The organism is Arthrobacter sp. B1805, from assembly GCF_002929745.1.
Lineage (GTDB): Bacteria > Actinomycetota > Actinomycetes > Actinomycetales > Micrococcaceae > Arthrobacter_D.
Window position 1 is genome coordinate 1 of record NZ_PJIQ01000012.1, and the last position, 57343, is coordinate 57343.

Genomic DNA, 57343 nt, shown 5'->3' on the forward strand with positions numbered 1-57343 from the left:
TAGCCGAAGATCGGCTTGCGGCTGAAGACCGGGAAGATCTCGGAGACGATGCCGAAGAACGGCAGCGCGATGATGTAGACCTCCGGGTGCCCGAAGAACCAGAAGAGGTGCTGCCACATGATCGCCCCACCGTTCTCCGGGTCGAAGATGTGCGCTCCGAACCGGCGGTCCGCGCCGAGGGCGAACAGGGCTGCGGCCAGGACGGGAAAGGCCATGATGACGAGGATCGAGGTGATCAGGGTGTTCCAGGTGAAGATGGGCATGCGCCACATGGTCATGCCCGGAACGCGCATGCAGATGATCGTGGTGATGAAGTTGACGGATCCGAGGATGGTGCCGAAGCCTGCCAGCGCCAGCCCGAAAACCCACAGATCCCCGCCGATACTGGGGGAGAAGCTGACGTTCGCGAGGGGCGGGTAGGACGTCCAGCCGAAGGAGGCACTGCCCTGGGGCGTGAAGATGCCCAGCCCGACGATGATCCCGCCGAAGAGGTAGAACCAGTAGGCGAGGGCGTTCAGGCGCGGGAAGGCGACGTCGGGTGCGCCGATCTGCAGCGGCATGATCACGTTCGCGAAGCCGGCGAACAGCGGTGTCGCGAAGAGGAGCAGCATGATGGTGCCGTGCATCGTGAACAGCTGGTTGTACTGCTCCTTCGTCTGCAAGATCTGCATGCCGGGTGCGAAGAGTTCCGCCCGGATGATCAGTGCCTCGATGCCGCTCAGGGCGAACCATACGAACGACGTGATGATGTAGAGGTAGCCGATCGTCTTGTGGTCCGTCGTCGTGATCCACTCAACGATGATCCGCCCAGGGGCCCGGCTCTTCGACGTTGCCGCCGGCGTCGCTGCCAGCGTCGAATCTGCGTACTCAGCGGTCATCGTCCGCTCCTGCCGGTTCGGTTGTCGGGGGAGGGCTCCATGCCGCGGTGGTGCTGCATCGGGAAGGAGGGATCCCGGGTCATGCTGCGGACCTCAGGCTGCCGTGCGGCCGGTGGAACCGGAACACGCGGTCGGTGCCGTTCCGGCCGCCGGCGCGATGGTCCGGACGGACGGTGATGCGGAGTCCATGGCTCATCGTTCGGCCCCCGGTGGGAAGGTGTTCCGTGCGCGCTGTTCAGCCCCTCAAGGCTAGGAGTCTAGGAACACCGATTGCGCGCCATATTCCCGCTTGACAGGACGACGTCGCACGGTCCCGCGTGTGGTAGGCGTCACACTCGGTGCGAACGCTACGCGCGGGGCGCCTGCTCGAAGGCCTCCCGCGCGGGCCCGACCAGCACTGCTGCAGGATGTGGCCCGGCGGCGAGGAGTGCCGCAGTCCAGGCGGCCGGCCACGACTGCCGTCGTGCCGCGACGATGACATTCCCTGCGAATCCACCGCTCACCATGGCGGCTTCGGTCAGCACAGCGGTCTCGACGGCGAGCGAGGACAACTGCCGGCTCTGCGCCCGGGCGAAGGACAGCGGCGGATCGTCCCCGACGTTGACCAGCACGATCCCGTCCTCGGCGCAGATCCTCAGCAGGTGTGCTGCGAAATCCGGCGACGTCAGGTGGGAGGGGGCGTCGGCTCCGGCGAAGATGTCGAGTACGACGGCGTCGAAGGCCGCGTCGGGCTGCTCGAGGACCACGTCGGCCGCGTCCCCGATGACGACCTCGCACTCTGTACCGTGCGGGAGCGGCATGGCGTCGAGGACGAGCTCGATCAGGTCGGCTTCGGTGTCGACGGCGACCTGGACGGACCCGGGGCGCGTCGCCTGGATATAGCGGACCAGAGTGAGGGCTCCTGCGCCGAGATGGAGAACCCGCAGGGGAGCGCCTGGGGCCTTCAGCACATCGATGACGTGCGCGATGCGCTGGAGGTACTCGTAGAAGATCCGCTCCGGGTGCTGTACATCGACGTGGGACTGCTGGGCCCCGCCGATGCTGAGGATCAGCGCTCCCTCGATGTAGGCGTCCTCATCGATCTCCGCATAGGCCCCGATTCCGGACAACCAGCGCGTCGGGACGTCGAAGCCGCCGTCGCGCTCGGGTTCAGGGCCGGTCCGCTGCTCGGCGGCTCCGGGCTGCGCTGCACTCACAAGCGCTCCCTCAGTGTGCCGAGGCGCCGGGCGCCTTCCTCGACGACGTCGAACCGCTTGCAGAACGCGAAGCGCAGCAGGGATCGCGTACGCTCGGCACCCTCCTCGTGGCAGAACATGGACACCGGGATGGCGGCGACGCCGATGAGCGACGGCAGGCGTCGGGCGAGTTCGGTCGCGTCGCCGATGCCCAGCGGTGCGGCGTCGACCATGGTGAAGAAGGTGCCCTCCGGCTCGAAGACTTCGAAGCCCGCTGCCCGGAGCCCATCACCGAGAAGATCCCGCTTCTTCCGCAGCGTGGCCTCGATCGAGGTGAAGAACTCCTCGGGCAGACCTAGGCCGAGAGCGACGGCTCCCTGGAACGGTGTCCCGGAGGTGTAGGTGAGGAACGTCTTGACGGTGCGGACCTGCGCCACGAGTTCCGCCGGTCCGCTGAGCCAGCCGACCTTCCATCCGGTCACGGAGAACGTCTTCCCCGCCGATGAGATCGTCAGGGTCCGATCCGCTGCCCCGGGCAGGGACGCTATCGGCAGGTGCCTGGTCCCGAACGTCAGGTGTTCGTAGACCTCGTCGGTCACGATGATGGCGCCGTGACGCTCCGCCAGCTGCACGATGCGTTCGAGGACGGGGCGGGCGAAGACGCTGCCCGTCGGGTTGTGCGGATTGTTCACGACGACGATCTTCGTCCGATCGCTGAACGCGGCCTCCAGCCCCGCGGCGTCCGGCTGGAAATCCGGCGCGAGCAGGGGTGCGGTGGTGTGCGTCGCGCCGGCGAGGCCGATGACGGCGCCGTAGGAGTCGTAGAAGGGCTCGAACGTCAGCACCTCGTCGCCCGGTCCCGCGAAGGCCAGGATGGCTGCGGCGATCGACTCCGTGGCGCCGGTGCTGACGATGACGTCGGTCCTCGGATCGACCCGCAGCCCGTAGAAGCGTTCCTGGTGGGCTGCGATCGCTTCACGGAGGACCGCGAGTCCCTGGCCGGGTGCGTATTGGTTCGCTCCATCGGCGATCGCTGCGCGCGCCGCGTCGAGGATCTCCTGCGGACCGTCCTCGTCGGGGAAACCCTGGCCGAGGTTGATGGCCGAGTGCTTCTGGGCGAGCGCCGTGATCTCCTCGAAGATCGTGATGCCGAGCGTGCCGTCGTCCCCGAGGAGGTTCGCGCCCCGCGCGGTCCTCGCCCATGGCGCTGGTGCACCGGCGATGGCAACCGGGCGCGTGTGTGTCGTCATGACACCAGTATTGCCGTTCCGTGCTGCCCGCTGCTGGTTTGCCCCGACACCCGGTGACCGCCGCGTCATATCCCGTGCGCACCTCGGTACTGGGTACCGTGGACTGTATGACACGCGCCGTCTGCCCAGGATCGTTCGACCCCATCCACAACGGACACGTGGATGTGATCGGCCGGGCGGCCCGGCTCTTCGACGAGGTGGTCGTGGCGGTGTCGACGAACTATGCGAAGAAGTACCGGTTCGGCATCGACGAACGCATGGCGTTCTGCGCGCAGAGCCTCGCGCACCTGCCCGAGGTGACGGTCCTCCCGTTGGGAGCGGGGCTGCTGGCCGACTTCTGCAGGGAACAGGGCGCGACGGCGCTCATCAAGGGGTTGAGGTCGGGTCTGGACTTCGACTACGAGATGCCCATGGCCACCATGAACCGTCACCTGGGCGACGTGGAGACGGTCTTCCTGCCGACCGCGCCGCAGCTCGCCCACGTCTCGTCCACCCTGATCAAGGAAGTCTCGTCGCTCGGAGGCGACGTGGGTCCCTTCGTGCCGGACGCCGTCCTACGTCGACTCGTCCCGTAACCCGGCGTCCGGCGGGAGCCCGTCCGGAGGGCAGCCCTGCCGCGCACCCACCGGTGGACCGGGCACGCCTGGTGCTATGGCCCTCGAGCGGCACGTTTTGGGACTGCCCGCCTCATCAGGCTAGGATGGTACGTCGGTCATATGTTCTACAGGAGTCACCATTAAAAGCGATCTCAGTTCGCCTTTGACTTTCAGTGTCAAGGATCTCGGACGCAGTCCGGGAAGCATGCGGACAATCGAAGAACATGTACCGGCGCCCAAGGACTTCGGAGTCGCGCTGATCGGCGTGCAGGAGGGTTCCGAGATGGAGCTCGACCTGCGGTTCGAATCGGTGCACGAGGGAATCCTGGTGTCGGGAACGGCGAACGTCGAGGTAACCGGCGAGTGCGGCCGTTGCCTGGAGCCACTGCGGTTCGACCGCGAGGTGGACCTCCAGGAGCTCTTCTTCTACAGCGACTCCGAGTCGCTGTCGGTGGAAGAGGAAGAAGAACAGCACAGGGTGGAGAACGATTCGGTCGATCTGGAGCCCGTGCTGCGGGACGCGGTGGTCACATCGCTGCCTTTCCAGCCGGTGTGCCGGGAGGATTGCAAGGGCCTGTGCTCCGAATGTGGAGCCCAGCTCAATGATGATCCGGACCACCACCACGAAGTTTTGGACCCTCGCTGGTCAGCCCTCGCAGGGTTGGCGGGCACCGCCGCAGAGAACGACGCGGCACCAAAGTCAGAGTCAGACGAGAGAGAAGAGAGTTAGCCGTGGCTGTCCCGAAGCGGAAGATGTCCCGCGCGAATACCCGTGCACGCCGGTCCCAGTGGAAGGCAACCGCCCCCAAGCTGGTCAAGACCCTCGAGAACGGTCGCGTCACCTACAGCCTCGCCCACCAGGCCAAGGTTGTCACCGATTCAGCCGGTACCCCGCTGTTCCTTGAGTACAAGGGCCGCAAGGTAGCCGACGTCTGACAACGGACCGTGACCCGCTCGGGCTTCCTGCCTGAGTGGGCTTCCGTCCGATGCTGGATCAGCTGATGCGGTTGTGAAGAATACAGCAGAACTCACGAAGCGTCTCGGTGTCGATATCGACACCGAGACGCTTCGTCTTGCCCTGACGCACCGGTCCTACGCCTACGAGAAGGGCGGCATACCCACGAACGAACGCCTCGAGTTCCTGGGCGATTCGGTGTTGGGTCTTGCGGTCACCGATGCCCTGTACAGGGACAACCCCGGCCTGTCCGAGGGTGAGCTCGCCAAGCGGCGATCCGCGGTCGTCAGCACGAAGGCACTCGCAGGCGTGGCGCGCAGCCTCGACCTCGGCAGCCACGTGCTGCTGGGCCAGGGGGAGAAGCTCACCAACGGACGGGACAAGGCGTCCATCCTTGCAGACACCATGGAAGCGGTCATCGGTGCCGCCTATCTGAGCCACGGCATCGAGACTGCACGCGCCATGGTCATGCGGCTGATTGCGCCCTTGCTGCGCGACTCCGCGATCCTCGGTGAGGGCACCGATTGGAAGACCCGGATCCAGGAGACGGCCGCCGGTCGGCGCCTGGGCCCGATCGACTACCAGGTAGAGGGAACAGGCCCCGACCACGCGCGCACCTTCACGGCGCGCCTGGTGATCGGCGGCGTCGAGTACGGATCGGGATGCGGCCATTCCAAGAAAGAGGCCGAGCAGGCGGCGGCCGCAGAGTCCTGGAAGCTCCTCTCGGACCGTCCGGCGAATCCGGTTGGCGGTGATCCCGCCGGAGCCCAGCAGGCAGACGGCGAGCCGGCCGGAGCCCAGCAGGCAGACAGGGCCTGAGTGCCCGAGCTGCCCGAGGTCGAGGTGGTCCGACGCGGACTGGTCCGTTGGGCCGCGGGCCGCAGCATCGAGGCGGTGGACGTGCTCGATCCCCGGTCCCTGCGGAGGCACGTCCTCGGCGCCGAGGATTTCGTGGGCAACCTGACGGGCGCCCGTATCCGCGATGTCGTGCGCCGGGGGAAATTCCTCTGGATGACGCTCGGGGACCCGACCCGGGCGCACCCCCAGCCGCGGGACGCGCTGATGTCCCATCTCGGCATGAGCGGACAACTGCTCATCGAAGAACCGGACGCCCCGACCGAGAAGCACCTCAAGGTCCGCCTCAGGCTCTCCGCCGCCTTCGACGAGGAGGGTGGACGGCTGCCGACCGAGCTACGGTTCGTCGATCAGCGGATCTTCGGCGGCATGTTCGTCACCGACCTCGAACCGACCGCCGATGGACAACCTGGTGGACTTGGATCGGAGAACCTGGCCCTGATACCGCGCCAGGCTGCGCACATCGCGAGGGATCCGCTCGATCCCGCGTTCTCCGTCGAGAGCTTCCACCGGCGGTTGCGGGAGCGCCGGACGGGACTGAAGCGCGCCCTCCTCGACCAGGGCCTCATCTCGGGGATCGGCAACATCTACGCGGACGAGGCGCTCTGGCTCGCGAAGATGCACTATGCCCGTCCCACCGACACGATGCGCCGGCCTGACACAGTCAGGATCATCGATGCCGTGACGGCCGTCATGGTGCGTGCCCTCGACGCGGGTGGCACCAGTTTCGACTCGCTGTACGTGAACGTCAACGGAGCGTCGGGATACTTCGCGCGTGAGCTCGAAGCCTATGGGCGCGCGGGGCACTACTGCCGCCGGTGCCTGGACGAGGGCAGGCAGACGGCCATGCGTAGGGAGTCCTTCATGAACCGTTCCTCGTTCCTGTGCCCGTTCTGCCAGCCCAGGCCGCGCAACGCCAGGATGTAGGCGACGGCGCACCACTGCCGCCCCGAGTGATCAGCGCCTCGTAACCCAAATGTGACAATAGCTCGGACGACGCGTACCGTTGAGGGCGCGCTCGTTCCACAACGGAAGGGCGCCCACCCTCACTCTGCCTAACCCTGTCGATGAGGATGGACCGTTCGCACACCACGTTCGACAGGGGCGGGGGAACCGATAGCGGGCTCGTTCCACGAGTCCTAGGGGTAAAGACGCGCGTAGACCAGCTTTGGGGCGGTGGTCTGCAGGCAAGGCGTCCGGATGTCCCATCCGAACCCGACAGCTAACTTCGCAGGCATTGGGAAAGGCAACAGCATGTCCAAGAAGAGCCATATCGCGCGCCACCGGGCAGTCCCCACGCGCGTCAACCCCCTCGTCACGGCGTCGCGTGCCGTCACGGCAACCGCGTCCGTCGCAGGCAAGCCCGCCGGCGTCGTCGCCGTCGCTTCGGGCATCATGTTCGGCGCAGCGCTCCCGGCAAATGCAGCAGCAGGCGAGATCAGCCTCGAGTCCGTGAGTACCCAGCAGGCAGCGGTCAGCACTGCGACGGCCAGCTACACGGTGCAGGCGGGCGACACGCTGGGAAGCATCGCAGCGGCCCACGGTCTGAGCCTCGAAGCCCTGTTCACGGCCAACGGGCTCGGGTACAGCTCCATCATCTACCCCGGCCAGTCCATCTCACTCGGTGGTTCCGCTGCACCCCAGCAGTACTCGGTGCAGTCAGCAGCCGTCGTTGCTCCCGCAGCTGCAGGAAACTCCACGGGCCTCAGCACGCAGTCCGCAGCGTCGAGGGGACCCGTCAGCGGTATCGTCGCGACTGCGCTGCAGGGCCAGGGTTCGGGATACGTCTACGGCGGTACCTCCTACGGTGCCTGGGACTGCTCGGGCTTCGTGCAGTGGGTCTACGCCCAGCACGGCATCAACTTGCCCCGCACCACGTGGTCGCAGTTCGCCTCCCTGAGGCCCACCAGCAACCCGCAGCCGGGTGACCTGGTGAGCCAGAACGGCGGCGGCCACGTCGGTATCTACCTCGGTAACGGCCAGATGATCAGTGCGCTGAACCCTTCGCAGGGCACGCAGATCCACTCCGTCAACGTCATGGCGGTCGACGGGTACTACACCCGCTAATCGCTCTCGGCGACGACACAGCGAAAGGACGGGATGCATCGCATCCCGTCCTTTTGCGTGTGTGTGCGCTTTTTCCGTGGAAGGGCGATTGATTCAGCGCCGGTAGTGCGCAGCGAGCCGGTGGAAGCCCTCGTCGATACTGACGGTCGGCTGCCAGTCGAGCAGAGCGCGTGTCCGCCGCTGGTCGAACCAGTGGGCCGTGGAGAGCTGCTCGGCGAGGAACCGGGTCATCGGAGGCTCGTCCGCGCGCCCCATGCGGAGCCAGGTCCGCTCGATCACGGCTCCGGCGCCCCGGGCAAGCCCTCCCGGAACCGACCATCGGGGCGGCTCGACGCCACCGGCGACGCATATGCCCTGCAGCAGTTCTGCGATAGGGCGCGGTTCGCCGTTGGTCACGACGAGCGACTGCCCCTGCGTCGCGTCGATCCGGCGCAGGCAGGCGACGATGGCGGTCGCGGCGTTGTCGACGTAGGTGGTGTCGATCAGGGCAGTGCCACCGCCGAGCAACGGCAGGCGCCCGTGCCTCGCACGGTCGATCACGCGTTCCACGAGCTGTGTGTCGCCCGGTCCCCACACGATGTGAGGACGCAGGGCCGCGACCCTGAACCGGCTCGAGGAGCGGCTGAGGGCCAGCAGCTCCGCATTGGCCTTGGTCCTCGCGTAGTCGCCGCGTGCACGGATGGGATCGGCCGGTCCCGCCGGAGCGCCGACCAGGGACGTCCCCGTGTGCGCCACCGACGGTGAGGAGATGTACACGACGTCGGCCACGCCCGCCTGCTGCGCCGCGTCGAGCAGGAGCCTCGTCCCCTCGACATTGGTGCGGTCGAAGTCGGACGCTGCCCCGGTGAAGGAGACCTTCGCCGCCAGGTGCACCACAGCGCTGCAGCCCCGGACCGCCGTACCGACGGCGGACTGGTCTTCGATCGAGCCGAGGATGTCATGGGCGCCGGCGACGCCGGACGGCCGGCGCTGGAAGCATCGGACGTCGTCGCCGTCGGCCACGAGTTGCTCGGCGACGGCCCGCCCGAGCATGCCGCTGGCCCCGGTGACGAGGACGGTCACAGCGATCCGGCCCGCGTACCGGAGAGGAATCTGCTGCTCCATTCAGCGACCCGGGCGCGATCGATCTTGGCGTTGTGACGGATGTCCACTGGAAGCGCGGGAACAGCGATGACCGCGGCAAGTTCGACACCACGCTCGCGGGCGGACGACCGGGCCTCGGCCGCGAGCTGGGCGTCAGCGAGCTGTGGACGCCGCACCCCTGCCGTCGCCTCGACGACGGCGACGACGGCCTGCGTGCCGCCGGGCCCGACGCCGACGGCCGCAGCGAGGGCGACCCCGTCGAGCAGCTCCAGTGCCTGCTCGAGCCCGACGGGCGTCACGATGCCGGAGGCCGCCGTGATGACGTGGCCGAGCCTGCCCTCGACCCACAGTCGGCCATCGGCGTCGAAGTGCCCGACGTCTCCGGTGCGGTGCCACGGGCGCGGGCGCGCCGAGTCCTGCTGGGTCTTCCACAGCCGGAAGTAGCGGTCCTTCACGTGCGGTGCGTCGACGAGTATCTCGCCCGTCACTCCGGGTGCTGCCGTCACCTCGCCCGTTGCCGCGCCCGTGCTGTCGAGCGGGCTTACAGCGACACGGGCACGGTGGACGGGATGCCCGACACACACGCCGTTGCCTGCTCCGTCGACCCCTGCCGCTGCACCGCGCGCGGCGGCTCTGATGCCGTCGAGGTCTATGTCGGCGACGAGAAGCGATTCCGTCATCCCGTAGGGCGTGTGCAGTGCCGCCGCCGGGACGAGGCCCTGCACTGCCTCGAGGAGGGGAACGGGGATGGGCGCGCCTGCCGAGAGCAGCAGGGAGATCCTGCCCAGGGCCTCCCTGCCCTTCGCACTCAGGTCGCCCGAGCTGGCCCGGACATTCCGGAGGGCGGCAGGAGAGGCGAACACGACGCTAGCGCCGATGGCGTCCGCCGCATCGGCAAGAGCCTGGGCCGTCAGGGTCCGCGGCGCAGTGACGTCCATGTCGGGGGTCACCGACGTCGCACCGAGGGCAGGACCGAGCAGGGCGAAGGGCGCAAAACCTGCAACAAGTGCGGTGCCCGGGCCCAGACCGAGGGTGGACTCGACGGCGTCGCGCATCGCCGCGAGCCGGCGGTGCGTGTAGACGACGCCCTTCGCCGGTCCGGTGGAGCCGGAGGTGAAGAGGATTGCCGCATCGGCGTCAGCGGCCGGTACCGGCGAATCCGCCAGGACGTCCGGCAGGGCAGTTGCGGCGCGGAGATCATTCAGCGACGCGTCCACACGCAGCACCCTCCGTCTGGCCGCCGACAGCGGAGTGGCGCTGATGCGGCGCCCCGGCCAACCGAAGGCTCGGGCGGCAACGAGGGCGCGCTCGATGCCGATGACGACGTCCGGTGCCGAGCCCCGAACCGCTCGGCTCAACCCGCGGGTGCCGAGGCCGGCATCGGCGACGACGATGACGGCACCGATTCGAAGGCACGCGTAGATGAGGACGGTGAGGTCCACTCCGGGCGGAACGAGCAGACTCACCCTCGTGCCGGGACCGTGACCGAGGGCTCTGAGACCTGCGGCGACGGCGGCGACGTCGTCGGCGAGTTCCCGCCAGGTCAGTGTCCGCGGCGGGCCGGAGGACGACATCTCGGCGACCGCGGTCACGGGTCCCTCGGGCCCGGCTGCCAGTTCGTCGATGCGGCGGCCGAGCGGAACGTACGGGACCTCTTCGGAAAGGGATCCGTGGTCGGTGGCGTCCGCTGCATCTCCGACGCTCCTGGTGGCGAGCCACTCCATGGCAGTCGAAGCGGTATCTGCATCCTCCTGCACGAGGTGGCCCGCGTGTTCGAAACGGTGGATGTCGGCGTGCGGCATCCGGCGGGCGAGGTCCTCGAGGTAGGGGTCCGAGAAAATCGGATCGTGGGGGCCCCACATCATGAGGGTGGGCACGCGGAGGCTGCGGATGCCGGTGGCCGTCGCGGTCAGGGCGGCGTAGCTGGGGTGCGAAGCGTCGACGGGGATGTCCGAGACGAAGTTGGCGATGCCCTGCCGGTCCGAGGCGCTGCGGTAGGGGTCCCTGAAGGCACGCCTCACGTCCCGGTCCAGAGAGGGACGGGCGAGGGCGAGAGTCACATCCAGGAAGGTACTGGTGGTCCTGGTGCCCACACCGTGCACGCCCGGCGCCAGTGCGAGCCTCAGCGGTGCCGGGATCGGGCGGTCGGGGTCCTGGTGGATGGCTGTGTTCGTCAGGATGACGCCCGCCAGGTGCTCCCGGTTCCGGTTCGCGTATCCGAGGCTGACGACGCCTCCCCAGTCGTGCCCCACCGTGACCACGGAGCCGCGGAGACCGATGGCACGGACGAAGTCCTCGAGGTCGGTGACGCGGTCCGCCAGGCGCCGGAACGCTCCGGTGCGGGCGGAGTAGCCCATGTCCAGCTGGTCCACCGCGATGACGCGCCACCCGGCCGCGGTCCCGGCCGCAAGGTAACTGCGCCACAGGTAGGACCATGTCGGATTTCCGTGAACGCACAGCAGCGTCCCATTGGCGGCGTCGTCGTCGCCGCCGACGCCGAGCCGGTTGTCGAGGTAGTGCCAGCGGTGACTGGTACCAGGACTATCCGACCCGCTGGTCGAGGGCACGTCGATGTACGTCGACCACGAGGGATCGACGCCGGGGAGTGCTACCACGCAATCTCCATCATCGACGTGTTCAGGCCTGATCCGACGCCGAGGCACAGCACCCGGTCTCCCGGCGCCAGGGACTGCGACTCCTGGGCGAGGGTCATGGGCAGTGATGCGGGCCCCACGTTGCCCCAGTGCGGGAAGGTGATGGGCACCCTCTCACGCTCGAGGTCGACGGCCTTGATGATGGCGTTGGTGTAGCTGTTCGAGACCTGGTGCGTCACGTAGCGGTCCATCGCGTTCCACGACCAGCCGTCGGCCTGAGCCTCGTGCCAGGCGGTGACCACGAGTTCCAGGCCACCGTCGAGCAAGCCCTTCGTGTCGGTGTACATGCCGTCGATGCCGCCCACGCACAGCTCGTGGTGCTGGGTGCCGGCCCTGGAGACACCGCCCAGGATGCGGTGCGAGCCGGGGTGGAGGTCCGCCGGGCCGATGACTGCTGCTGCAGCACCGGAACCCAACGTGAGCGTGGCGAACTCGCTGAGGAAGTCCTCGCGCGTCGAGTCCTCGCGATTCAGGCGCTTGAACGTGGCCTCCTGCGTACGCTGCGCATCCTCACCCGCAACGATGAGGGCGTACTTGATCTGCCCGGAATCGATCATGTTGGCGGCGAGCGTCATGCCGTTCACGAAGCCGAGGCAGGCGTTCGCCAGGTCGAAGTTCATCGCCGACGTGGGAAGACCCAGGGAGTGGTGGATCTTGACGGCCACGGAGGGCTCGAGGTTGCGCCGGGTCACGGACGTGTTGATGAGGAGTCCCACGTCGTCGGGCTCGATACCGGCCTCCGCCATGGCCTTCGCGCCGGCCTCGATAGCGGCGTCGTCGAAGTCGGATCCGGGCGACCACCATCGTCGCTCGGTCACGCCGGCCACGCGCTCGAGAAGGCGCTTGGAGAGGCGGAGCCTCTTCAGGCTGGGGGCCAGCCGTTCGTCGAACTCTGCGGAACTGACGACTACCGGCGCCTCCACACTCGTGACGGCGAGCAAAGCCGTGTTGTCATGTCGAAACGTCGCGTTACCGGTCAAATTCCCTGCCTCGTCAACTGGTCAGCGCCGGTGGGTGGCCGTGAAGGACCCACGGATGGATCGGCCTGGACGCCTCTGGATGCTGCTTGATACTTCGTGCTACCGCTGAAACTTCAGTAAGCCTACTTCTTAACGCGCAGCCCGGTCACTCGGGAATCCTGGCGTTCGCCGTCTTGCATGCCTCATGCCCTGCATGGTCGGTGCGTTCCAGTAGATTGGGGAGGTCCCGTCCACCTGGAGATCCTGACACTGTGCATCTGAAGAGTCTAACCGTGCGAGGGTTCAAGTCTTTCGCCTCGGCGACCACCTTCGACTTCGAACCCGGCGTCACCGCCGTCGTCGGTCCGAACGGTTCCGGCAAGTCCAACGTCGTCGACGCGCTCGCCTGGGTGATGGGGGAGCAGGGGGCCAAGACCCTGCGGGGCGGCAAGATGGAGGACGTCATCTTCGCCGGCACCTCGGGCCGGGCACCACTCGGGCGGGCGCAGGTGTCGCTCACCATCGACAATTCGGACGGCGCGCTCCCGATCGAATACACCGAGGTCACCATCTCCCGCACGCTCTTCCGAGCGGGCGGCTCCGAGTACGCCATCAACGGCAAGAACTGCAGGCTGCTCGACATCCAGGAACTCCTCTCGGACTCGGGACTGGGCCGGGAGATGCACGTCATCGTCGGGCAGGGACAGCTCGACAAGGTGCTGCATGCCACACCCGAGGACCGTCGCGGATTCATCGAGGAGGCCGCCGGGATCCTCAAGCACCGCCGTCGTCGCGAGAAGACCGTCCGCAAGCTGGACGCCATGCAGGCCAACCTTGCCCGGCTCTCGGACCTCACCGCCGAGTTGCGACGCCAGCTGACGCCGCTCGGGAAGCAGGCCGAGGTGGCGCGGCGCGCCCAGCAGGTGCAATTCACCGTCCGTGATGCCCGCTCCCGCCTGCTCGCGGACGAGCTGGTGACGCTGCGGTCGAGCTTCGAACGCGACATCGCCGCCGAAGCCGCTCTGCAGGCGCGCCGTGACGAGGTCGAGAGGGCTCTCGGTGCGGGTCGGCAGCGCCAGGCCGAGCTCGAGCAGGCAGCGGCGGCCTCGGTTCCGGCACTCCAGCGCGCGAGGGACACGTGGTACGCCCTGTCCAGTGCGCGCGAGAAGCTCGCCGCGCTCGCTGCGCGGGCTGAGGACCGCGGCCACCTGCTCGGGCAGGGCGGTACCGAGCCGGACCAGGGGCGCGATCCCGACCACCTCGACCGCCAGGCGGCTCGTGTCCGGATCGAGGTCGAAAGCCTACGGGACGAGGTCGCGTCTCTCGGGCGCGCACTCGAGGTGACACTCGACGGGCGCCGGGCGGCGGAGGAGGCATCGAGGGAAGAGGAGGCGAGGCTGGCGCGTCTGCTCCGGCTGGCCGCCGATCGACGGGAGGGTGAGGCGCGCGTCGCCGGGACGGTGGGAGCGGCACGGTCACGGGTCGAGGCGGCCGTTGCCGAGCTGGGCCGGCTGCGCGCGTCGATAGCGGCCGCGGAGGAGCGGCGCCGGACGGCCGAGCACGAATTCACCGCACTGGAGACCCAGGTTGCCGGTCATGAGGAGGGCGAGGAGGGCCTCGACGCCGAGTTCGAGGAGGCCTCCGCCGTCCTCCTGTCACTCGACGCGGAACTGGCCGGACTCGTCGAGGAGGAGCGGACAGCCGAGCGTGAGCGTGGTGCCCTTGCAGCCCGCCTCGGGGCCCAGCGCGAGGGCCTGCAGCAGCGTGACGGCTCAGGGGTACTCCTCGCAGCAGGGCTCGACGGTGTCTCGCAGCCGCTGGCCCAGCTCCTGCAGGTCGCTCCGGGATTCGAGAAGGCAGTGGCCGCAGCACTGTCCACTGCTGCCGACGCCGTCACCGTCGAGAGCGTAGCCGCCGCGGTTCAGGCCCTGGAACTGCTGAAGGCCGAGGATGCGGGGCAGGTGTCCCTCGTCGTCGCTCCGGTACGTGACGGCAGCTCGGGGGAGAGGGCGGTGTCACCGGTGTCGCCGGTGTCGCCGGTGTCGCCGTCGCCCGTCGCCGATGCCGCTGGAGCCAGGCCGGTCCTCTCGGTGGTGACCGTGCCGACGGCCCTTCAGCCCGCCGTCGAGGACCTGCTGGGCGGCATCGTCGTGGTCGCCGATCTTGCGGAGGCCCGCAGGGTCGTCGGCGATGGCGGTGCTGACGGCGGTGCTGATGGCGGTGCTGATGGCGGTGCTGACGGCGGTGCTGACGGCGGCGCTGACGGTACTGGTGGCGCTGATGACGCGGGGGCCCTCGGGGGTGACGACGGCGGTGCCCGCCGTGGTGCATCGCTCGTGGCAGTGACGCGCGACGGCGACGTCCTGTCCCGGTATGCAGCCCGTGGCGGGACCCCTGGTGCTGCGGGCTACCTCGAGCTGCGCGCAGCTGCCGAGGAGACGGAAACGAAACTGGCCGGCGTCTCGGCGGCGATCGAGCGCTTGCGCTTCCGCCTGTCCGGAGTGAGAACCGCGCGGCAGGCGGCGCAGCACCGTGTCGACACCGCCCTGGAGCGACTCCACGAGTCCGATGCGCGCATGGCCGCCGTCGCGGAGAAGCTCGGACAACTGAACGCGACCTTGCGGTCCGCTTCGGGTGAGGCCGAACGACTCACCGCCCTCGTCCGGGTGGCCGAAGCGAACCTCGCACAGGAGGAGATCCGGCTGCAGGAGGCCACCCAGCGGTTGCAGGACCTGCAGGAGCAGCCCGTCGAGGGCGAGCCGTCGACCGAACAACGGGATGCGCTTCAGCGGGCCGCCGTCGATGCCCGGCAGGCCGAACTGGAGGCGCGCCTGGCCCTGCGTAGCCGGGAAGAACAACTGGCGGCGCTCGAGAACCGGGCGGCGTCCCTCGAGCGCGCTGCCCAGGCGGAGCGCCGGGCGCGCGAGCAAGCCGCAGAGAAGGCGAGGGTCCGCAGGGCGCAGGCGCTCATGGCGGCCGCCATCGCGAAGGCGGCACGCCGTGCCGAGCAGAGGGCTGCCGAGTCCATCGCGGTAGCGGCCGACGAGCGTGACGCCTCCGAGCGCCTGCGTGAGCACCAGGACAGGGAACTGCAGGAAATCCGCAGGACGACGGCGGATCTCGGCACCGAACTGACGCGGCTGACCGACTCCGCCCACCGCGACGAACTCGCCCGCACCCAGCAGCGATTGAGGATCGAGGCGCTGGAGAACCGCTCGATCGAGGAGCTCGGGCTCACGCCGGACCACCTGGTCGACGAATTCGGTCCACACCTCCCCGTACCGGAGGACGTCGTCACCGGGGACAAGTGGGCAGTCCTGCGGGCACCGGTCGACGACGACGGCAATCCGGTACCCCAGGGCGTCCCGTTCGTGCGCGAGCAGCAGGAGAAGCGACTGAAGCGGGCGGAGCGGGATCTCGCGTCACTCGGCAAAGTGAATCCCCTCGCGCTCGAGGAATTCGCTGCGCTGGAGGAGCGGCACCAGTTCCTGAGCACCCAGCTCGCGGACCTGAAAGCCACGCGAAAGGACCTGCTCGACATCATCCGCGAGGTCGACGAGCGCGTGGAGCAGGTCTTCACCGCCGCCTACCGGGACACGGCCGAGCAGTTCGAGCGCGTCTTCGGGACGCTCTTCCCGGGCGGTGAGGGCCGCCTGGTCCTCACCGACCCGTCGGACATGCTCACGACGGGGATCGAGGTGGAGGCGAGGCCTGCGGGAAAGAAGATCAAGCGCCTGTCACTGCTGTCGGGCGGTGAGCGATCCCTGACGGCGGTGGCGCTCCTCGTGGCGATCTTCAAAGCCAGGCCCTCGCCGTTCTACGTGATGGACGAGGTGGAAGCTGCGCTGGACGATACCAACCTCGGACGGCTCATCACCATCTTCAGGGAACTGCGGGAATCGAGCCAGCTCATCATCATCACGCACCAGAAACGCACGATGGAGGTCGCCGATGCGCTCTACGGCGTCACGATGCGCGGGGACGGCGTCTCGACCGTCATCAGCCAGCGCCTTGCCGCCGAGGTCGAACAGGTCCTCGACGAGGGCGGCCCGCGCCGCTAGTCCTCCGGAGAGGGAGTGCGCGGCGAGGACGCGTTCTGGTCCGCGGCCGGTGCGCGTCGCTCGTCCTCGTCCGCGTCGGTGCGCGTTCCTGACCCGGGATGGTGTGCCGGAAGGGTTTCCCTCGACATCAGCCACACGACGGCAGCACCCACCGTGAGCACCCCTGTCACCACGAAGGCGACGTCGTACGCCCCGACGAAGAGCTGGTCGATGATGACACCGGCCGCGATCGGACCGAAGATGGCGCCGAGGTCCGAGCTCATCTGGAAGAACGCCAGGACCTTGCCGCCACTGCGTCCGTTACCGATGACGTCCGCGACCGCAGCCTGCTGGGCCGGATTCAGCAGGCCCGTCCCGATTCCGCCGACGACGCAGATCACCAGGAAGACGACGAGGTCGGCCGAGAAGCCGAGGGCGGCCATAGCTGCGCCGTTCACCAGGAGCCCGCTGATGACCAGGGGCTTCCGTCCCACCGAGTCCGCAAGGCGCCCGGACACCGTCAGGGCGAGGGCCGTCCCGGCGGCGAAGAAGGCGAGTGAGACTCCCGCTATCTCCGGTCCGGCGGCTAGGACGGCGGTTGCGAAGAGGGGAACCAGCGCCATGCGGATTCCGAACGAGGACCATCCGTTCGCGAAGCTCGAGACGAGGGCGGCTCGGTATGCGGAGTCCCTGAAGGCTTCGCGTACAGTCAACGGTGCCTCGCTCCGACCCGCCTGGCGGTCCGCGAGGGTAGTGCCCTTGAGCTGGAAGAAGACGACGGCGGAGGCCGCGAGCAGCGCCGCGGCGTAGACGAGGAACGGCACGCGGAGCCCGAAGCGACCCAGCAGGCCTCCGAGGATCGGGCCGCCGATGCTGCCGAGCAGGAAGGCGGTCGCGTACGCGCCGGACACCCGGCCCCGGATGGATGGCGGCGCGAGGCGGACGATCAGCCCCATGGCGGAGACGGTGAACATCGTGGAGCCGATGCCACCGAGCCCGCGGAAGACGAGCAATTGCCAATAGTCCGCCGCGAAGGCACAGGCAGCGGTGGAAAGAGCGACGATGAGCAGGCCGATGATGTAGATGGGCCGCTCTCCGAGCTTCTCCACGAGCCGGCCGCCCGCAGGCGCGAACACCAGGCGCGTGAAGGCGAAGGCACTCACGATGACCGACGACGCCGTCACTCCGACGTCGAAGCTCTGGGCGAACTGCGGGAGGATCGGAGCGACGAGACCGAAACCGATGGCGATCACGAAGGCGGCGGCGATGAGCACCCTGATCTCGCGCGGGATGCGCTCGGGTTCCGCGGGGGGAGCGGACTGCGCGGCTGCCTGCCCTCTCCGCACGGGAATCCTGGGTAGGCGCCTGCGCGCGCGAGAGGTTCCGGCCATGGTCCTCGCATTGTGTCACTGCTTGAACCGGATGCTCAATCGGCCCGTGTGAGAAGGTGGATCAGTGAACGACATCCTTCTGCCTGTCATCTTCGTCATCCTCGCGATCGCCGTGGTCGGGTCGCTCGCCGTACTCCTCCTGCGCGGCAGGCGTACTCCTCCGGGCCTCTACTCCTCACCGAGGGATCCCGATGACCAGGTGACCGGGGCCGCCCACGGCGCCACGTCGACCGAAGTCCTGGATCGCCCTGACGGAACGACGACCGACGTCCTGGTACCGGACGATCTCAGCGGCCTCGATGAAGCTCCTCCCGCACCGCGATTCGATACCGTCGAACCGGTTCAGGGCAGGCTCGCGAGGTTGCGGGCCCGGCTGGTCCGCTCGAACAACGCACTGGGCAAGGGCCTGCTCGCCCTGCTGTCCCGCGACAAGATCGACGAGGACGTGTGGGACGAGGTGGAGGAGACGCTGCTCATGGCGGACCTCGGGACCGAACCCACGATGGAACTCGTGGATGCCCTCCGCGACCGCGTGAAAGTGGCAGGAAGCCGCAATCCGGCGGAGGTGAAGGACATGCTGCGCGAGGAGCTGGTGAAGCTCGTCGATCCCACGATGGACCGCACTCTTGCGACCGCGCGCCACGCCGACCGGCCGGCCATCGTCATGGTGGTCGGGGTCAACGGAGTCGGAAAGACCACCACCGTCGGCAAGCTGGCCCGAGTACTGGTCGCCGACGACAAGGACGTCCTTCTCGGTGCTGCAGACACGTTCCGCGCGGCTGCGGCCGAACAACTGGCCACCTGGGGCGCCCGCGTAGGGGTTCCCACCGTCAAGTCCGACGTCGACGGCGCGGATCCGGCGTCGGTGGCCTTCGAAGCGGTCAAGGCGGGGATCGAGCAGGAAGTGGACGTCGTCCTCATCGACACGGCTGGTCGGCTCCAGAACAAGGTCGGTCTGATGGACGAGCTCGGCAAGGTCAAGCGTGTCGTCGAGAAGCAGGGCACGGTCGACGAGGTGCTGCTGGTCCTGGATGCGACGACGGGCCAGAACGGGCTCAACCAGGCGCGGGTCTTCGCCGAGGTCGTGAACATCACGGGCATCGTGCTGACCAAGCTGGATGGCACGGCGAAGGGCGGCATCGTGGTCGCGATCCAGCGGAGCCTCGGTGTACCCGTCAAGCTGATCGGACTGGGCGAGGGCGCCGACGATCTCGCTCCCTTCGAAGCGGAGAGCTTCGTGGACGCCCTGCTCAACTAGCAACCCCCATGTGCTAGCCCCGCCGATACCTTCTGGCAAGGGCGGTGGGGTCGGGAAACCTCCCGGAAACATCGACGTCATGCGGCTTTTACCTCGGTGAGACTGATGTAACCTCCCTGCAACGAAACGCCCAAAAGACGGAAACACGGCCGCCGCATTCTGGAGGAGCGGGAAGTCCCCGCCCCTTTGGAAGGATCGTGTTTGATGGATCTGACAGCAGGCCACGTCTGGGTGATGATCTCAGCCGCCCTCGTACTTCTCATGACCCCGGGCCTTGCCTTCTTCTACGGCGGGATGACTCGCGCCAAGGCCGCCCTGAACATGATGATGATGAGCTTCATCGCCGTCGGGCTCGTCGGTGTCGTCTGGGTCCTGTGGGGCTATTCGATGACCGGCGGAGACGGCGTCGCACAGCTCTTCGGCAACCCGTTCGCCTCCTTCGGCCTCAGTGGCCTGGTCGGCACCGAGGACCTCATCGGCGCCGGGTACGGAGTGACCTTCGCCATCATCACGGTAGCCCTCATCAGTGGGGCGATCGCGGACCGCGCGAAGTTCGGGGCCTGGACGGTCTTCGTGCCGATCTGGGTCACCCTCGTGTACTGCCCTCTCGCCTACATGGTGTGGGGCGGCGGACTCCTCAGCGCCGAAGGCGCAGTCGGTGGAGCAGTCGGAGAGGCGATCGACTTCGCGGGCGGCACGGTGGTCCACATCAGCGCCGGCGTTGCAGCGCTCGTCCTCGCACTGATCCTCGGCAAGCGCCAGGGCTTCGGCAAGGACCCGGCCCAGCGGCCCCACAACATACCCTTCGTGATGCTCGGAGCAGCCCTCCTGTGGTTCGGCTGGTTCGGATTCAACGGAGGAGCAGCAGGAACGGCCGAGGAAGCCGGCCTCATCTGGGTCAACACCATGGCCGCTCCCGCCGCAGCGATGGTCGGCTGGCTCATGACGGAACGCATCCGTGACGGGCGTCCGACGTCCCTCGGCGCAGCCTCGGGCATCGTCGCAGGCCTCGTCGCCATCACTCCCGCGTGTGCCAACGTCAGCCCCGTCGGGGCGATCTGCCTCGGCATCGTGTCCGGTGCACTGTGCGCGCTGGCAGTAGGAATCAAGTACCGCCTCGGGTTCGACGACTCGCTCGACGTCGTCGCCGTGCACCTCGTCGCAGGCATCATCGGTACCCTGTCCATCGGTTTCATCATGCTGCCCGTCGATGGTGAGGGTGGCGGGCTCTTCTACGGTGGCGGTGGCGGCCAGCTGGTCGCCCAGATCGTCGCGGCGGTTATCGCGATCGCGCTGTCCGCCGTGATGACCGCGATCATCGGTCTCGCCATCCACAAGACCATGGGCTTTCGAGTCACTCCCGACAACGAGGTCTCCGGCATCGACCTGTCGGAGCACGCCGAGACGGCGTACGAGTTCGGCGGGCTGGGAGTCGGCGGATCGTTCCACCCCTTCGCGGAGCAGATGTTCTCCCACCAGCGAAGCAGCACGCAGGAGAACGACACGGAGAAGACCACCCAGACTGCGGATAAGGCTCCGCAGCAGAACCTCACGGAGGGCATCCATTCATGAAACTCGTGACAGCAATCGTTCGTCCCGACAAGCTCGACGGTGTCCGGGGTGCCCTTGAGAACTACGGTGTGCAGGGGCTCACGGTTAGCCAGGCGAGCGGCTACGGCCGTCAGCGCGGCCACACCGAGGTCTACCGCGGAGCCGAGTACACCGTGGACCTCCTGCAGAAGGCGCGTGTCGAGGTCCTCGTGGCGGACGCCTGGGTCACCGACATCGTCGATGTCCTGGTCTCCACCGCCAATACCGGCCGAGCGGGGGACGGCAAGGTCTGGGTGATCCCGGTCGAGGAAGCAGTCCGGGTCCGCACGGGCGAGCGAGGGGACGCCGCCCTGTAGGAACACCCGACGGGCGGATACCAGGTCGGAACGAGGAAGGGCCATCACAAGATGTGATGGCCCTTCCTCGTTGTCTGCGGTCTTCGGAGGGGAAGCCCTCCGGATACCGCAGGCCGTGCATAGGCCGCTCGAGCGACGGCCGCGCTCAGTACTGAGCGCGGCCGTGCGAGGAAGGCCAGGAGTCGGGTCCCGTGGAACCCGCAGGGTATTCCTCCAGCGGAACCCTGTTCTCCGACCACGCCTTGAGGACGGGCTCCACGATGCGCCAGCAGTCCTCGGCAGTGTCGCCGCGGACCGAGAGTGTCGGATCACCGGCCAGGACGCCGTCGAGCACTTCGCCGTAGGGCAGGAGATCCGTCTCGTTCAAATCGGCGCTGAGGGTCGCACGGTCCAGCGAGAAGATATCGCCCGGGCCGTTGACGTCCAGTTCGAGCTGCAGCGTGTCCGGTCCGAACCCGATGCGGAGCTTCGTCGGGGCGTCCTGACCCGTGAATCCGACGGGCAGGTGGCTGACGGGCTTGAAGGTGATGACGGCCTCCTTGCGCTTGGCGCCGAGCGCCTTGCCGGAGCGGAGGACGAACGGCACGCCGGACCACCGCTCGTTGTTGATGGAGACGGTGACCTCGGCCAGCGTCTCCGTGCCCCTCGCCGCATCGACCCCCGGCTCGGCGGTGTAGTCGGGAATCTGTCGGTCACCGATGCTGCCGGCTGTGTAGCGGGCACGGCGGCTGCTTCCCGGCGTGTCGAGATCGACCGTACTGGCCCTGAGGATCGAGCCGATGTGATCCCGCAGGTCACGTTCATGAAGGGTCGACGGCGCGTTGAGCGCAAGGAGGGCCATGACGTGCAGGAGATGGCTCTGAATCATGTCCCGCAGTGCGCCGGCCCCGTCGTAGTAGCGCGCGCGGTTCTCGAGAGCGAGATCCTCGTCGAAGATCACCTCGACCTTCTCGATGTGCAGATTGTTCCAGACGGGCTCGAGGATGCGGTTGGCGAAGCGGAGGCCCAAGATATTGAAGACGGTGGCCTTGCCGAGGAAGTGGTCGACGCGGTGGATGTTCTGCTCCGGGACCAGTTTCGAGAGCTTCTCGTTGAGGTCGTGGGCTGAGGCCTGATCGGTGCCGAATGGTTTCTCCATCACCAGGCGGGTGCTCTTCGGCAGGGAGTTGGTGCCCAAGGCGCTGCAGGCCATCTGGCTGACAGCCGGGGGGAGGGCGAAGTAGAGGGCCACCGGCCCGTCGAGCGTCCTCACCAGATCGGCGAGGCCGTCCTGAGTGACGTCTATCAGGTGGTAGGAACTGTTGTCGCGAACCTGCTGGAGGGACGCGCGGCCGGCGTCGTCCGCTTTCTCCATGGCGGCGGAGAACGCTCCGTCGACGCGCTGGCGCCATTGTTCGTCCGTCCAGTCGTCCGAACCTGCACCCACCAGCTTCAAGCCGTCAGCGCGACCGAGGCGGATGAGCCGCGCGAGTCCGGGGAGCAGCAGCCGCCCCGTGAGGTCACCGGATGCGCCCAGAATGAGCAGGGTCTTCACGCGGGTATCGGCCTCGGCGGGAATCATGTCGTGTTCTGCGAGAGAGGAAGTATCCACCTCTTCACCTTGCCACTTAACCCTGCGTGTGTCCCGCTGTCCGGCAACGCGTCCGGCAATGCGTCCGGCTGGTGTCGGGTGGTGCGACCACCGGCCCCGCTGACGAGCGGAGGCAGGACCCGGACAGCCCGTGGCGCTGCTCAGTTGGTACCCTTGGGAGTTGAGTCTTCCTATCTCCCGATGAAAGTAGTTCACGGCACGTGTTCAATTCACTCTCCGACCGGCTGACTGCGACCTTCAAGAACCTCCGTGGGAAGGGCCGCCTCACCGAGGCCGACATCGACGCTACGGTGCGTGAGATCCGGCGGGCCCTGCTCGACGCGGATGTGGCCGTGCCCGTCGTGCGTGCGTTCACCGCCGCCGTCAGGGAACGCGCCCTCGGGCTGGAGGTCTCGCAGGCACTGAACCCCGGGCAGCAGATCGTCAAGATCGTCAACGAGGAGCTCGTGGGGATCCTGGGCGGGGAGACCCGACGGCTCCGCCTCGCCAAGAATCCGCCCACGGTCATCATGCTGGCGGGTTTGCAGGGCGCGGGAAAGACGACCCTCGCGGGCAAGCTGTCCAAGTGGCTCAAGGGCCAGGGTCACAGCCCCCTCCTCGTCGCGTGCGACCTCCAGCGTCCGAACGCTGTCCGACAGCTCCAGGTCAACGGCGAGCGTGCCGGCGTTCCCGTCTATGCTCCGCACCCGGGCGTCAGTTCGGAATTCGAGTCCGCCACCGGTGATCCCGTCGCCGTTGCGCGCCAGGGCGTCGCCGAGGCGCGTGCCCGCCTGCACGACGTCGTGATCGTCGACACCGCCGGCCGTCTCGGCGTGGATGCCGAGCTCATGCAGCAGGCGGCCGACATCCGCGCTGCCATCAGCCCCGACGAGGTGCTGTTCGTCATCGACGCGATGATCGGCCAGGACGCTGTCAACACCGCGCTCGCCTTCAATGAGGGTGTCGACTTCACCGGCGTCGTGCTGACGAAGCTCGACGGCGATGCCCGCGGCGGCGCCGCCCTCTCGGTCGCATCCGTGACCGGCAAGCCGGTCATGTTCGCCTCCACGGGCGAAGGACTGAACGACTTCGAGCTGTTCCACCCCGATCGCATGGCATCGCGCATCCTCGACATGGGCGACATCCTGACCCTGATCGAGCAGGCGGAGAAGTCCTGGGACAAGGATGAAGCGGCCCGGATGGCGAAGAAGTTCGCCGACCAGGAGGACTTCACACTCGACGATTTCCTCGCGCAGATGCAGCAGATCCGCAACATGGGCTCCATGAAGAAGATGCTCATGATGATGCCGGGTGCCGCGAACATGCGGGAGCAGCTGGAGAACTTCGACGAGCGTGAGATCGACCGCGTGGAAGCCATCGTCCGCTCCATGACCCCGCACGAGCGCCTGGCGCCCAAGATCATCAACGGCTCGCGCCGCGCGAGGATCGCCCGCGGTTCCGGCGTGCATGTGTCGGAGGTCAACGGCCTGCTGGAGCGCTTCACGCAGGCGCAGAAGATGATGCGGAAGATGGCGTCCGGTGGTGGTATCCCGGGTATGCCAGGCATGGCAGGGCCCGGCGGTTTCGGCGGTCCGCGGAAGGCCAAGGCTGCAGCGGCGGCCAAGGGCAAGAAGAAGCCGCGGTCGGGTAATCCTGCCAAGGCCGCCCTGGAGGCCCAGGAAGCCGAGGCGCGGCGCGCCGCTGCCCGTACTGCGGCGCCGACGGGAGCTGCCTTCGGGGGCCAGCAGGACTTCGATCCCGCCGCGATGAACCTTCCCAAGGGCTTCGAGAAGTTCCTCGGGAAGTAACGGGAGTCATGCCCGTCCCCCGTTCGAGGAGCGGCTCGGTGCTGAGCGCCGAGCGGGTCGTCTTCGTCCATGGCAGCGGCGAGTTCGGCGCGGCCGCGTGGCCGAGGCAGCACGGACTGTCCCTCGAGTTCGACTGCCTCTACCTGCGACGCCACGGTTTCTCCGCGGTGGAGGAACCTTCCCCCACCGACCACGTTCGCGATCAGGCGATCATCGCGGAAGCCCTGGGAGCGGGCGGACATGTCGTCGCCCACTCGCAGGGCGCTGTCCCTGCCATGATGCTCGCAGTCGAACGCCCGGACCTGGTGAGGACGCTCACGCTGATCGAACCTGCGTGCCTCTCCCTGACGGTCGGCCTCCCAGCGACGGCTGCGCACATCGCGCTGATGGCCCCGCTGTTCGATGATCGTGAACTGATGTCCGACGAGGAGTTCCTCCAGACCTTCGTGCGCCGGGTCTTCGCCGCTGACGCTCCCGCTCCGGCAACCACCGATGCCCGCCGCGACGCGGCGAGATTGCGCCTGCAGGCCCCGCCCTGGGAGGCGCCCCTGTCGATCGTGCCCGGCGTACCGACCCTCGTGCTGACGGGTGGCTGGGAACCGCTCTACGAGGAGGTCGCCGAGTACCTCGCAGGTACCGGCGCGGTGCACCGGATCGCTCCCGGGGGTCACCGTCCGCATGACACCGTGCAAGGAGACGCGCACATCCGAGCCTTCCTGCGCTCTGCCAGCGAGGAAGCAGCAGCCTGACGAGCCATGGCCGCGCGTGGAGCCGGCGCGGCCGCCGTCGTCGGCAGTTCCGATCCCCGGGTGACGTCGTCTCCCTGGTTACCTCACGTCCGTCGTCCCGCTTGGAACGGTCAAGAAGCGCGCGGTCGAGGAATAAGTTGAAGGTTCAACCAGTTGTGTGGGTATCCGCTGTTCTTCCTACTCAGGAGCCGACATGTCCGCGCAGGATCTGCTGCCCACCGACACCACCATGGGAACGCTGACACTCAAAGTCGGCGACCTGGCCCTGATGTCCACCTACTACGCCACGGCCCTCGGCCTGCAGGTGCTCGAGGACGGTGTGAACGTCGTCGTGCTCGGGCGCCAGGGCGCGGCCGTCATCCGTCTGGAGGAGGCCCGGCAGCTGCACCTGCCGCAGCGCGGCGAAGCCGGCCTCTTCCACACGGCCCTCCTCTTCCCGGATCGCGCAGGTCTCGCCGCGGCCGTCGCCTCCGCCGCCCGCCACCCCCTCAGCACCTTCGTGGGAAGTGCCGATCACCTCGTGAGTGAGGCGTTCTACTTCAGCGACCCCGAAGGCAACGGCATAGAACTGTATTTCGATCGGCCACGGAACGTATGGAACTGGTCGCAGGACGAGCGCGGAAACCGCACGGTCGTGATGGACAGTCTTCCGCTCGCACCCCGGGATTACATCGACAGGCACCTCACTGAGGACGCGGCGTCGCACGCGGTGTCCCGCAGCGCGTCGATTGGACATGTCCACCTGCAGGTCGGTGATGTCGACCTCGCCCAGCGCTTCTACGTCGACGTGCTCGGATTCGAACGCACGGCAGGCTGGCATGACCAGGCGCTCTTCGTCTCGGCGGGCGGCTACCACCACCACATGGCCATGAATGTCTGGAACAGCAGGGGAGCGGGGCCCCGCAAGGACACCCTCGGGCTCGGCGAGGTCCTCATCCGGGTGCCCGCGGCCGACGAGGTGGCTGCGCTGGCCGACAGGCTCTCCCACGCCGGAATCACGAGCTACCACACCGGGGCCGAACTGCGCTTCGAGGACCCTTGGCGGAACCGTTTGAGAGTCGCGGCAGACGGGCAGGACGGCGGAATCGCCTAAAGTACGGCGGTCTGGCACAATGGATTCGTACTCGATCCGTGCAGCCCCTCTCTCTGTGCGTGAATTGTGTCCTTTGAACCCCTCTGAATGGCCCGCCCCACGGGAGCAGGACGACGGGTTCGCCCCTTTTCATTTACAAGGAGTGACCACACAAGTGGCCGTAAAGATTCGCCTCAAGCGCATGGGCAAGATCCGCGCACCTTTCTACCGTGTCGTCGTCATGGATGCACGCTCCAAGCGTGATGGCCGTGCCCTCGAAGAGATCGGTAAGTACAACCCCACCGAGGAGCCCTCGTTCATCGAGATCAACTCCGAGCGTGCGCAGTACTGGCTCGGCGTCGGCGCACAGCCGACCGAGCAGGTCTCCGTACTGCTGAAGATCACCGGTGACTGGCAGAAGTTCAAGGGACTCAAGGGCCAGGAAGGCACCCTGAGGACCAAGGCAGCCAAGGAGTCGTTCGTCGCACCCGAGAAAGGCTCCGTGATCGTCCCCGAGGCCATCACCCCCAAGGCGAAGAAGAACGACGACGCCGCGGCGGAAGCCACCGAGGCAGAGTAACTTGCTGGCCGAAGCTCTGGAGCACCTCGTCCGCGGCATCGTGGACAACCCGGACGACGTCCGGGTATCCGCGAAGAACAACCGCCGCGGTGAGACGCTCGAGGTCCGGGTCCATCAGGAGGACCTCGGCCGAGTGATCGGTCGCCAGGGCCGCACGGCGCGTGCCCTGCGTACCGTCGTCGCCGCCCTCGCGGACGGTGAGCCCGTACGGGTCGACGTCGTCGACACCGACCGCCGCCGGGGCTGACCCCGCCCGGAGCTTCACGCCACCATTATTCGATCGGCCCCACCACCAGGACATGGCGGTGGGGCCGATCTCATGTCCCACCCGTGTCGGTACCTCCGACACCGCACGTATCGACGCACGTATCACCGCACGGATCACTGAAGGCACAAGCAGCAGGAGCACCACCATGGAAGTACTCGTTGCGAGGATCGGCAAGCCCCACGGCATCCGGGGCGAGGTAACGGTCCAGCTGTTCACCGACGCGCCCGAGGACCGCTTCGAACCGGGCGAGACGTTCCGGGTCGAGGACGCCGTGGTGTCCGCCCTGACCGTCGCGAAGGCGCGATGGAACAAGGACATCCTGATCGTCGGCTTCGAGCAGGTGGCAGACCGCAACCAGGCCGAGACACTGCGCGGTGCCCGGCTCTTCATCGACAGTGACACGACGAGCGACGACGAGGACGACGCCTGGTACGAGCACGAACTCGTGGGGCTCGACGTCCGCGTCGACGGCGAGGCGGTCGGCAAGGTCACCGCACTGCGCACCATGGCCGTGCAGGATCTGCTGGTGGTCGAACTGGCCGACGGACACGAGGCCCTCGTGCCGTTCGTCGAAGCTATCGTGCCCGAGGTGAATGTCGTCGACGGCTTCGTGGTGGTCGTCCCGCCCGCAGGCCTGTTCGATCTCAACACCCCCGGCTCGAACCAGGCGCCCGACGACGGCGACGGCATCGCCGCACCCGAGGGTGAGGCACGCCGCTAGTGCGTATCGACGTCGTCTCCATCTTCCCGGAGTACCTCGCCGCACTCGACCTGTCGCTGATCGGCAAGGCGCGGCAGGACGGCGTCCTCGACGTACGCGTCCACGACCTCCGTGCCTTCACCACGGACCGGCATCGGACGGTGGACGACACCCCCTACGGCGGGGGCGCGGGAATGGTCATGAAGGCGGAGCCGTGGGCGCAAGCGCTCGAAGCGGTGCTGGCGGAAGCCCCGGCGGCAGAACGCCCTCCTACCCTGATCGTGCCGTCGCCGGCAGGAGCGGTCTTCAACCAGGCGATGGCGTACGAGCTCGCCGAACTGGACCACCTCGTCTTCGCCTGCGGACGGTACGAGGGTATCGACGAGCGCGCAGTCGACTGGGCGCGGACCGCATTCGATGTCCGCCCGGTCTCCCTGGGGGATTACGTCCTGAATGGGGGAGAGGTGGCCGTCCTCGCGATGGTCGAGGCGGTGGGCAGGCTCATTCCCGGAGTGGTCGGCAATCCTGCTTCGCTCGTCGAGGAATCCCATTCCGACGGTCTGCTCGAGTACCCGGTCTACACGAAACCCTCATTGTGGCGGGGCCGCGACGTCCCCGAGGTCCTCCTGAGCGGCAACCACGCCAGGATTGCCCAGTGGCGGCGGCTGGAGCAGTTCCACCGCACCGCGGAGCGACGACCAGACCTGCTCGCCGGAGTGGACACCGGCGAGCTGACGAAGGCCGACCTCAAGGCGTTGCGCGAGACCGGGTTCGACGTCGTGGACGGCGTGCTCAGGCGCGTATCGCATTAACGATTGACGCGGTCACTGTGGAATAATCGTAGATTGTGTCCACTGGGCCGGACCCTGCCACAGGGGGCGTCCTGCCAACAGTCCAGCACACCGGCTTCCGAATCATCGGATCAGCCGGGAATCTACTTCGACGGCATTGCCGCGGCCCTGCGCCTCGTCCTTGACCGTCGTGACCAACGTGAGTGACCTGTGGCGTTCACCAGGAGCAGCATCATGCATATTCTCGATTCCGTTGACGCCGGATCCTTCCGCGACAACGTCCCCGACTTCCGCGCTGGCGATACCGTCAACGTCCACGTCAACATCATCGAAGGCAAGAACACCCGTGTTCAGATCTTCAAGGGCTTCGTCGTCGGCCGCCAGGGCGACGGCATCCGCGAGACCTTCACGGTCCGCAAGGTGAGCTTCGGTGTCGGTGTGGAGCGTACGTTCCCGGTCCACAGCCCGGTCCTCGACAAGATCGAAGTTGTCTCCAAGGGCGATGTGCGCCGCGCCAAGCTGTACTACATGCGCGAACTGCGCGGCAAGGCAGCGAAGATCAAGGAGAAGCGCGACCCCAAGACGGTCAAGTAACCTCCTCTGGTGCACGAAACCCCCGCTTCCCGGCTTCCGGTCGGAGAGCACACGAAACGCCGGCCCCGTTCTGCGGGCTGGCGTTTCGTGTTCTCCGCCGTCGTCATCGCAGCCCTCCTCACCGGACTCGTACGAGGCTTTCTCGTCGACGTCTACTACATTCCGTCGACATCCATGGAGCCTCTGCTCACCAAGGGTGACCGGGTGCTCGTGAGTAAATTCGAGGGGGAAGCCGGCGGCGTGCGACGGGGGGACGTCGTTGTCTTCGACGGCCGCGGTTCGTTCGATCCGATCAGTGATGGACGAAGCGTGCCGGAGCGCCTGCTGGCCGGCGCCGGTCAGTGGCTGGGCCTGACGGGCAGCGACACGGTCTACGTCAAGAGGGTGATCGGAGTGGGCGGTGATCGCGTCGCCTGTTGCTCCGAGGACGGACGACTGATGCTCAACGGGAACGCCGTGGATGAGCCGTACGTCTATCCGGGGGACGCAGCGAGCGACCTGGGGTTCGACTCTGTCGTGCCCGAGGGACGCGTGTGGCTTCTCGGCGACCACCGCTCGGCCTCGATGGATTCACGCTCGTTGCTGGGTGCGCCGGGGGGAGGGCTCATCGCCGAGGATCGGATCATCGGACGAGCCTTTCAGTTAGTCTGGCCACTTGACCGGTTCGCCCCGATCGACCAGCCGGTCGGCTGACGCGTCCGGCGCAACCGGCGCTCAGCAGTACTCCATTCGGTGGGTGGCCGCCGGTATCACGACCACAGAGGACATCAGCACATGGCACGGAGCTTCCGCAGGAAGTCGCCCTCGGGGGCCGAGACACCCGCAGTACCCGCTTTCGATCCTGAGGCCGCCGTGACGGCCGGTGCCGGCGATGCCTCCCGGAACCCGAAGCACGACACGAAGGGCACGGATCGGGGTTTCCTCGCGTGGCTGAAGGAGATTGGCACGATCGTGGTGATCGCGCTGGTGCTGTCCTTCCTCATCAAGACCTTTCTCTTCCGGGCGTTCTTCATCCCGTCGGGATCGATGGAGAAGACTCTGGAGATCGACGATCGGATCTTCGTCAATCAGCTCGTGCCGCAGCCCTTCGATCTGGAACGCGGCGACATCGTCGTCTTCCGCGACACCGAGGGCTGGCTGCCCGAACAGGCCGAGGTCGAGGTCAGCTGGCTGAAGGAGGCGATGATCTTCATCGGGCTGGCTCCGGACGAGTCGCAGCAGCACCTCGTGAAGCGTGTCATCGGGCTTCCTGGTGATCATGTCATCTGCTGCGATGCACAAGGACGCATCACCGTGAACGGGCAGCCGCTCGACGAGCCCTACCTGTATCCGGGAGCGAATCCTTCCGACCTCCCGTTCGACGTGGTGGTACCCGAGGGCCGGATCTGGGTGATGGGGGACCACCGCAACGCTTCCGCCGACTCACGGGCAAACCGGGACAAGCCCGGCGAGGGTTTCGTCGAAGTCGATGACATCGAAGGCAAAGCGGCCGTCATCGCTTGGCCCCTGAATCGCATCGGCTTCCTCGGCAACCATCCGGACGTGTTCGACGACGTCCCCGATCCGCAGCCGTCGGCACAGCCCGTCCCTGCAGAATGATGGCACCTCTGCGCAAGAAGCGCTCCACTGCTCCCAGCCTGAGGTTCGAGAAGTCCTTCGCCGTCGACGGCCACCGGTACATCGCCGGGTGCGACGAGGTCGGCAGGGGAGCCCTGGCCGGGCCGGTCTCGGTCGGGATCGTCGTCGTCGACCTCGATGCCTCGAAGGCCCTCCGCGGAGTACGTGACAGCAAACTGCTCCTGCCGGCCGAGCGCGAAGCATTGGTGCCGCGCATCCGCCGCTGGTCAGCGGCCTCCGCTGTGGGGCACGCCAGTGCTGCCGAGATCGACGAACTGGGGCTGATGGCCGCCCTGCGCACCGCCGGCAGCAGGGCCTGGGCGTCCGTTCTCGAGACGGTGAGGCCGGACGCCGTGATCCTCGACGGCAACCACGACTGGCTCTCCGCGCCGGCCGCCCAGGAGGCCCTCTTCGAGCCGGACGGGCCGACGCAGATCGAGGTTGCCGGCTGCACCGCACCCGTGCGCACGCGGATCAAGGCCGACCTGACGTGCCAGAGCGTCGCAGCCGCGAGCGTTCTGGCGAAGGTGGAGCGCGATGCCCTGATGGTGTCCCTGGCGAGCGACCATCCTGCGTTCGGCTGGGATGTGAACAAGGGCTACGCCACCGAGGGACACCGGGCGGCGATCGATGTCGTCGGACCCAGCGAGTATCACCGGAAGACGTGGCGCCTGGGAAGCCTGGACCGGCCCGACATGCCACGCGTCGAAATTGGAGGATGATGGTCGAATGAGCGCCGAGGATCTTGAGAACTACGAAACCGATATGGAGCTTCAGCTCTACCGCGAATACCGCGACGTCGTCGGGCTGTTCAGCTACGTCGTGGAGACGGAGCGCCGCTTCTACCTTGCCAACAACGTGGACCTACAGGCTCGTTCGGCCGACGGCGAGATCTACTTCGACCTGACGCTGCAGGACGCGTGGGTGTGGGACGTGTACCGATCAGCGCGTTTCGTGAAGAACGTGCGCGTCATCACCTTTAAAGACGTCAATGTCGAGGAGCTGTCGAAATCGGACGACATCGCGTTGCCGAAGGACGGCACGCTGGGCAACTGATACTGCTTCTCTGCTGCGCTGCCGGAACCGCAGGCACGGACCAGTAGCCGTCCCTCGGGGGAGGCTGGCGGAGGATTGTCCTGACGCACCTTCGACCGCAGCAAGGGGCGTTGCCAGGGTCGGCGTTTCCCGGGCCGGCGTTGTCACGGCGTTGCCCAGGTCGCTGCGGCCTAAGCCGGCGTCGTCCGGGCCAGCATTGGCCGGGTCACTGCGGCCTGTCCTCATCGGCTGCGCCACGGGGAAAGGCGTCTTCTCCTTCGAGCGGCACGACCGCGACCTGTTCCAGACGGTCCGCCTCGGACCCGCCCGTTCCTTCGCCTCCGATGCTGCCGGTATCCGTTGTCTCTGCCGAATCCGCCGGGACGGCCTGTTCCTGGAGATCGGCTTCCGACCCGCCAGTTCCGGCGCTCACGATGTCCGGACCGGGTCCGGGGGAGCCGGAGGGGACGATGGTCCCCTGTTCCTGGCGGTCCGCCTCCGTGCCACTGGGTAGGGCGCTGCTTTCTGACACTGTCTCTCCTTCTCCTTGCGGCCGACGTGACGGGAACTGTAACCCCACGCTCCCACGCTACGAGCGAGTACGGGCTGGTGCCACCGCTTTCTCGCACTGTGCACAACTGAGCCCTGTGCGACGCCTACCGTGCTCGTTGTCCACATAGCCCTGAACGAGGTCCTCCTCCACCCGCCCATCCCGAAGGCTGAGGCTGGGAGGTGAAGCCATGTTGGCGAAAGATCAACTGGGTCGTCGCGGGGAAGCGACGGCCGCTGTGTTTCTCGAACGGGCCGGGCTGAAGATCGTCGATCGCAACTGGCGGTGTCCCGCAGGGGAGATCGACCTCGTAGCCATCGACGGATCGACGCTCGTCATCGTCGAGGTGAAGACCCGTAGCTCGGACAACTTCGGCCAGCCATTGGAGGCGATCACCGCCGGCAAGCTCGAGAGACTCTACGTGCTCGCCTCGAAGTGGGCCCGAGCGCACAACCTGCGCTTCAGCGGCTTCCGTATCGACGCCGTCGGTGTCCTCGACGACGGCTCCGGCGCACCACGGGTCGAACATGTGCGAGCAGTGATCTGATGCCACTCGGACGCACCTACGCGGTGTCCCTGGTGGGTATGAACGGTCATGTCGTGGAGGTCGAGGCCGACATCGGGCAAACCCTGCCGGCGTTCGTGCTGCTCGGCCTGCCGGACGCGTCCCTGAATGAGGCAAAGGACCGCATCAGGGCTGCAGCACGCAACGCAGGCGTACCGCTCAGTCGCCGGAAGATCACGGTCAACCTCATTCCCGCCTCGCTTCCGAAACGCGGATCCTCCTTCGATCTGGCAATCGTCATGTCTGCGCTGGCAGCGGCCGGGGATGTGCGGGGTTCCGGCTCCACGGTGTTCATCGCGGAATTGGGATTGGACGGGCAGCTGAGGCCGGTCCATGGTGTCCTGCCGGCCGTCATGGCAGCGGTGGACGCCGGTCATCAACGCATCGTGGTCGCCGCGGAGAATGCTGCTGAGGCAGCCCTGGTTCCCTCCGCCGAGGTCCGCTCCTTCCTGACTCTTGCCGACGTCGCACTTGCCTTCGGGGCAGACGATGCCCAGGTCACGGTGCCCGTGCGGGCACAGCGGCAGGTGCCTCAGGTTCCCGTCGTATCGGCCGGACCGCTACGGGACCTGTCGGACATAGCAGGACAGCACGAAGCGAGATACGCGCTGGAGATCGCCGCGGCCGGCGCTCATCACCTGCTCATGGTCGGACCGCCGGGAGCAGGGAAGACGATGCTGGCCGAGCGGCTACCGGGCATCCTGCCGGATCTGCAGGATGACCATGCAATGGAGGTGACCGCTATTCACAGCCTGAGTGGTGAGAAGCACTGTACGGAGCTGGTCCGGAAGCCGCCCTTCGAGAGCCCGCATCATACTGCGACGCCCGCCTCCATCATCGGAGGAGGAAGTGGCATCCCTAGACCGGGTGCTGCGTCACGTGCCCATCGCGGGATCCTGTTCCTCGACGAGGCACCGGAGTACGAGCGCCGTGTGCTCGAGGCGCTGCGCGAGCCCCTGGAGAGTGGGCGACTGGTACTGCACCGCTCGTCAGGTACTGCTACCTATCCCGCCCGCTTCCAACTCGTCCTCGCTCTCAACCCGTGCCCCTGCGGGCTGGCGAGCGGCAAGGGAATCGACTGCATGTGCACTGCCCAGCAGCGCCGACGGTACTTCAACAGGCTCTCCGGTCCGCTGCTGGACCGCGTGGACGTGCAGCTGGTTGTGCAAAGGGTGGGGCTGGCCGACTACGTGGGGGCAGAGCCGGCTGAGCAATCAGCAACGGTCGCTCTTCGCGTCGCGAAGGCAAGGGAGGCCCAGCGAGAGAGGCTGCGAGGGTGGAAGTACGCAACCAACGCCGAGGTGCAGGGACGTATCCTTCGTGGTGACCTCGCGTTGCCCCGGTCGGTCACTGCCCCTTTGGACAAGGCGCTGGAGCGCAACCTGATCAGCGCGCGCGGCTGGGACCGGGTCCTCCGGGTGGCGTGGACCATCGCTGATCTCTCCGGTCAGGACAGGCCTAGCGCCGATGATGTCGTCACGGCTCTCGGGTTCCGGCTGCAAGAGCGAGCAGCGTGAGTAGCTTGCGGGAGACTACGCTGGCACGAGCGGCCCTTTCGCGGTTGTTCGAACCCTCTGATGCTGTAGGGCTCGCACTGGTGTCCATTGCGGGCCCGGTCGATGCCCTCCGGATCGCTCGACGGGACATCGCTGCGGGCAGAGACCTGACATCGCAGCTGTGCTCGGCGCTTGACGTTGAACCTGCTCGCAGCAACCTTTTGACGGACGGGCTGGCCCGGTGGTCGCCGAGGCTTCGTGACCTGGCTCCCGCGCGTGACCTCGCGACGCTGGAACGGCTGGGCGGGCGACTCGTGGTGCCTGAATCGACAGAGTGGCCCCATTCCCTCGACGACTTGCAAGGCTCGGCACCGCTGTGTCTGTGGGTGAGGGGACACTCGAGAATTCCCGAGTCGAGCTGCATCGCTGCGCTCGTGGGGTCGCGGGACAGCACCAATTACGGAGCCTCAGTGACGGCGGACATGGCGTCCGGCCTTTCGAGCCGTGGTTACACGATCGTGTCGGGGGGCGCGTACGGCATCGATGCACAGGCACACCGCGCCGCACTGGCCGTGGCTGGGGTGGATTCCGAGGCAGGCGGGCCTCCGGCGACAATCGCGGTCCTCGCATGCGGTGTCGACCGATACTACCCGGCAGGGAATGAAGACCTGTTGAGAACGATCGTGCAGCGCGGCCTCCTGATCTCCGAGGTACCACCCGGCAGTTCGCCGACCCGGTGGAGGTTCCTGCAGCGCAACAGGATCATCGCTGCGCTCAGCGCCGTCACCGTTGTCATCGAGGCGCGGTGGCGCTCCGGCGCACTCAATACAGCCCATCACGCGGCCGGCCTGGGCAGGCCTGTCGGCGCAGTACCGGGCTCTGTCCATTCGGCCAACTCCGCCGGCTGCCATCGGCTGCTCAGGGACGGTACGGCTGTCTGCACCACGGACGCGGCAGACGTGGCCGAGCTGGCCGGTCCGCTCGGAACTGACCCCTTCGGCGACCGAGTGAGGGAGGAGTCAGCACCCAGGAAGGATCACGACGGGCTGACCATACCGGATCTCCTGCTCCTGGACGCGTTACCGGTTCGTGCGTGGACGACGGTCGACAAGCTCGCGCAGGTGGCGGGGCTTTCTGCAAAGGAGGTCGTCAGCGGCCTCACGCGACTGGAGATCGAAGGTCTGGCCAGGAAAACGAGCGAGGGGTGGCGCCGAGAGAAGAAGTGACCTGCTCGGCGCACTCACGACGACGAGTGCCGATATTCGACGCGCCGACACTATCGGTGACCGCCGGTCACCGCCCGCAACAGCACCAGGACAGGAGATCAGGGATGGACAGTGCAAGGACGAACACCGGAGACGACGAGCGGTTCCACTGCGTGATGGCGACACCGATCGGTTCGCTGCGGATCGTTGCATCCGGTTCGGCAGTGACAGGCATCTACCACGAAAAGCACGATCCCTGTCCGGCGCAGTCCCTCCTCGGTATACCCATCGGTGTTCTGCGAACGTCGGAGAGGGGCGGTGCGTGCCGGACGGCCACGGATGAGATGTATGGTCCGACGCACACAACCGTTGAGTTGCTCGATGCGGCAGTGCGGGAGATCGACGGATATTTCGAAGGCTCCCGTCGAGCCTTCGACATACCGATAGAGCCTCGGGGAACGCCGTTCCAGCGACGAGTGTGGGCTGCACTGGCGCAGATTCCCTACGGCGAAAAGCGGAGCTACCGCGATGTGGCCGCCGCCCTGGGGAACGCGAGCATGGGGCGGGCGATCGGAGCGGCAGTCAGGGCCAACCCACTCGCCATCGTCATTCCTGGCCATCGGGTGGTCAGCAGTGCAGGCGCTGTCGTGGGGTACTCCGCGGGCACCGATGCCAAGGTGGCGTTGCTGGAACGGGAGGGACACTTCGCTTCATCGAGGGCCCGGTGAAGCGTGATCGGCACTGCCTGGCAGTCGGGGAAGGCCTGCGTACCGGCAGTTCGGAGGCTTCAGCACCGATCCCGGATAACGCCGAGGGCGTACCGGTCATGCAACCGGCACCGAGGCGTTTGCGCCGGAGCGTAGCCGGGCCTTCACAGGTACTCGGATAACACGCAGTTGATCCCCGTTTCAGTGTGAGGTCCGGGTTATGCTGGCTTGCCAGTGGTTGCTGGCGGGGAAGGCGGAGATGACAGAAGGCAGTGCTCCTCTGGTTGCTGGTCTCTCCCGAACCATCCAGGAGTTCGAGGACTATCTGGTGCGGGAGCGCAATCGCTCCACGCACACTGTCAGGGCATACCGGAAGGATCTTGAACTCTTCCTCTCGCATGCTGCCCAGGCAGGGGTATCCGAGGTGGGACAGCTCGAGCTGTACCACTTCCGCTCCTGGCTGGGTGCACTCGACGGGGCAGGGCTTTCCCGTTCCACCATCGCTCGGCGAGCCGCTTCGATACGGAGCTTCATGGATTGGGCTGTCCGCGAGGAACTCGTCTCTGCCAATCCCGCTGTCCGGTTGCGGTCCCCGAGACGACACGGCAGCCTGCCGACGGTGCTGACTCACCAGCAGGCGGCCTCGTTGCTCGACGGGATGAACGACCACGCCGAGCAGGGCGACCCGCACCTGCTGCAGCGACGCGCGATGCTCGAACTCCTGTACGGGACAGGAATCCGCGTCGGTGAACTCGTCGGACTTGACGTGGACGATGTGGACACCGAGCGAAGAACGCTCGTGGTGCTGGGTAAGGGCTCGAAGGAGCGCACGGTCCCTTACGGCACTCCAGCGGGATATGCTCTCGATGACTGGCTGAGGCGCGGCCGGACGCAATGGTGGACGGAGAAGAGCGGTCCTGCGCTGTTTCTGGGACGCCGCGGCGGGCGGATCGACCAGCGTGCTGTCCGAACCCAGGTGAAGGGAGCGCTGGAGAGCCTCGGTGACACCGCGGCGCGCGGCCCGCACGCGCTACGGCACAGTGCCGCGACCCACCTTCTGGACGGAGGGGCCGACCTCCGGGCGGTACAGGAGCTCCTCGGACACTCGAGCCTGGCAACCACCCAGCTGTATACCCATGTCTCCGTCGATCGTCTCCGGCGCAGCTACGAGCAGGCGCACCCCAGGGCCTGAGGTGCTTCGGATCCTTCACGAACGCTGGCCGCGAAGCGCTGAATAGCACTGCAGTAGTTACAGTGGCGGAATTTCCCCTTCTCGGGCACAATGGGCAATAGTCACAGGGAGCCCGCGCCGTGCGTGCGGGTAGGTCTCGTGGAGGTTCCGTCGATTCGTCGCAGTGTCATCAGCCATAGAAGGTCGTTGGGGAAGACGTACCTACAGCTATGGAGGATGGAATGTCTGTTGTGATGGCGCGCGGTGTCCTATACGTGCACTCAGCCCCTTCTGCGTTGTGCCCTCATGTCGAGTGGGCCATCGGTTCTGTGCTGGACAAGCGCATCGACATGGAGTGGACGGCGCAGCCCGCCGCGCCCGGAATGTTGCGTGCGGAGCTGTCGTGGATAGGACCGCAGGGTTCAGGGGCGCAGCTTGCTTCTGCCCTCCGGGGCTGGGCGCACCTCCGCTACGAGGTCACCGAGGAGCAGAGCGCCGGAGCAGACGGCGGCCGGTGGTCGCACACGCCCGAGCTGGGCATCTTCCACGCCACGACGGACGTGCACGGCAACATCATGGTGACCGAGGACCGCATCCGTTATGCCTACGAGACGGGTGCCGGCGACCCGGCCGCGGTCTACCACGAGTTGTCCCTCGCGCTGGGGGAGTCGTGGGACGAGGAGCTCGAACCCTTCCGGCATGCCGCCGAGGGTGCTCCCGTTCGCTGGCTCCACCAGGTGGGCTGAAAACCCCACAAGAGTTGCACCTGATGATCCCGTTCCATGGCGGGGTACTCGCGATGCAGGGATCAAGCGGATCGGCTGGTAACCCTATACGCGAGAGGCGCCACCAATCGGTGGCGCCTCTCGCGTATCCGGGGTCGGCGGGCTATTCAGACGCTGCGAAGCACGATGACGGCGTTGTGGCCGCCGAACCCGAACGAGTTGCTCAGTGCGACGATGTCGCCCTGAGGCAGTTCCCTGGGCGAGGTGACCACATCCAGCGGAATCTCGGGATCCTGGTTGTCGAGGTTGATCGTGACGGGGACCTTCCGGTCGTAGATGGCAAGCACCGTCATGACGGCCTCCACGGCTCCGGACGCTCCCAGGAGGTGACCTGTCTGGGACTTGGTGGCCGACACGGCTACCTGTTCGACATGGGACCCCAGTGCAGCTTTCAGAGCGGTGTACTCGGGCTTGTCACCCACGGGTGTCGACGTCGCGTGCGCGTTGACGTGCACGACGTCCTCCGCCTGGGCCCGCGCGTCGAAGAGCGCGGCCTTCAATGCACGTGTGGCTCCGAGGCCTTCGGGGTCCGGCGCTGTGATGTGGTAGGCGTCGGCAGTGACGGAGGTGCCACCCAGCTCGGCGTAGATACGTGCACCGCGGGCGAGGGCGTGCTCCTCGGCCTCGATGACGAGGGCGCCGGCTCCCTCGCCCATGACGAACCCGTCGCGGTTGGTGTCATACGGGCGCGATGCGAGTTCGGGCTCGTCGTTGCGCCGCGACAATGCCTGCATGGCAGCGAAGGCCGCGATGGGCATCGGATGGATTGCGGCCTCGGCGCCACCGCACACGACGACGTCGGCCTTGCCGGAGCGAATCAGCTCGAGTCCCTGATGCAGCGCTTCGGTGCCGGAGGCACAGGCCGATACTGGTGTATGCGCCCCCGCGCGTGCGCCCAGATCCAGGCTCACCGCCGCCGCGGGTCCGTTCGGCATCAGCATCGGAACGGTCATGGGGAGGACACGCCGGGGTCCCTTCTCGCGCAGGACGTCCCATGCGTCGAGCAGGGTCCACACCCCGCCGATTCCGGTAGCGAACGCCACCGCTAGGCGGTCCTTGTCGACCTCCTCGATACCGGAGTCACGCCAGGCCTCCCGGGAAGCGACCACGGCGAACTGCGTCGACGGGTCCATGCGCTTCGCCTCGACGCGGGAGAGGACCTCCGCGGCCGGGGTTGCGATCTGGGCGGCGAAGGTCACGGGCAGCTCGTACTTCTGCACCCAGTCGGCCTCGATCGTCCGTGCGCCCGATACGCCCTTGAGGGAGTTGGCCCACATGGTGGGAACGTCCCCGCCAATCGGGGTGGTTGCACCGAGTCCGGTGATGACGACTTTGCGTGGCATGGTCACTCTTTCAAAGCTGTGGCGTGCGCCGGCAGCGCCGGGGCAGGGAGATGACGAGTACGGCCGCCCACGGCGGTGACACCGGGAGCGGCCGCAGCGCTGGGAGGGTCTGGAACTAGGCCTGCGCGCCCGAGATGAAGTTGACGGCGTCGCCGACGGTCTTCAGGTTCTTGACCTCTTCGTCGGGGATGCGAACGCCGAACTTCTCCTCCGCGTTGACGACGATGGTCATCATCGAGATGGAGTCGATGTCCAGGTCGTCGGTGAAGGACTTGTCCATCTCGACCGACTCGGGCGCGAGGCCCGTCTCCTCGTTCACGATCTCGGCCAGACCGGACAGGATCTCTTCATTGCTAGCCATGGTGGCTCCTTTTCTGTTCTTGCCGGTGTGCCGGCGGGGATGGTCAAACCGCACTGTGCGCGGTCTGGGCTTGAAAACTACGGAAGGATCACGACCTGCGCCCCGAAGACGAGGCCGGCGCCGAAACCGATCTGCAGCGCGAGCTTGCCGCTGAGTTCAGGCTGTTCCTTGAGTGTGCGATGCATGGCCAGGGGAATCGAAGCAGCCGAGGTGTTGCCGGCGTCGACGATGTCCCGCGCGACGTGGACGTGCTCGGGCAGTTTCAACTGCTTCACCATCTCATCGATGATACGGATGTTGGCCTGATGGGGAAGGAAGACGGCCAGATCATCGGCTGTCACACCCGCTTCGTCCAGTGCCCGCTGCGCGACTTTCGCCATCTCCCATACGGCCCAGCGGAAGACGGTCGGCCCGTCCTGGCGCATGGTCGGCCAGAGGCTCTCGCGGCCGGCGTCGATGTCTTCGTCGCGTTCAGTATCCGTCGCGACGGCGCCGAGCGCGTAGTCACGGACATCGGTGAGCGAGCGCGTCATGCGGATCGACTCGTGCTTGCTGCCATCCGAACCCCAGACCGAAGGGCCGATTCCGGGAGTGTCGCCAGGCCCGATGACGACGGCACCGGCGCCGTCGCCGAGAAGGAACGAGATGGTCCGGTCGGAGTTGTCGATGAAGTCCGACAGCTTTTCCACGCCGACGACCAGCACGTACTCGGCCGTCCCTGCATGCACCAGGGCGTCGCCCTGTGCAATGCCGTAGCAGTAGCCGGCACATGCCGCGGAGATGTCGAAGGCCGGCGCCGGAGTCGCACCGAGGCGGTCCGTCAGCTGCGCGGCCGCGGACGGTGTCGCGTAGGGGTGCGTCACGGTCGAGACGAGGACCGCGCCGAGCTGGGATGCGTCGATGCCGGCGGCGGCGAGTGCTTCCCGGGAGGCTGCCTCCGCCATGTCGATGACACTGACGTCGCGGGGAGCCCGGTGGCGCGTGACGATGCCGGTGCGCTGCCGGATCCACTCGTCCGACGAGTCGATCCACTGGCACACGTCGTCGTTGGTGACGATGATCTCCGGCCGGTAGGCGCCGACGCCGAGGAGGCGGGTGTGCTCGCGGAGGGGCGCTTGCTTGATGGCGGTGATGCTCACTGGGGTCCTTCAGGTCTAAGGGACGGATCGAGGTCCGTGGTCCGCGTGTGGTCTTCGATGAAGCTGCGGGCGGCGTCCAGGTCCTCCGGCGATTTTACGGCGAAGGTAGCCGTACCGCGCATTCCGCGCTTCGCGAGACCGGTCAGGGTCCCTGCGGGAGACAGTTCGATCATGCCGGTGACGCCCATGCCCTGCATGGATTCCATGCACAGATCCCACCGCACCGGACGTGACACCTGCGCAATGAGGCTGTCGAGATTACCGTCGCCGGTAGCGACCGGGTTGCCGTCGTAGTTGGAGATCAGGGTGGCAAGGGGATCCGCCGGCGTCAGCAGAGGCCGCAACTGCTCGAGTGCAGTGACCGCAGGAGCCATGTGGCTGGTGTGGAAGGCTCCGGCGACCTTCAGTGCGATCACGCGGGCCTTGGCCGGCGGTTCGTCGGCGAGGGCGGCGAGCTGGTCCAGGGTTCCGGCTGCTACGACCTGCCCGCCCCCATTGGCGTTCGCGGCCGTGAGCCCCAGGTCGGCCAGCCGCGCTGCGACTTCCTCCGGGTCGCCGCCGAGAACGGCGCTCATGCCGGTCGGGGTCGCGCCGGCTGCCTCGGCCATCGCGTTGGCGCGGACGCGGACCAGGGCGACTGCATCCTCCTCGCTGAGGGCTCCGGCGACTGCTGACGCGGTGATCTCCCCGACGGAGTGACCGGCGAGAACCGTCGCCGCGGTCAGCGTGTGGTTGGTCAGCAGCAGTCGGGCCGTCACGATGCCGGCGGCGACGATGAGCGGCTGGGCGACGGCGGTGTCCTTGATGGTGTCCTCGTCGGAGACGGTGCCGTGCCGGATCAGGTCCGTGCCGGCACGGTCACTGAGCTGCTCGAGATGGCCTCGGACTCCCGGGAGATCGAGCCATGGGTTCAGGAAACCCGGAGTCTGTGAGCCCTGTCCCGGGCAGGCAATTGCAAGCACTCTTCCAGCTTTCCAAAGTGGTGGGGCATTATCGGGTGTTCGGCTGAACCAAGCTCGCAGTGTGCCTTTGTAGGAAGTCTACAAGCTGGACGAGCGAGCGGAGGCGGCGGGAGCGGCCTTGTCGGTCGCTCCCGAGCGGACGGCGCGCCCTGAGCCGGGGGTTGATCCGCCTGACGGGGGCACGAGGGGCACGGTTGGTGCGGACAGGCGCCCAACGACGAGTGCGGTCTGCAGCACGTACGCCTCCCGGGGGATGAGGGGATCCCAGCCGGTCACGTCGCAGACGCGCCGCAGGCGGTACCGCACCGTATTGGCGTGGACGAAGAGGGAGCGTGAGGTCGCTTCCAGTGAGTGCCCGAGGGTGAGGTAGGCGGACAGGGTCTGCTCGAGACCGTTCGATGCCGCGACAAGCGGCCGGTAGATGTTCCGCACGAGCGCGCGGCGTGCTGTCTCGTCACCCGACACGACGCGCTCCGGCCAGAGGTCCTCCGAGGAGACGGGACGTGGTGCCGCAGGCCAGGCCCGGGCCGCCGTGAGGCCGGCGAATGCGGCCTGCGCCGAACTGCTGGCTTCGACGAGGGATTCCGCTTCGGGCCCGAACACGACGGCTCCGTCGCCGAAGAGTTCGCTGATGCGGGGGTACGCCTTCGCTGCGTCCTTCACGCCGCCCAGCACCAGGATGAGCCGCTCGCCCTGGATGCCGACGAGGACATCCTCGGCGAACCGACCCGTGACGCGGCGGAGTTCGTTGAGGAAACCGGCGTTGGGTTCGGGGGGAGCACTGCCGACCATGACGGTGATGCGCGCCTGGGACTTCCACCCGACGGCGGCGATGCGCGAACGCAGGGCATCGGAGCTCTCACCGCGGAGGATGGCATCGACGACGAGCGCTTCGAGCCGCGTATCCCAGGAGCCCCTGGTCTCGGCAGCGCGCGCATAGACGTCCGCCGCGGCGAACGCCACCTCGCGCGAGTAGCGCAGGACCGCTTCCCGGAGGGGAGCCTGGTCGGCGGCGGGAGCGAGGAAGGGCACATGGTCCTCCACGACCTGCACCACGACGCGGATGAGTTGCAGGGCCTTCTGAAGGCTGATGGAGCGGGTGAGTTCCGTCGGTGCGGTCCCGAAGACGTCGCTGAGCACCCAGGCCGGTGATACCGGCTTCTGGTACCAGTTGACGAAGGACGCGATGCCCTTCTGCGCGACCAAGCCGAGGGCGGAGCGCTCGTCCGGTCGGAGTCCCCGGTACCACGGCAGGTCTGCGTCGAGTTGCTTGAGGGTCGCCGTGGACAGCGAACCGATTGTCGCCCGCAGCTTGTCGACCGTCGCCGGATCCGGGGGAGAGGAGCCTGCATTCGTCGCTCCGCCTCGGTCCGGGGCGCTACCGGATACTTCTTTGGGCTGCGGCATCCTTTGAGCATACGGCTTTGCGCCACGTGCTCCCATTTGTGAGAAGGCTACAAAAAGGGGCGACGGCGGAGCAGCACCGAAGCTGCTCCGCCGTCGCCCCTCGGGGACCCGCTCAGGTCCTAGGAGTCGCCGCCGGCGTTGCCGGTCGTTCCGGCGTTCACGTCCAGCAGGCGGTACCGCTCGATGGCTTCCTTCGGCGCGTTCGCGTCGACCTCGCCCCTGCGCGCGAGCATCTCGAGCGCCCGGACGACGACCGAGTGGCTGTCGATCTTGAAGAACCTACGAGCGGCCGCTCGCGTGTCGGAGAACCCGAAGCCGTCCGCACCGAGGGTCGCGAACTCGTTCGGCAGGAACTGGCGGATCTGGTCGGGCACGGCTTTCATGAAGTCCGACACCGCGACGATCGGCCCGGTCGCACCTTCGAGCTGCTGCGTGATGAAGGGCTTCCGCGCGTCTGCTCCCGGGTTGAGGAAGGCTTCCTCCTCGGCCTCCAGGCCGTCGCGGCGCAGCTCGTTCCAGGAGGTCACCGACCAGACATCGGCCGAGACTCCCCAGTCCTTCGCGAGGATCTTCTGGGCCTCGAGGGCCCACGGCACGGCGACACCCGACGCGAGCAGTTGCGTCCGGGGACCGTCCACCTTCGCGGGCTTCAGGAGGTAGATCCCCTTCAGCAGGCCGTCAAGATCCAGTTCCTCCGGCTCGGCAGGCTGTACGAACGGCTCGTTGTAGACCGTGAGGTAGTACATGACGTTGCGGAAGGACTCCGGCTTGTCGCCGATGTCCCCGTACATCCTGTTGAGGCCGTCACGCACGATGTGCCCGATCTCATAGCCGAATGCGGGATCGTAGGTGACCACTGCGGGATTCGTCGACGCGAGGATCGGTGAGTGCCCGTCCGCGTGCTGCAGGCCTTCGCCCGTCAGCGTTGTGCGTCCGGCGGTGGCTCCGATGATGAAACCACGTGCCATCTGGTCCGCGGCGGCCCAGATCGAGTCACCCGTCCGCTGGAAACCGAACATCGAGTAGAACACGTAGATCGGGATGAGCGGCTGGCCCTGCGTGGCATAGGCGGTACCGGCTGCCGTGAAGGCTGCCATCGACCCAGCCTCATTGATGCCCGCGTGCAGGATCTGGCCCTCGATCGACTCCTTGTACGCCAGGACGAGATCGCGATCCACCGACAGGTAGTTCTGCCCGTTGGGGTTGTAGATCTTGGCGGTCGGGAAGAACGCATCCATGCCGAAGGTCCGTGCCTCGTCAGGGATGATCGGCGCGATGCGCTTGCCAAATTCCTTGTCCCGCATCAGGTCCTTCAGGATGCGGACGAAAGCCATCGTCGTGGCGGCCATCTGCTTGCCGGAGCCGCGCTTGGCCGTCTCGTACGCCTTGTCCCCCGGCAGGACGACGTCGGCGTGCTTCGTCCGCCGTTCGGGGACGAAGCCACCCAGTTCGCGGCGACGCTCGAGCAGGTACTTGATCTCGGGAGCGTCGGCACCCGGGTGGTAGTACGGCGCGTTGTAGAGGTCGTCGTCGATCTGCTCGTCGGTGACGGGGATGCGCAGGTGGTCGCGGAACGCCTTGAGGTCGGCGTTCGTCAGCTTCTTCATCTGGTGGGTCGCATTGCGGCCCTCGAAGTGCGGACCCAGACCGTAACCCTTGACAGTCTTGGCGAGGATGACCGTCGGCTTGCCCTTGAACTCCGTCGCAGCCTTGTAGGCCGCGTAGACCTTGCGGTAGTCGTGGCCGCCGCGCTTGAGGTTCCAGATCTCGGCGTCGGAGAGGTCCTCGACCATGGCCTTGGTCGCGGGGGACTTGCCGAAGAAGTGGTCGCGCACGAAGCCACCGGACTCGGCCTTGTACGTCTGGTAGTCGCCGTCCGGCGTCTGGTTCATGATGTCGACGAGCGCGCCGTCGTCCTTGGCGAGCAGCGAATCCCACTCACGTCCCCAGACGACCTTGATGACGTTCCAGCCGGCACCGCGGAAGAACGCCTCGAGCTCCTGCATGATCTTGCCGTTGCCGCGGACCGGTCCGTCGAGGCGCTGCAGGTTGCAGTTGATGACGAAGTTCAGGTTGTCCAGCTTCTCGTTCGCGGCGAGCTGGAGAAGGCCACGGGACTCGGGCTCGTCCATCTCACCGTCGCCGAGGAAGGCCCACACCTGCTGCTCGGACGTGTCCTTCATCCCGCGGTTGTGCAGGTAGCGGTTGGACTGCGCCTGGTAGATCGCGTTCATGGGACCGATGCCCATCGACACGGTCGGGAATTCCCAGAAATCGGGCATCAGGCGCGGGTGCGGGTAGGAGGAGAGCGCGTGGCCCTCCTTCGACTTCTCCTGGCGGAACCCGTCGAGGTCCTCTTCGGTGAGGCGCCCCTCGAGGTAGGCGCGCGCGTACATCCCAGGGGACGCGTGCCCCTGGAAGAACACCTGGTCGCCGCCGCTGGGGTGGTCCTTGCCCTTGAAGAAGTGGTTGAAGCCGACCTCGTAGAGCGTGGCCGCACCGGCGTAGGTGGAGATATGGCCACCGACACCGATCTCGGGGCGCTGTGCGCGATGCACCATGACAGCGGCGTTCCAGCGCATCCATGCGCGGTACTTCCGCTCGATCTCCTCGTCGCCCGGGAACTCCGGTTCCTGGTCGGCAGGGATGGTGTTGACGTAATCCGTCGTGGTGACCATGGGCACGCCCACGGACTGTGCACCGGCACGCTGGAGGAGCGAACGCATAATGTACTGCGCGCGCTCGGTGCCCTGGGTGCGAATCAGCTGGTCGAGGGATTCGATCCACTCCGCGGTCTCTTCGGGATCGCCGTCGGGCTTGCCGACGGTCAGACCGCTCAGAATATCCGCCGTACCTTGTTCTGCAGCCACGCGATATCTCTCCACTTCCACAGATCTTGTCTGTGTCGCTTTATGCCTGCGCGCGGCTCGTGTGGGCACGCGCAGGGATACATGCTCGGCCGATCGGTGTAGGAACCGGGGCCATATACCGATTCACTCTATCGCCGCCGCGCCTTCGATGCGTAGCGGGATCGGGGCCGTCCGACAGATTACGCCGAGGGCTTGCACACAACCCCTCCCGCTCTCGGTGGGAGACCGATGCATCCCGGGCCCCTCAATCGCCCGACTGGCTTGATGCTTGGCGTATAAAGGTGTTGGCTGGTAGCAATGTATTTCCATACGAGGGCCCGTCAGGCGACAGTCCCGTTTTTCCAGGAGGAGCTAAGTGAGCGAGGCTGAAGCCGCCACTGCGGTCAACGTGGCAGGCAAGTTGGGTTTCAAGAATGGAGACCTTGTTCAGGAACTCGGTTACGACGACGACGACGTCGATTTCGACTTCCGGGAGAACCTGGAGGACGGCATAGGGTCCGAACTGCTCACGGAAGATGACCAGGACGTCGTCGACGGCGTGATTCTCTGGTGGCGCAGTGGCGACGGAGACCTGGTCGACGCACTGGTCGACGCGCTGACCTCACTCGGAGCCGGTGGTGTGGTCTGGCTGCTCACGCCGAAGTCAGGACGCCCGGGCTACGTCGCTCCGGCAGATGTCCAGGAAGCTGCTCCGACGGCTGGCCTGCACTCGACGTCGTCCGCCGGCGTCTCGAAGGAATGGGCCGCGACCCGGCTCGTCAGTCGACGGAAGCAGTAGGCCTTGCCGCTGGAGGTGGGGTCCGTCGCACCCGGGTTCGCCCTCGCGAACCAGTTCGGTGAGACCGTCGAGAGCTCTTCGCTCAGCGGGGGAGCTGTCGTCGTGTTCTTCCCCTTCGCCTTCTCGCGGGTATGCACCGACGAGCTCGGTCAGTTGCGGGACAACCTCGACCTGTTCGACGCCGCGGGCGTGACCCTCGTGGCAGTCTCCGTCGACCACAAGTACACGTTGCGCGCCTTCGCGGATGCCAATGACATCTCATTCGATCTCCTCGCCGACTTCTGGCCCCACGGCGCCGTGACGCGGGCTTACGGCGCGTTCGACGACGCCCAGGGCTTCGCCGAACGTGTCAGTTATGTCCTGGACGGCGGGGGCACCGTGCGGGCGGTCATTTCCTCGCCCCACGGGCAAGGCCGACCGATCGGCGATTACGCACGGACGCTGGGTGCCGTCGAAGCGGCCCTGTGAGCGCCCAGGGTGACGGCGGGGCGAGCGGGAACGACCTCCCGGGTCCGGAGTTGAACCCGCAGCTCGGACTGACCGGTTTCGTCAGTGGGACCCCGGCATCCGATCTCGCCCCGATGGCGGTCCGGGAGCAGGAACTCCTCGATCAGGCAGTCGAGCTGCTGGCCGGGCTGCGTCTTGCGGTGCTGACCGGAGCGGGACTGAGTACCGACTCCGGCATTCCGGACTATCGAGGGCCTCAGTCTGTGCCGCGCAACCCGATGACCTACCAGCAATTCGTCGGCGATGAGAATCTGCGGCGCCGCTACTGGGCCAGGAACCACGTGGGATGGGGCCACCTTCGCAGAGCCGATCCCAACGCGGGCCACGCGGCGGTCGCCCTGCTGGAGCAGCGGGGCCTGCTCTCGGGCCTGATCACGCAGAATGTCGACAGGCTCCACTCGTCCGCCTGGAGCGTCAACGTCATCGACCTGCACGGGACCTTCGACCGGGTGGTTTGCCTGCAATGCGCGTCGGTCTTCCCTCGGTCGCGCATCGCGGAGATCCTCGAGGACCTGAATCCCGGCTACCTCGAGCGTGCGTCCGACGCCGGTGACGTCGCACCGGACGCGGATGCCGATGTCGATGACACGGGCGATTTCGTGATGGCACCGTGTCCGGTCTGCGGAGGAATGCTCAAGCCCGACTTCGTCTATTTCGGCGAGAATGTCCCGAAGAGCAGGGTGGCCGACGCCTATGCCATGGTCGATGCGGCAGACGCCCTGCTGGTCGCCGGATCATCGCTGACGGTGATGAGCGGTTTGCGCTTCGTCCGGCACGCGGCCAAGGCAGGCAAACCGGTGGTCATCATCAATCGTGGCCCGACCCGCGGCGACGAGTTCGCATCGCTCAAGGTCGAGGTCGGGGTCTCCGAGGCCCTGACCTATCTCGCCGCCCGGTTGCCGGACCTGCCGCACGGGTAGCTTCGAGGGGTGATCACGCGCCGGACAGTCCGTGCAGGACGCCATCGACCAGGACGCGGTACAAACAGGAACAGGCCGAGCCCCGCAGTGCGAGGCTCGGCCTGTTCCGTGGTGGGTCCTACCGGGATCGAACCGATGACATCCACGGTGTAAACGTGGCGCTCTACCAGCTGAGCTAAAGACCCGAAACGTGCGATGCCGTTCCGTCGGCTACAGCTCGACGGGCGCCATCACGAGGGACGACTATACCGGCTCGGCGGGGTGCCGCGCCAATCGAGGGGCCGTGCCGGTTGGATTGGAGTGCCGATCGGTGTGGCCTCACTCGCCCGCTGCGAGCTGACCGCAGGCGCCGTCGATCTCCTTGCCGCGCGTATCGCGCAGCGTCGTCGGGATCCCGGCAGCACGCAGCCGATTGATGAACTCGGTCGAGACATGCTTCTCCGACGCGGTCCAGATGGAACCAGGGGTCGGATTGAGCGGGATCGGGTTGACGTGCACCCACCCGCGCCCGCGCTGGTTGAGCTTCTTCGCGAGCAGGTCGGCACGCCAGGCGTGATCGTTCATGTCCTTGATCAGTGCGTACTCGATGCTCACCCGACGCCCGGTGGTGCGGTAGTAGTTGTAGGCCGCGTCGAGGGCCTCATCGACCTTCCAGCGTGTGTTCACGGGAATCAGCTCGTCGCGGAGCTCGTCGTCGGGAGCGTGGAGCGACAGTGCGAAGGTCACCGGCAGGGACTCGGCCGCGAGCTTGTTGATTGCCGGTACCAGGCCCACGGTGGACACCGTGATGTTGCGTGCCGACATGCCGAGACCTTCCGGGGAGTCGTCGACGAACCGGTGCAACGCCGCCATCACGCGCTTGTAGTTGGCCAAGGGCTCGCCCATACCCATGAACACGATGTTGGTGACGCGATCGGCGTCGTGCCCGCCATCCGTGCGCAGGTCGCCGAGGGCACCCTCGGCGAGGGCGCGGTTGGCCGCGACGACCTGGTCGACGATCTCCGCCGTCGACATGTTGCGCGTCAGGCCGGCCTGGCCGGTGGCGCAGAAGGGGCAGTTCATGCCGCAACCGGCCTGCGAGGAGACGCAGAGCGTCACGCGGCCCGGGTAGCGCATCAGGACCGATTCCACGAGCGCCCCGTCGAAGAGGCGCCAGAGGAACTTGATCGTGTCCCCGTTGTCCGTCGTCAGGCGCTTCACCTCGGTGAGCAGCGGCGGGAACATGGACTCCACCAGCTCCTCGCGACCGGCCTTGGGAAGATCGCTCATCGCCGCGGGGTCGGTGGTGAAGTGGGAGAAGTAGTGGGTCGACAGCTGCTTCGCGCGAAAGCCCTGGTGGCCCAGTTCCTTCAGGCGCTCCTGCCGCTCGACGAGCGTGAGATCCGCCAGATGCACGGGTGGCTGACTGACGCGCGGCGACTTGAACTGCAGCAACGGGCGCCCATCGCTCGCCACGATCGGCTCGGCACCCTCCACTTCAGGGCGCACCTGAGGGCGCGAGGAGGAGGGGGCTGGGGTAGCGGGGGTAACCGTAACGTCGGACATCCTTATCATTCTTTCACGGATGGCGCCAGCGTCACAGTCCGCGGTCTGTTAGTGCGGACACGTCGCCGTGCCGCACCGATGAAACATAACGCCGTGTGGGGCGGGTGGTGTGGCGGCGGGTGTTGCCACGGTAATAGTGTGAAAGCGACCGGATGGCTCGCGCGGCGACGCGCCCGGAGCACCGGCACATGCAGCGCTATGCATGCAGCTGACAAACGACGGGAAACACATTGAGCGCACAGATCGGCGTCACAGGCCTTGCAGTCATGGGGGCGAATCTCGCCCGGAACCTCGCCCGGAACGGTTACACGGTGGCCTTGCACAACAGGTCGGTCGAGAAGACGGACGCGCTGCTGGAGAAGCACGGCGGCGACGGCGAGTTCATCCGCACGGAGACCCTGCAGGAGCTCGTCGACTCCCTCGAGAAGCCCCGCCGCGTGCTGATCATGGTCAAGGCGGGCAAGCCCGTGGATTCCGTGATCGATCAGCTCACGCCGCTGCTGGAACCTGGTGACATCGTGATCGACGGCGGCAACTCGCACTACGAGGACACCCGCCGCCGCGAAGCTGCCCTGTCGGCGCAGGACCTCCACTTCGTGGGCGTCGGCGTCTCCGGTGGCGAGGAAGGCGCGCTCCTCGGCCCATCGATCATGCCCGGTGGATCCCGCGAGTCCTACGATTCGCTCGGCCCGATGCTCGAGAAGATTTCCGCGAAGTACAACGGCGAACCCTGCTGCCGCTGGATCGGCACGGATGGAGCCGGACACTTCGTGAAGATGGTGCACAACGGCATCGAGTATGCCGACATGCAGGTCATCGGCGAGGCCTTCGACCTCCTCCGTTCCGGTGCGGGGATCGAGCCGGCGGAGCAGGCGAAGATCTTCACGGACTGGAACTCGGGCACCCTGTCCTCGTTCCTGATCGAGATCACCGCCGAGGTGCTCGGTCACACGGACGGGCGTACCGGCAAGCCCTTCGTCGACGTCGTCGTCGATGCGGCCGGGCAGAAGGGGACCGGGCGTTGGACGGTCGTCTCGGCGCTCGAACTGGGAAGCCCGACGTCGGGTATCGCCGAGTCTGTCTTCGCCCGCGCGTTGTCCTCGCAGCTGGAGCAGCGCCTCCAGGCCCAGGAAATCCTGCAGGGCCACGAGGGCACGGTCGAGCTGCCCGAGACCTTCGTCGAGGACGTCCGCCTCGCGCTCTACGCGTCCAAGCTCGTCAGCTACGCGCAGGGCATCGACATGCTCACGGCCGCCGCCAAGGAGTACGGCTGGGAACTCAAGCTCGACGAGATCGCGTCGCTGTGGCGTGCCGGTTGCATCATCCGCGCCGAGCTCCTCGACGACATCATGAAGGCCTACGCCGGTGACGACCGTCCGGCTAACCTCCTCCTCGCTCCCGCGTTCGCGGAAGCGATCGCGGGCGCGGTACCGGCGTGGCGCCGCGTCGTCGCCACGGCCGTCCAGCTGGGGATCCCCGTGCCCGTCTTCTCCGCATCGCTGGCCTACTACGACGGACTGCGCCGCACACGCCTTCCCGCCGCGCTCACCCAGGGCCTGCGTGACCTCTTCGGTGCCCACACCTACAACCGCGTCGACACCGACGGAACGTTCCACACGCTCTGGGGCGAGGACAAGTCCGAGATCGAGGCCGTCGACACCCACTGACGCACTGTCGATCGATAACGAGGTAAGCCCCGGACAGCTGTCCGGGGCTTACCTCGTTCTGCGTCAGGATCGGTCATGCGTTAGCTACGCGTGACCCGCATCAGATGTAGATGGCAGGATCCACATACTCCGCCGGATCGACGGCGGGCTGCGTCTCCCGGCGCGAATCGCGGTGGCGGAACGTCGCAGGGATCCCGGTGACGATGGAATCCGGCGGCGTGTCCTTCACGACGACCGCGTTCGCACCGACAGCGCTTCCCGCCCCGATCGTGATCGGACCGAGGACCTTGGCTCCGGCTCCGATCGTCACGCGGTCGCCGATCGTCGGATGGCGCTTGATCTTCTCGAGCGACCGCCCTCCGAGGGTCACGCCCTGGTAGAGCATGACGTCGTCACCGATCTCGGCGGTACCGCCGATCACGATGCCCATGCCATGGTCGATGAAGAACCGGCGGCCGATGGTGGCTGCCGGATGGATCTCGACACCGGTGAGGGCGCGAGCCAGTTGCGACAGGACACGTGCCGGAAAGCGCAGCTTCTCGTGACGCCACATGCGGTGGGTCAGCCGGTGCACCCAGATGGCGTGGAGCCCCGAGTAGACGACCGTGTTCTCCAGCGAACCACGGGCAGCCGGGTCGTGGGCGCGCGCGGTCTCGAGATCCTCGCGCAGTCGTTCCAGAAAACTCACGGCTACCTTTTCATCGGGTGGTGGAGGTGTGCGGAACCGGTCTGGAGGTCACTCGTCCCGGTTCAGCCGCGGATGTCGTCGAACAGCACCGTGGAGATGTACCGCTCGCCGAAGTCGCAGACGACGGCCACAATGAGCTTACCGGCGTTCTCGGGTCGCTTCGCGAGCTCGAGCGCTGCCCAGACGATCGCCCCGGACGAGATCCCTCCGAGGATTCCCTCCTGCGTGCCGAGCGCCCGAGCCACCCGGACCGAGTCCTCGACCGTGGCGTCGAGTACCTCGTCGTAGACCGTGCGGTCGAGGTTCTCCGGTACGAAGTTCGCGCCGAGCCCCTGAATCTTGTGGGGACCGGGCGCACCACCGTTGAGGATCGCGGAGTCCGCGGGCTCGACGACGACGATCTGGACGCCGGGCTTGCGCTCCTTGAGTACCTGACCGACGCCGGTGATGGTACCACCGGTACCCACACCCGCGACGAAGATGTCGACGGCTCCGTCGGTGTCGTCCCAGATCTCCTCGGCCGTCGTCGCGCGGTGGATGGCAGGGTTGGCCGCGTTGGCGAACTGCTGCGCCCAGATGGCGTTCTCCGTCGTGGCGACGATCTCCTTTGCCCGCTCGACGGCGCCCCGCATGCCCTCGGAACCCGGGGTCAGGACGATCTCCGCTCCGTACGCGCGCAACATCACACGGCGCTCGGTCGACATCGTCTCGGGCATCGTGAGGATCACCTTGTAGCCGCGTGCGGCGCCCACCATGGCCAGGGCGATACCGGTGTTCCCGGAGGTTCCTTCGACGATCGTGCCGCCGGGACGCAGGGCTCCGGCCTTCTCTGCCGCGTCGATGATGGCGACGCCGATGCGGTCCTTCACGCTGTTCGCGGGGTTGTAGAACTCCAACTTGACGGCGACCTGGGCGTCGAGACCCTCGGTGAGGCGGTTGAGGCGGACGAGGGGAGTGCGTCCCACCAGTTGGGTGACGTCGTCGTAGATCTTTGCCATGCGGAGCCTGCCTGTTCAGAGGAGTCGGGAAGTTCGGGATGACGTCGGCCGCGGGCGCATGGAAGCCACCCCGTCACCGACGGCGGTCAGCTTAACGGCTGGGTGCTGATGCGCCTACGCGGCAAGCCACTGGGAGTAATATTTCCTGGCCTTGGACAGCTTCGGGTTGATGATCACCTGGCAGTAGCCCTGTTCCGGGTGCTTCGCGTAGTAGTTCTGATGCCATTCCTCCGCCACGTGGAACTCGGGGAGGCGGCTGACCTCGGTGACGATCGGGTTCTTCCAGTTCTCCTGGTTGCGCGCGATGGCTTCCTCGAAGAGGCTCTTCTGCTCCGCGTCCTGGTAGTACATGACGCTCCGGTACTGCGTGCCGACGTCGTATCCCTGTCGGTTCAGCGTCGTCGGGTCATGCGATACGAAGTACATGTCCAGGATGACGTCCTCCGGAATGACGGTCTCGTCGAAGGTCACCGCGACAACCTCCGCATGACCCGTGATGCCCGAGCAGACGGAGTCGTAGTCGGGATGCTTCGTATGGCCGCCGGTGTAACCGGATACGACCTCGGTCACCCCCCGGGTTTTCTGGTAAAGGGCATCGAGGCACCAGAAACAGCCCCCTCCGAGCACAAAAGTCTTCATGACTGTGTCAATGCACGGCGGGCACCGATGATTCCCGTCTGTCATCCGCCCAGGGAGGAAGCCCGCAGAGTTGGAGGGGCCGGCAGCGGCAGGTATTACTGGTGTCATGGAACAGAACGATCACGACGCCGGCGTCGAAGCGTCCCCGACCGGCGGCACGGTGGGAGACGAAGAGACAGGTACCGCGGGGACCGGGGCCGACGGGAGCGCAGCGGTCGCAGTAGCGCCGACGGTCGGGGACGTGCTGCTCGCGATCGAGGAATTGTGGCCCGAGAGCCTCGCCGAGGGGTGGGACGCCGTCGGGCTCGTCGCCGGGCGGTCCGAGAACCGGGTGGAGAAGATCCTGTTCACCGTCGATCCGACCGCGGAGGTCCTCGACGAGGCGCTCGCGTGGGGAGCGGCGATGATCGTGTCCCACCACCCGCTGCTGCTCAGGCCGGTCACCTCTGTCGCAGCGACAGGGTTCAAGGGCGAGGTGGTGCACCGGTTGATCGAGGCGGGATGCGCTCTGGTGACGGTGCATACGAATGGTGACAGCGCCGTCGGCGGTGTCTCCGACGTGTTGGCCGATGCGCTGGGACTGACGGACGTCGAACCGCTCGCTCCGGCAGCGGACGGCCTGCCCGAGGAGGGAATCGGGCGCGTGGGCAACCTCGGAGCTCCGATGGCACTCGGATCGTTCGCGGAGATGGTGTTCTCCATCCTTCCGGCCGTCGCCGGAGGAGTTCGCGTGGCGGGGGACAAGGACGCGCTAGTGCGCAGGATCGCCGTGTGCGGAGGAGCTGGTGATTCGCTCTTCGACCGCGTCCGCTCGAGCCAGGCCGACGTCTACGTCACCGCAGACCTGCGCCACCACGCCGCCTCGGAAGTACGGGAGGCCGCGTCCGGCGGGACGCCGTACCTCATCGATGTCTCGCACTTCGGCAGCGAGTGGCTGTGGCTCACGCCCGCGAGTGACGCCCTGAGCAACGTCCTGTCCGATCAGGGATTCGTGACCGATATCCGGGTCAGCGGGGTCAACACCGATCCCTGGGACTTCGTCCTCACACCGGGCCGCTGACGAACGACGACGTGGCCTAGGCTGGAACGACGCTGACGCCCGCCCGTCGTTGCCCTTTTTCGACCGACCCTGGAGGTTACCGTGGCCAAGGCTGCACCCGAGGAACAACTCCGCCTGCTCGACCTGCAGGCACTCGACTCGACCCTGAACAAACTCAGCAGGCAGGCTGCCGCCGCCCGCAGCAACCCCGAACTGGGCGTCGTCGCCGCGCGCGTGGCCGAGGTGGACGGCGAACTCATCCGTGCGACGACCGAGCTCGGCGATCTCCAGCGCGAACTGACGAAGGCGGAGGACGAGGTACAGAGCGTCGTCAACCGGCTCGAACGGGACGAGAAGCGGCTGAACAGCGGAACCGGCACCTCGAAGGACCTCACCGCCCTGCAGCACGAGGTCGCATCGCTCACCAAGCGGCGTTCGGACCTCGAGGACGTCGAACTGGACGTGATGGAACGTGTGGATGCAGCACGTGCTGCACAGGCTGAAGTCCAGGGCCGCACGGATGCGGTCCGCGCGGAACTCCGCGCGCTCGAGGAGGCCCGCGATGCGGAACTCGCCGACGTCGAGGTTCAGCGCACCCGGGTGCAGGCCCAGCGGGACGAACTCGCCGCGACCTTCGAGGCCGGCCTGCTGGCGATCTACGAGCGCATCCTCGCGAAGCGCGGCGTCGGCGCCGCGCGGCTGTTCCACGGGAAGTCCGAGGGCTCGGGCATGCAGCTCAGTCCGGGCGATCTCGCCGACATCTCCGGCGCTGCGCCGGACGACGTCGTGCTGTGCCCCGATTCCGGCTGCATCCTGGTGCGGTCCGGCGATTGGGGAAACCAGTAGCCGTGACGGACCAGCAGTTGTTCGATCCCTACGAATCGGACCATGACCAGCAGCCTGCGGACGCGCCCGCGCGGCTCATCGTCGAGGCCGACGGCGGCTCCCGCGGGAACCCGGGACACGCCGGCTATGGTGCGCTCGTGCGGGACCCCGACACCGGGCGGATCCTCGTCGAGAAGGCCGCCTACATCGGCAAGGCCTCAAACAATGTCGCGGAGTACTCGGGCCTGGTGTCGGGCCTCGAGCTGGCGCGTGAGATCAATCCAGCCGCGTCGGTGCACGTCAAGATGGACTCCAAGCTCGTGGTTGAACAGATGTCCGGGCGCTGGCAGATCAAGCACGCGGACATGCGCGTCCTTGCAGCGAAGGCCCGCAAGGTGCTCGATCCGCGCCGGGTCACCTACGAGTGGATCCCGCGCGAGCGCAACAAGGACGCAGACCGGCTGTCCAATGAGGCGATGGACGCCGGCATGGCCGGCGTCGACTGGAAACCGCGGGCGGCAGCAGCAACCGTGGCGGGCGAACCACCCGTCGCGGCAGCGGTTCCTCGTCCTGCCGGCAGGCTCCATCACCTGGAGGTCTGGACGCGTGATCTACCCGCCGCGGAAGCAAGTCTCGGCTGGCTGCTCGAGAGGCTCGGCTTCCCGCGCAGGGAGTCCTGGAAGGACGGCGTCAGTTACGGCTCCGACGATTTCTACGTCGTGCTCGAAAGTGGTCCGGACGTCGCCGATGCTACCCATGAGCGCCGTCGCCCCGGCGTGAACCATCTTGCGTTCCGAGCAGGCAGCCGTGCTGACGTCGACCTCCTGGCACGACGGGCAGCCAGCCACGGGTGGACCCTGCTGTTCGCCGACCGCCACCCGTTCGCTGGAGGACCCGAGCATTATGCGGCGTACCTCGAGAACGCGGAGGGCTTCGAGATGGAGCTCGTGGCCGTCTGACGGCCACGGGTTCCTCACCCGAGGATGATGCTGAGCTGGGCAGGCTTCCGTGTCGATGCCGGTTCGAGTTCAGCCGTCCACCTCTCCCGTGCGGCCCTTAGCAGGGCCTCGGGAGTCGCAGGAGGCGTGCCGCGCCGCGTCAGCAGATGCCGGGCGAGCTCACCGCGTGTGTGCTTAGCGAAGTGGGACACCACGGTGCGCTTGCCGTTGCGCACCTGGTACACGTTGACGGCAGCACTCTGGTGCACGGGCGGCGCCCAGGCTGCAGCGTAAGTGCTGGACCGGCAATCGACGACGAGGTCCGCGCCGGCGTGCTGCACCAGGGGATCCGCCAGGTGTCTCTTCCAGTACCCCGCGAGGCGTCC

At 67.0% G+C, this 57343-nt stretch carries 55 protein-coding genes, 1 tRNA gene and 1 riboswitch (1 of these 57 cut by a window edge); of the genes, 35 read left to right on the top strand and 21 right to left on the bottom strand.

Translation table 11 applies throughout. The features are described from left to right. The 3 genes from CXQ96_RS13150 to CXQ96_RS13160 form a co-directional block, all read right to left on the bottom strand. A partial coding sequence (locus CXQ96_RS13150) for a cbb3-type cytochrome c oxidase subunit I (RefSeq protein ID WP_181036468.1) occupies window positions 1-878 on the bottom strand: 878 nt, incomplete at its 3' end. A 347-nt stretch (window positions 879-1225) separates the two neighbouring features. Beyond that, window positions 1226-2074, bottom strand: a complete 849-nt coding sequence (locus CXQ96_RS13155; protein WP_181036469.1) for a spermidine synthase — start codon at window positions 2072-2074, stop codon at window positions 1226-1228. Further along, the gene (locus CXQ96_RS13160; protein WP_104118481.1) at window positions 2071-3303 is read right to left on the bottom strand and encodes an aminotransferase class I/II-fold pyridoxal phosphate-dependent enzyme; all 1233 of its coding nucleotides are present in this window, start codon (window positions 3301-3303) and stop codon (window positions 2071-2073) included. The genes CXQ96_RS13155 and CXQ96_RS13160 overlap by 4 nt, the downstream gene beginning before the upstream one ends. Before the next feature lie 107 nt (window positions 3304-3410). On the opposite strand from CXQ96_RS13160, the gene coaD reads away from it, so the two are divergent. The 6 genes from coaD (at window position 3411) to CXQ96_RS13190 (ending at window position 7776) form a co-directional block, all read left to right on the top strand. Beyond that, a complete protein-coding gene (gene coaD, locus CXQ96_RS13165) occupies window positions 3411-3878 on the top strand; it encodes a pantetheine-phosphate adenylyltransferase (protein ID WP_104118482.1) in 468 nt (155 codons plus the stop codon). 184 nt (window positions 3879-4062) lie between these two features. Then, complete coding sequence (locus CXQ96_RS13170; RefSeq protein WP_104118483.1) at window positions 4063-4629, top strand: DUF177 domain-containing protein; 567 nt, start codon at window positions 4063-4065, stop codon at window positions 4627-4629. Between the two features lie 2 nt (window positions 4630-4631). Next, window positions 4632-4835, top strand: coding sequence for a 50S ribosomal protein L32 (gene rpmF, locus CXQ96_RS13175; RefSeq protein ID WP_043445822.1), 204 nt, complete (start codon window positions 4632-4634; stop codon window positions 4833-4835). A 73-nt stretch (window positions 4836-4908) separates the two neighbouring features. Beyond that, window positions 4909-5673, top strand: coding sequence for a ribonuclease III (rnc, locus tag CXQ96_RS13180; RefSeq protein WP_104118484.1), 765 nt, complete (start codon window positions 4909-4911; stop codon window positions 5671-5673). Beyond that, complete coding sequence (gene mutM / locus CXQ96_RS13185; protein WP_104118485.1) at window positions 5674-6636, top strand: bifunctional DNA-formamidopyrimidine glycosylase/DNA-(apurinic or apyrimidinic site) lyase; 963 nt, start codon at window positions 5674-5676, stop codon at window positions 6634-6636. A 115-nt stretch (window positions 6637-6751) separates the two neighbouring features. Further along, window positions 6752-6961, top strand: a riboswitch (cyclic di-AMP (ydaO/yuaA leader). Window positions 6962-6963: 2 nt separating this feature from the next. Next, complete coding sequence (locus CXQ96_RS13190; protein ID WP_104118486.1) at window positions 6964-7776, top strand: C40 family peptidase; 813 nt, start codon at window positions 6964-6966, stop codon at window positions 7774-7776. 93 nt (window positions 7777-7869) lie between these two features. On the opposite strand, the gene CXQ96_RS13195 is transcribed toward CXQ96_RS13190, so the two are convergent. From CXQ96_RS13195 to CXQ96_RS13205, 3 genes are read right to left on the bottom strand one after another with little or no spacing between them, the layout of a single operon-like run. Further along, window positions 7870-8838, bottom strand: coding sequence for an NAD(P)-dependent oxidoreductase (locus CXQ96_RS13195; protein WP_104118566.1), 969 nt, complete (start codon window positions 8836-8838; stop codon window positions 7870-7872). Continuing rightward, window positions 8835-11474, bottom strand: coding sequence for an alpha/beta fold hydrolase (locus CXQ96_RS13200; protein WP_104118487.1), 2640 nt, complete (start codon window positions 11472-11474; stop codon window positions 8835-8837). Before CXQ96_RS13200 ends, CXQ96_RS13195 begins: the two co-directional genes overlap by 4 nt. Beyond that, the gene (locus tag CXQ96_RS13205) at window positions 11468-12493 is read right to left on the bottom strand and encodes a 3-oxoacyl-ACP synthase III (RefSeq protein WP_104118488.1); all 1026 of its coding nucleotides are present in this window, start codon (window positions 12491-12493) and stop codon (window positions 11468-11470) included. The genes CXQ96_RS13200 and CXQ96_RS13205 overlap by 7 nt, the downstream gene beginning before the upstream one ends. A 251-nt stretch (window positions 12494-12744) precedes the next feature. Between CXQ96_RS13205 and CXQ96_RS13210 the strand changes: the two genes are divergently transcribed. Further along, the gene (locus tag CXQ96_RS13210; RefSeq protein WP_104118489.1) at window positions 12745-16533 is read left to right on the top strand and encodes an AAA family ATPase; all 3789 of its coding nucleotides are present in this window, start codon (window positions 12745-12747) and stop codon (window positions 16531-16533) included. Here the strand turns inward: CXQ96_RS13210 and CXQ96_RS13215 are convergent. Continuing rightward, a complete protein-coding gene (locus CXQ96_RS13215; protein WP_104118490.1) occupies window positions 16530-17903 on the bottom strand; it encodes an MFS transporter in 1374 nt (457 codons plus the stop codon). The genes CXQ96_RS13210 and CXQ96_RS13215 overlap by 4 nt on opposite strands. 64 nt (window positions 17904-17967) lie before the next feature. Between CXQ96_RS13215 and ftsY the strand changes: the two genes are divergently transcribed. From ftsY to CXQ96_RS13230, 3 genes are all read left to right on the top strand, one after another. After that, window positions 17968-19161, top strand: a complete 1194-nt coding sequence (ftsY, locus tag CXQ96_RS13220) for a signal recognition particle-docking protein FtsY (protein ID WP_104118491.1) — start codon at window positions 17968-17970, stop codon at window positions 19159-19161. 204 nt (window positions 19162-19365) lie between these two features. Further along, window positions 19366-20733, top strand: coding sequence for an ammonium transporter (locus CXQ96_RS13225; protein ID WP_104118492.1), 1368 nt, complete (start codon window positions 19366-19368; stop codon window positions 20731-20733). Then, window positions 20730-21068 (top strand): P-II family nitrogen regulator, encoded by a 339-nt coding sequence (locus CXQ96_RS13230; protein ID WP_055773303.1) that lies wholly within the window; start codon window positions 20730-20732, stop codon window positions 21066-21068. The genes CXQ96_RS13225 and CXQ96_RS13230 overlap by 4 nt, the downstream gene beginning before the upstream one ends. 145 nt (window positions 21069-21213) lie before the next feature. Here CXQ96_RS13230 and CXQ96_RS13235 read toward each other — a convergent pair whose 3' ends face one another. Next, on the bottom strand, window positions 21214-22629 hold the full coding sequence (locus CXQ96_RS13235; RefSeq protein ID WP_104118493.1) for a glucose-6-phosphate dehydrogenase: 1416 nt from the start codon (window positions 22627-22629) through the stop codon (window positions 21214-21216). A gap of 230 nt (window positions 22630-22859) precedes the next feature. Here CXQ96_RS13235 and ffh point away from each other — a divergent pair, with 230 nt between their 5' ends. The 12 genes from ffh to CXQ96_RS13295 all read left to right on the top strand — a co-directional run bounded on the left by ffh (window position 22860) and on the right by CXQ96_RS13295 (window position 31873). After that, window positions 22860-24446, top strand: a complete 1587-nt coding sequence (gene ffh / locus CXQ96_RS13240) for a signal recognition particle protein (RefSeq protein ID WP_104118494.1) — start codon at window positions 22860-22862, stop codon at window positions 24444-24446. Between the two features lie 41 nt (window positions 24447-24487). Then, window positions 24488-25195 carry an alpha/beta fold hydrolase gene (locus CXQ96_RS13245; protein WP_104118567.1) on the top strand — a complete coding sequence of 236 codons (708 nt, stop codon included), beginning with the start codon at window positions 24488-24490 and terminating at the stop codon, window positions 25193-25195. A 193-nt stretch (window positions 25196-25388) separates the two neighbouring features. After that, complete coding sequence (locus CXQ96_RS13250; protein ID WP_104118495.1) at window positions 25389-26288, top strand: VOC family protein; 900 nt, start codon at window positions 25389-25391, stop codon at window positions 26286-26288. A 154-nt stretch (window positions 26289-26442) separates the two neighbouring features. Then, complete coding sequence (gene rpsP, locus CXQ96_RS13255; protein ID WP_104118496.1) at window positions 26443-26847, top strand: 30S ribosomal protein S16; 405 nt, start codon at window positions 26443-26445, stop codon at window positions 26845-26847. Window position 26848: 1 nt separating this feature from the next. Further along, entirely contained in the window at window positions 26849-27094 is a 246-nt protein-coding gene (locus CXQ96_RS13260) for an RNA-binding protein (RefSeq protein WP_104118497.1), read from the top strand. Window positions 27095-27260: 166 nt separating this feature from the next. Continuing rightward, window positions 27261-27836 (top strand): ribosome maturation factor RimM, encoded by a 576-nt coding sequence (gene rimM, locus CXQ96_RS13265; RefSeq protein WP_104118568.1) that lies wholly within the window; start codon window positions 27261-27263, stop codon window positions 27834-27836. Next, window positions 27836-28627 (top strand): tRNA (guanosine(37)-N1)-methyltransferase TrmD, encoded by a 792-nt coding sequence (gene trmD / locus CXQ96_RS13270; RefSeq protein WP_104118498.1) that lies wholly within the window; start codon window positions 27836-27838, stop codon window positions 28625-28627. Before rimM ends, trmD begins: the two co-directional genes overlap by 1 nt. A gap of 213 nt (window positions 28628-28840) precedes the next feature. Further along, the gene (rplS, locus tag CXQ96_RS13275) at window positions 28841-29200 is read left to right on the top strand and encodes a 50S ribosomal protein L19 (RefSeq protein WP_087075993.1); all 360 of its coding nucleotides are present in this window, start codon (window positions 28841-28843) and stop codon (window positions 29198-29200) included. A 9-nt stretch (window positions 29201-29209) separates the two neighbouring features. Further along, window positions 29210-29893: a signal peptidase I gene (lepB, locus tag CXQ96_RS13280; RefSeq protein WP_104118499.1), complete on the top strand. Its 684-nt coding sequence runs from the start codon at window positions 29210-29212 to the stop codon at window positions 29891-29893. 81 nt (window positions 29894-29974) lie between these two features. Then, a complete protein-coding gene (gene lepB, locus CXQ96_RS13285) occupies window positions 29975-30799 on the top strand; it encodes a signal peptidase I (protein ID WP_104118500.1) in 825 nt (274 codons plus the stop codon). Further along, window positions 30799-31539 carry a ribonuclease HII gene (locus CXQ96_RS13290; RefSeq protein WP_104118501.1) on the top strand — a complete coding sequence of 247 codons (741 nt, stop codon included), beginning with the start codon at window positions 30799-30801 and terminating at the stop codon, window positions 31537-31539. The genes lepB (CXQ96_RS13285) and CXQ96_RS13290 overlap by 1 nt, the downstream gene beginning before the upstream one ends. 7 nt (window positions 31540-31546) lie before the next feature. Then, a complete protein-coding gene (locus tag CXQ96_RS13295) occupies window positions 31547-31873 on the top strand; it encodes a DUF2469 domain-containing protein (protein ID WP_104118502.1) in 327 nt (108 codons plus the stop codon). A gap of 205 nt (window positions 31874-32078) precedes the next feature. Here the strand turns inward: CXQ96_RS13295 and CXQ96_RS13300 are convergent, their stop codons facing one another. Next, window positions 32079-32384, bottom strand: coding sequence for a hypothetical protein (locus CXQ96_RS13300; RefSeq protein WP_104118503.1), 306 nt, complete (start codon window positions 32382-32384; stop codon window positions 32079-32081). A 208-nt stretch (window positions 32385-32592) separates the two neighbouring features. Here CXQ96_RS13300 and CXQ96_RS13305 point away from each other — a divergent pair, with 208 nt between their 5' ends. The 6 genes from CXQ96_RS13305 to CXQ96_RS13330 all read left to right on the top strand — a co-directional run bounded on the left by CXQ96_RS13305 (window position 32593) and on the right by CXQ96_RS13330 (window position 38292). Beyond that, window positions 32593-32949: a YraN family protein gene (locus CXQ96_RS13305; protein ID WP_104118504.1), complete on the top strand. Its 357-nt coding sequence runs from the start codon at window positions 32593-32595 to the stop codon at window positions 32947-32949. Next, complete coding sequence (locus tag CXQ96_RS13310) at window positions 32949-34484, top strand: YifB family Mg chelatase-like AAA ATPase (protein WP_104118505.1); 1536 nt, start codon at window positions 32949-32951, stop codon at window positions 34482-34484. The genes CXQ96_RS13305 and CXQ96_RS13310 overlap by 1 nt, the downstream gene beginning before the upstream one ends. Before the next feature lie 80 nt (window positions 34485-34564). Further along, window positions 34565-35689 carry a DNA-processing protein DprA gene (dprA, locus tag CXQ96_RS13315; protein WP_308662903.1) on the top strand — a complete coding sequence of 375 codons (1125 nt, stop codon included), beginning with the start codon at window positions 34565-34567 and terminating at the stop codon, window positions 35687-35689. 104 nt (window positions 35690-35793) lie between these two features. After that, on the top strand, window positions 35794-36396 hold the full coding sequence (locus CXQ96_RS13320; protein ID WP_104118506.1) for a methylated-DNA--[protein]-cysteine S-methyltransferase: 603 nt from the start codon (window positions 35794-35796) through the stop codon (window positions 36394-36396). A 238-nt stretch (window positions 36397-36634) separates the two neighbouring features. Then, window positions 36635-37567: a tyrosine recombinase XerC gene (locus tag CXQ96_RS13325; protein ID WP_104118507.1), complete on the top strand. Its 933-nt coding sequence runs from the start codon at window positions 36635-36637 to the stop codon at window positions 37565-37567. A gap of 221 nt (window positions 37568-37788) precedes the next feature. After that, on the top strand, window positions 37789-38292 hold the full coding sequence (locus tag CXQ96_RS13330; protein WP_104118508.1) for a DUF3145 domain-containing protein: 504 nt from the start codon (window positions 37789-37791) through the stop codon (window positions 38290-38292). A gap of 146 nt (window positions 38293-38438) precedes the next feature. On the opposite strand, the gene fabF is transcribed toward CXQ96_RS13330, so the two are convergent. The 6 genes from fabF to aceE form a co-directional block, all read right to left on the bottom strand. Next, window positions 38439-39674, bottom strand: a complete 1236-nt coding sequence (gene fabF, locus CXQ96_RS13335; protein ID WP_104118509.1) for a beta-ketoacyl-ACP synthase II — start codon at window positions 39672-39674, stop codon at window positions 38439-38441. A gap of 115 nt (window positions 39675-39789) precedes the next feature. Then, window positions 39790-40035, bottom strand: a complete 246-nt coding sequence (locus CXQ96_RS13340) for an acyl carrier protein (RefSeq protein WP_104118510.1) — start codon at window positions 40033-40035, stop codon at window positions 39790-39792. A gap of 77 nt (window positions 40036-40112) precedes the next feature. Then, a complete protein-coding gene (locus CXQ96_RS13345) occupies window positions 40113-41174 on the bottom strand; it encodes a beta-ketoacyl-ACP synthase III (protein ID WP_104118511.1) in 1062 nt (353 codons plus the stop codon). Further along, window positions 41171-42136: an ACP S-malonyltransferase gene (locus tag CXQ96_RS13350; protein WP_104118512.1), complete on the bottom strand. Its 966-nt coding sequence runs from the start codon at window positions 42134-42136 to the stop codon at window positions 41171-41173. The genes CXQ96_RS13345 and CXQ96_RS13350 overlap by 4 nt, the downstream gene beginning before the upstream one ends. 78 nt (window positions 42137-42214) lie before the next feature. Next, window positions 42215-43543 (bottom strand): CdaR family transcriptional regulator, encoded by a 1329-nt coding sequence (locus CXQ96_RS13355; protein WP_104118513.1) that lies wholly within the window; start codon window positions 43541-43543, stop codon window positions 42215-42217. 119 nt (window positions 43544-43662) lie between these two features. Continuing rightward, window positions 43663-46413, bottom strand: a complete 2751-nt coding sequence (gene aceE / locus CXQ96_RS13360) for a pyruvate dehydrogenase (acetyl-transferring), homodimeric type (RefSeq protein WP_104118514.1) — start codon at window positions 46411-46413, stop codon at window positions 43663-43665. Window positions 46414-46768: 355 nt separating this feature from the next. On the opposite strand from aceE, the gene CXQ96_RS13365 reads away from it, so the two are divergent. The 3 genes from CXQ96_RS13365 (at window position 46769) to CXQ96_RS13375 (ending at window position 48618) form a co-directional block, all read left to right on the top strand. Then, complete coding sequence (locus CXQ96_RS13365; RefSeq protein ID WP_104118515.1) at window positions 46769-47191, top strand: DUF3052 domain-containing protein; 423 nt, start codon at window positions 46769-46771, stop codon at window positions 47189-47191. Between the two features lie 3 nt (window positions 47192-47194). Next, on the top strand, window positions 47195-47659 hold the full coding sequence (locus tag CXQ96_RS13370; protein WP_104118516.1) for a redoxin domain-containing protein: 465 nt from the start codon (window positions 47195-47197) through the stop codon (window positions 47657-47659). A 113-nt stretch (window positions 47660-47772) separates the two neighbouring features. Further along, entirely contained in the window at window positions 47773-48618 is an 846-nt protein-coding gene (locus CXQ96_RS13375; protein WP_104118570.1) for an NAD-dependent protein deacetylase, read from the top strand. Between the two features lie 109 nt (window positions 48619-48727). On the opposite strand, the gene CXQ96_RS13380 is transcribed toward CXQ96_RS13375, so the two are convergent. Together CXQ96_RS13380 and rlmN are read right to left on the bottom strand one after the other, a co-directional pair. Then, a tRNA-Val gene (locus tag CXQ96_RS13380) sits at window positions 48728-48803 on the bottom strand. 133 nt (window positions 48804-48936) lie between these two features. Next, on the bottom strand, window positions 48937-50163 hold the full coding sequence (rlmN, locus tag CXQ96_RS13385; RefSeq protein WP_258059120.1) for a 23S rRNA (adenine(2503)-C(2))-methyltransferase RlmN: 1227 nt from the start codon (window positions 50161-50163) through the stop codon (window positions 48937-48939). Between the two features lie 230 nt (window positions 50164-50393). Here rlmN and gndA point away from each other — a divergent pair, with 230 nt between their 5' ends. Next, entirely contained in the window at window positions 50394-51830 is a 1437-nt protein-coding gene (gndA, locus tag CXQ96_RS13390) for an NADP-dependent phosphogluconate dehydrogenase (protein WP_104118518.1), read from the top strand. Between the two features lie 100 nt (window positions 51831-51930). Here the strand turns inward: gndA and epsC are convergent, their stop codons facing one another. The 3 genes from epsC to msrA form a co-directional block, all read right to left on the bottom strand. Then, window positions 51931-52518 carry a serine O-acetyltransferase EpsC gene (gene epsC / locus CXQ96_RS13395; RefSeq protein ID WP_104118519.1) on the bottom strand — a complete coding sequence of 196 codons (588 nt, stop codon included), beginning with the start codon at window positions 52516-52518 and terminating at the stop codon, window positions 51931-51933. A 62-nt stretch (window positions 52519-52580) separates the two neighbouring features. Then, complete coding sequence (gene cysK / locus CXQ96_RS13400) at window positions 52581-53516, bottom strand: cysteine synthase A (protein ID WP_104118520.1); 936 nt, start codon at window positions 53514-53516, stop codon at window positions 52581-52583. Window positions 53517-53630: 114 nt separating this feature from the next. Beyond that, complete coding sequence (gene msrA / locus CXQ96_RS13405) at window positions 53631-54155, bottom strand: peptide-methionine (S)-S-oxide reductase MsrA (RefSeq protein ID WP_104118521.1); 525 nt, start codon at window positions 54153-54155, stop codon at window positions 53631-53633. Between the two features lie 106 nt (window positions 54156-54261). On the opposite strand from msrA, the gene CXQ96_RS13410 reads away from it, so the two are divergent. The 3 genes from CXQ96_RS13410 (at window position 54262) to CXQ96_RS13420 (ending at window position 56978) form a co-directional block, all read left to right on the top strand. Beyond that, window positions 54262-55215, top strand: a complete 954-nt coding sequence (locus CXQ96_RS13410) for a Nif3-like dinuclear metal center hexameric protein (protein ID WP_104118522.1) — start codon at window positions 54262-54264, stop codon at window positions 55213-55215. Between the two features lie 81 nt (window positions 55216-55296). After that, entirely contained in the window at window positions 55297-56040 is a 744-nt protein-coding gene (locus CXQ96_RS13415; protein ID WP_104118523.1) for a zinc ribbon domain-containing protein, read from the top strand. Window positions 56041-56042: 2 nt separating this feature from the next. Then, window positions 56043-56978, top strand: a complete 936-nt coding sequence (locus CXQ96_RS13420) for a reverse transcriptase-like protein (RefSeq protein ID WP_258059121.1) — start codon at window positions 56043-56045, stop codon at window positions 56976-56978. A gap of 14 nt (window positions 56979-56992) precedes the next feature. On the opposite strand, the gene CXQ96_RS13425 is transcribed toward CXQ96_RS13420, so the two are convergent. Beyond that, window positions 56993-57343: the 3' portion of a YaaA family protein gene (locus tag CXQ96_RS13425; protein WP_104118524.1), read on the bottom strand. 411 nt of this gene lie beyond the right edge of the window; the window shows 351 of its 762 coding nt (coding positions 412-762); the start codon falls outside the window, past its right edge; it ends in the stop codon at window positions 56993-56995.

Bases quoted from the DNA above. Each gene is read 5' to 3' on its own strand.
- CXQ96_RS13160 (WP_104118481.1), bottom strand. From the start codon at position 3,303: ATGACGACACACACGCGCCCGGTTGCCATCGCCGGTGCACCAGCGCCA.
- coaD (WP_104118482.1), top strand. From the start codon at position 3,411: ATGACACGCGCCGTCTGCCCAGGATCGTTCGACCCCATCCACAACGGA.
- CXQ96_RS13190 (WP_104118486.1), top strand. From the start codon at position 6,964: ATGTCCAAGAAGAGCCATATCGCGCGCCACCGGGCAGTCCCCACGCGC.
- CXQ96_RS13215 (WP_104118490.1), bottom strand. From the start codon at position 17,903: ATGGCCGGAACCTCTCGCGCGCGCAGGCGCCTACCCAGGATTCCCGTG.
- CXQ96_RS13225 (WP_104118492.1), top strand. From the start codon at position 19,366: ATGGATCTGACAGCAGGCCACGTCTGGGTGATGATCTCAGCCGCCCTC.
- CXQ96_RS13230 (WP_055773303.1), top strand. From the start codon at position 20,730: ATGAAACTCGTGACAGCAATCGTTCGTCCCGACAAGCTCGACGGTGTC.
- CXQ96_RS13235 (WP_104118493.1), bottom strand. From the start codon at position 22,629: ATGATTCCCGCCGAGGCCGATACCCGCGTGAAGACCCTGCTCATTCTG.
- CXQ96_RS13250 (WP_104118495.1), top strand. From the start codon at position 25,389: ATGTCCGCGCAGGATCTGCTGCCCACCGACACCACCATGGGAACGCTG.
- rimM (WP_104118568.1), top strand. From the start codon at position 27,261: ATGGAAGTACTCGTTGCGAGGATCGGCAAGCCCCACGGCATCCGGGGC.
- rplS (WP_087075993.1), top strand. From the start codon at position 28,841: ATGCATATTCTCGATTCCGTTGACGCCGGATCCTTCCGCGACAACGTC.
- lepB (WP_104118500.1), top strand. From the start codon at position 29,975: ATGGCACGGAGCTTCCGCAGGAAGTCGCCCTCGGGGGCCGAGACACCC.
- CXQ96_RS13290 (WP_104118501.1), top strand. From the start codon at position 30,799: ATGGCACCTCTGCGCAAGAAGCGCTCCACTGCTCCCAGCCTGAGGTTC.
- CXQ96_RS13295 (WP_104118502.1), top strand. From the start codon at position 31,547: ATGAGCGCCGAGGATCTTGAGAACTACGAAACCGATATGGAGCTTCAG.
- CXQ96_RS13305 (WP_104118504.1), top strand. From the start codon at position 32,593: ATGTTGGCGAAAGATCAACTGGGTCGTCGCGGGGAAGCGACGGCCGCT.
- CXQ96_RS13310 (WP_104118505.1), top strand. From the start codon at position 32,949: ATGCCACTCGGACGCACCTACGCGGTGTCCCTGGTGGGTATGAACGGT.
- CXQ96_RS13320 (WP_104118506.1), top strand. From the start codon at position 35,794: ATGGACAGTGCAAGGACGAACACCGGAGACGACGAGCGGTTCCACTGC.
- CXQ96_RS13325 (WP_104118507.1), top strand. From the start codon at position 36,635: ATGACAGAAGGCAGTGCTCCTCTGGTTGCTGGTCTCTCCCGAACCATC.
- CXQ96_RS13330 (WP_104118508.1), top strand. From the start codon at position 37,789: ATGTCTGTTGTGATGGCGCGCGGTGTCCTATACGTGCACTCAGCCCCT.
- fabF (WP_104118509.1), bottom strand. From the start codon at position 39,674: ATGCCACGCAAAGTCGTCATCACCGGACTCGGTGCAACCACCCCGATT.
- CXQ96_RS13340 (WP_104118510.1), bottom strand. From the start codon at position 40,035: ATGGCTAGCAATGAAGAGATCCTGTCCGGTCTGGCCGAGATCGTGAAC.
- CXQ96_RS13355 (WP_104118513.1), bottom strand. From the start codon at position 43,543: ATGCCGCAGCCCAAAGAAGTATCCGGTAGCGCCCCGGACCGAGGCGGA.
- CXQ96_RS13375 (WP_104118570.1), top strand. From the start codon at position 47,773: ATGGCGGTCCGGGAGCAGGAACTCCTCGATCAGGCAGTCGAGCTGCTG.
- rlmN (WP_258059120.1), bottom strand. From the start codon at position 50,163: ATGTCCGACGTTACGGTTACCCCCGCTACCCCAGCCCCCTCCTCCTCG.
- cysK (WP_104118520.1), bottom strand. From the start codon at position 53,516: ATGGCAAAGATCTACGACGACGTCACCCAACTGGTGGGACGCACTCCC.
- msrA (WP_104118521.1), bottom strand. From the start codon at position 54,155: ATGAAGACTTTTGTGCTCGGAGGGGGCTGTTTCTGGTGCCTCGATGCC.
- CXQ96_RS13410 (WP_104118522.1), top strand. From the start codon at position 54,262: ATGGAACAGAACGATCACGACGCCGGCGTCGAAGCGTCCCCGACCGGC.